This window comes from Komagataeibacter sp. NFXK3 (genome assembly GCF_054182245.1).
In genome coordinates this window covers 172,546-230,216 of the sequence record NZ_JAPIVJ010000003.1, presented here as the reverse complement: position 1 = coordinate 230,216, position 57,671 = coordinate 172,546, and the positions used below count along the sequence as shown (strand labels likewise).

Genomic DNA, 57,671 nt, shown 5'->3' with positions numbered 1-57,671 from the left:
TCACCGGGCAGGACCTGCACCAGCCCTGCCGGCACGCCGGCCTGATGGGCGAGTTCGGCCAGCGCCAGGGCGGTGAGCGGGGTCAGTTCCGATGGCTTGATGATCATGGCGCACCCCGCCGCAAGGGCGGGAGCGGCCTTGCGGGTGATCATGGCGGCGGGGAAATTCCACGGCGTGATGGCGGCACACACCCCCACGGGCTGGCGGATCACGCTCAGCCGGGTGGCCGGGTTGGTGGGAGGGATCACATCGCCGTAGCCGCGCATGGCCTCGGCCGCGTACCACAGCAGGAAGCTTGCGGCATAGCGGATCTCGCCCGCGGCTTCCGCGCGCGGCTTGCCCTGCTCGGTCACGATCAGCGTGGCGAGGTCATCAAGGTTATCCATGACCAGGTCGTGCCACCGCGCAAGGATCACCTGCCGCTGGGCGCCGGTGCGGTTGCGCCATTGCGCCTGCGCCGCCACGGCCGCCTCGATGGCGCGCGCCACATCCGCCGCCCCGCATTCCGCCACCTCGGCCACCTCGGCACCGGTGGCCGGGTTGTGCACTGCCCGGCGCGCGCCCTTCAGTGCCGGGGTCCATTCGCCATGGATGAAAGCCTCCTTGCGAAAAAGCGATGTATTGCCGAGATGCACGGTCATGTCAGGCTCCGATCAGGCAGGCGCGGTGGCAGGTTGGATAATGCTCATGCCTTCATCAATGATCGCATCCGATGCCGTCAATGCCGCATGGGGCCACAACCCGGCGCCGGTCGTGGGGGCACCCCCGTTTCGCCCGCAAGGGCGCGGATCGTGGCGGTTGTGCTGCCATGGCAGGCGTGCCATGCGCTTGAAGAATATCCTTGTCTTCCTGCCCCCCGCATGCGTGGGCCATGCCTGAAAACCACCCCGCCTGCGCGCCGGGCGTGGGGAGCATGGGCGCAGGCCAGTGGTGCGCCGCGACATTGTCAGATAAGTATGAGATCGTTTCTGACCAGGATGGATGTGGCGTGTTTCTGCGGCAGTTGACCTATCTCATAGCGCTTGATCGCTACCGGCATTTTTCCCGCGCGGCAGAAAGCTGCGGCGTATCGCAGCCCGCGCTCTCCTCGGCCATACGCCAGCTTGAGACCGAGCTGGGCATTACCATCATCCGCCGCACCCGCCGCTTCAATGGCCTGACCGATGAGGGGCAGCGCGTGCTCGACTGGGCACGCCAGACGCTGGCCGCCCTTGATGGCCTGCGGCAGGAAGCCGCCTTCGCGCAGGCGGTGGCGGGCGGGTCGCTGTCCATTGGCGTGATGCCGCCCGCACTCCAAGCATCGCCCATGCTATTGGAAAATTTTCGCACCGCCATACCCGGCCTGCACCTGCAGGTGCGCCTTGGTTCATGCGCTGATACCATCCACCGCCTGCGCCAGCAGCAGCTTGACCTCGGGCTGGTCTATCTTGACCAGATCCCCCCCGATGGCCCTTTTGAGGCTCTGCCGCTCTATACCGAACAGCATGTGCTGGTGGCGGCCGAGCCGTTCGTGCTGCCCGCGGGCCGACGCGAGTGGCACACGCTGGCCGACCTGCCGCTCTGCCTGCTCAGCACGGAAATGCGCACCCGCCAGATCGTGGATGCGGCCTTTCGCGCGGCGGAGGTGACGCCCCTCATCGTCATGGAAACCAATTCGCTCGAAGTGCTGTATGCCGAGCTGCTGGCCGGGCGCCTTGCCAGCATCTTGCCCGTTGCGGCCCTGCCCACCCATACGGGGCATGGCCGGCTGCAGGTGCGCCCGCTGGGACCATGCGCCGCACCCGAAGTGGGGCTGGCACGGCTGACGCAATCCCTGCCCACCGCATTGAGCGTGCGGGTATGGGAAATCGCGGCGGGCCTGGACATCCGCGACATCTTCGCCCTTGGGTAAGGTGGCGGGCAGGTAACAGCAATAAAGGCCCCGCCTAGCGCCCCCACCCCTGACCGAACTGCTGCATCTGCTGCTGCTGTTGCATTTGCATCTGCTGGCGCTGCTGGCCGAGCTGTTCTTCCTGCTGGCGGAACTGCTGGTCCATCTGCCGTGACTGCTGTTCGCGCTGCTGGCGGATCTGCTCGCGCTGGCGCTCGATCTGTTCGCGGCCGCCGGGCTGGTTGCCCATCTGCCTGGCCGGCTGGTCAAGCTGCATGTCCTGCTGACGGAACTGCTGGTCCATCTGCTGGCGCTGCTGGTCACGCTGCATGTGCATCTGCTCGCGCTGCTGGTCGAGCTGCATCTGCTGCTGGCGGAACTGCTGGTCCATCTGCTGGCGCTGCTGGTCGCGCTGCATGCGCATCTGCGCGTCCTGCTGCTCGCGTTGCATGCGCTGCTGCATGTCGGGCTGGGCATGCGCCATGCCTGCGCCCATCAGGCAGCCCGCAAACGCAAATGCTGCAAGGCGATGGGGATACCGGGCGGAAAGACGGGCCATGGTTGTTTCCTTCTGTTACAAACCCCTTCCTTCCTACAGGATCAGGGCCGGTAATCCAGCCCGATATCCATGACGCGCACGGTATGCGTAAGCCAGCCCAGCGAGATCAGGTCCACCCCGGCCTGTGCCACGGCGGTGACCGTATCGGGCGTAATGCCGCCCGAGGCCTCGGTTATGGCGCGGCCATCCACCAGTTTCACGGCTTCGCGCAGCATGTCGGGCGGCATGTTGTCGAGCAGGAACACATCCACGCCGCCGGTTTCCAGCCCCTCGCGCAGTTGTTCCAGCGTGTCCACCTCAAGCTCGATGCGCACCAGATGGCCCGCCGCCGCCCGCGCGCGTTCGACCGCGGGCCTGACGCCACCGGCAAAGGCGAGGTGGTTGTCCTTGATCAGGATCGCATCATCAAGGCCGAAACGGTGGTTGCTGCCGCCGCCGGCCCGCACGGCGTATTTCTGGATGGCGCGCAGGCCGGGCATGGTCTTGCGCGTGCAGGTGATGCGGGCGCGGTAAGGCCGCACAAGCTCAGCCACCGCAGCCGTGGCCGTGGCAATGCCGCTGAGATGCGAGAGGAAGTTCAGCCCCACCCGCTCGCCCGACAGGATGCCGCGCGCCGGACCTTCCACCGTGGCCAGCACGTCGCCCGGCCCGACCCTGCCGCCATCGCGCAGCTTTGGGGTAAACGTGATGCGCCGGTCCATCAGGGCAAAGGACAGGCGCGCCATGTCCAGCCCCGCGATCACGCCGTCCTGCCGCGCCACGAAGGCGGCGCGGACGGTGGTGTCGCCCTCCCCGATCACGGCATCGGTGGTGAGATCGCCCGCGCGGCCCAGATCCTCGAGCAGGCCCGCGCGCACGAGGGGCTCGAGCATGATGTCGGGCAAGGGGTGGAGCATGGGGGTGTTTCTTTCCTTCATTGGGGGGTGGGCACGGGCGCATCGACCTGCGCGCCCAGGCGGGCAAGGTCTGCCAGTGCCAGGCGCGAGGCATGGGGCGTGGATGCCGCGTGCGGATAATCGCTGCGGAAATGCCCGCCCCGGCTTTCGGTGCGCAGCAGGGCGGCGTGCATGATGGCGGCACAGACCAGCCGGGCATCGCTTTCAGGCTGGGCGAGCACCTGCCGCAGCCCGGCCTCAAGCTCCGCCCCGCTGCGGATGACACCGGCATAACGGCTCATGAGCCGCCGCAGGCCAACCGGGGGCGGTGCCCATCGTGGCCCCGTGGCAGGCTTGCTGGCCACAGGCCGAACCGGGCGGTCATGACCATCAAGCGCCTGCCCGATCCATCTGCCGAACGATACGGCTTCAAGCAGGGAATTGCTGGCCAGCCGGTTGGCCCCGTGCAGCCCGGTGCAGGCGACCTCACCCGCGGCCCACAGGCCCGGCACGCCGGTGCGCCCTGCATGGTCGACCACCACGCCACCCATATGGTAATGGGCGGCAGGCCTTACGGGGATGGGCTGCGTGAGCGGATCAATGCCATGCGCCGCGCATAGCGCGGAAATGGCGGGAAAATGCTGCGTAAAGGCAGCGCCAATGGCCGTGCGGGCATCAAGATAGACCGTGTGGCCTGCCATCATGTGCCGCCACACCGCGCGCGATACGGTATCACGCGTGGCGAGTTCCTCGGTAAAGCGGGCGCCGGTTTCATCAATCAGGGTCGCCCCCTCGCCCCGCACCGCCTCGCTGACAAGACACAAGCGCTGGCCATCCGCCCCGGCGGAAAGGGCGGTGGGGTGAAACTGCACGAACTCCATGTTGCCCAGCACGGCACCCGCGCGCGCGGCAATGGCCAGCCCGCTGCCCGTGGCCCCCGCCGGGTTGGTGGTATCGGCAAACAGGCCGCCCACGCCCCCCGTAGCCAGCACGATGGCGGTGGCGGGCATGGTCACTTCCGTGCCTGCAATGACCGCCCGCAACCCTGCCACCGCGCCATCATGCAGCACCAGGTCACGCGCATGGGCGCGCTCGATGACCGTAATGCGCGGGGTGCGCTGCACGCGGGCGATGAGCGCGCGCATGATGGCCGCCCCCGTCGCATCCTCGCCCGCATGCACGATGCGGCGGCGCGCATGGGCGGCCTCCAGCCCGCGCTGCAGGCTGCCATCGGGGTTGCGGTCCCATGCCACGCCCAGGTCAGCAAGACGCCCGACTACGGCGGGGCCATCATCGGTGACCCGCCTGACGGTGTCGGGGTCGCACAGCCCCGCGCCCGCCGCCAGCGTGTCGGCCGCGTGCAGGGCGGGCGTATCATCCGCGCCAACGGCAGCCGCCAGACCACCCTGCGCCAGCCAGCTTGCGGCATGGGGCGGGCGTATTTCATCCAGCCGGCCCGCGCATAGCAGCACGCACGGCCGCGTGGTGGAGAGCGCGGTCATGACCCCCGCCAGCCCCGCCCCCACGATGAGCGGCTGCCCCACGAGCGGGCGCAGCGGCGGGAGGGCGGTCATATCGCCAGCATGCGCTCGACGGCACGGCGGCCACGGCTGGCCATTTCCGGGTCGAGCGTGACCTCATGCGTCATGTTTTCCAGCGACTGGCGGATATTGGCCAGCGTGATGCGCTTCATGTGCGGGCACATGTTGCACGGGCGGATGAACTCGGTCTGCGGGTAGCGTACCGCCAGGTTGTCGCTCATGGAGCACTCGGTCACGAGCAGGATGCGGCCACCCTTATGGTCGCGCACGTAATCATCCATCATGGCGGTGGAGCCGCTGAAATCCGATACCGCCACGACCTCGGGCGGGCATTCGGGGTGGGCAAGCACCACGAGGCCGGGATGGTCGGCGCGCATGCGCTCGATCTCGCCCGGCGTAAAGCGCTCATGCACCTCGCAGTGGCCGGCCCAGGTGATCATCTTGATGCCGGTCTCGGCCTCGATGTTGCGGGCAAGGTATTCATCGGGGATCATGATGACCCGGTCCGTGCCCAGGCTTTCCACCACGCGCTTCGCATTGCCCGAGGTGCAGCAGATATCGCTCTCGGCCTTCACCTCGGCTGAGGTGTTCACATAGGTCACCACCGGCACGCCGGGGTAGCGCTGGCGCAGCAGGCGCACATCCGCCCCCGTGATGGAATCGGCCAGCGAGCAGCCTGCCCTGAGGTCGGGGATCAGCACGGTGCTGTGCGGGTTGAGCATCTTGGCGGTCTCGGCCATGAAGTGCACGCCCGCCATCACGATCACGTCGGCATCCGTATTCTGCGCCTCACGCGCCAGGGCAAGGCTGTCGCCGCGGATGTCGGACACGCAATGGAAGATTTCCGGCGTCTGGTAGTTATGCGCCAGAATGACGGCGTTGCGCTCGCGCTTGAGGGTCTCGATCGCGCGGATGTCCTCGACAAAGGTCTCCCATTCCATTTCGGGGACCAGATGACGCACCCGGTCATACAGCCCGTCCGTTTTGCCACGTGGCGCAATCTGGTTCATGCCTGTTCTCCCTTCCCATTCCCGCATGCCATTTATGCTCATATTGAGTATAAGTCGGGCCGCAGGGACCGGCCCCACACTTCCAGAGCGAAACAGCCCGCTTGTCAATCAGGATTTTCGTGAGGTGCGGGCCGACCGCTCAGGGCTGCACCAGCGGAATCTTGGTGCCAACGAACTGCCGCGCCTGCCGCACCTCGCCACAGAAGCGGAACAGGCGGGCCGGGCGGCCGCCGGTACGTTCCTCGATTTCGCCAGTTTCTTCAACCAGTTGCTGCTGCATGATCAGGCGACGGAAATTCTGCTTGTGCACATGCACGCCCGAGAGGCTTTCCATCACGCGCTGGAGCTGGAGCAGGGTGAAGGCCTCGGGCATCAGTTCAAACACGACCGGGCGATAACGTATTCTTGCACGCAGCCGCGCCATGGCTGTTGCCAGAATACGACGGTGGTCATGGTGCATGGACTGCCCCGGCACGGCGCGATCGGGCGGGCAGCCTGCCTCGGCCACCAGCCCTGCCTCATACAGCAGCTCGTAGCGCTGGAGCACCAGCTCGTCATTCCAGGCCACCATGTCGCCAATGGCGAACAGGCTGACACAGCGCTGCCACTGCCGCACGCGCTCGGCGGGGTGGCCCATGCCCGCCACCCAGTGGCACAGCAGGCGCTCGATCAGGGCCAGGCTGGCACGGCCCTCATCGCTCTTGCAGTTCTCCCACGGGAAGTAGTCATACCAGTCGCGCCACCCCGTCTCGCCCGCGTGGCTGCGCGTGAGGGCGAGGTAGGAAATGGCGATCATCCGCCCCTGCGTGGTGGCAAGGATGCGGTCGTGGTCGGCAAAGGTGTAGAGCTGCTCGACATGCCCGATGGGGTGGCCGGTCTGGCGCTCCACCCACGCCCTGACGCCTGCCTGCAACGAGCGATGCGTGCTTTCCAGCGGGCCGGAAGGCAGCTGCCGCCCATGGTCGATGGTCATGACCTGGGGAACATCCCCCCGCACGGCCGTCAGGACAGCGATCAGCTCGATCATCATATGGGTTGTCATGGCGGGCAGGAACCTATCACGCTCCGGCCCGGTTTGGGGAGGGATTTTCCTGGCCTCACCGCGCGGGCGGGCAGATGGCGATGCGGATTGGCTGGCCGCTGATGTCCGCGCGGATGGCGGTATGGCCATGCGCGTCGCCATCGCTCTGCACGGGCAGGCCGGTGGGAGCGGGAATGGCGACGGTGCTGGCCCGCAGTATCGTCACATCCTTCTGGCGTGGCAGCGTGCCACGCAGCAGGGCCAGCCCGTAGCGCAGGGTTGCCCATGGCCCGGCATTGCCAAACAGCACGACGGAGAACGCCTTCTCCGCCTGCATGGAAGCGGGTGCGAGCACATGCGGGCCTGCGTACAGCGCCCCTTTCGAGATGATGACGGACGAGGCTTCATGCGCCACGCCATCCACCTCCACGCGCAGAACGGGGTAGCGGTAGCTCCACAGCGCCCGCAGCACGGACACCACATAGGCCGCGCGCCCCACCGCCTTCTTCAGGCGTGGCGAGACGGTGTGAACCACATGGGCGTCAAACCCCACCCCCGCCATCTGCACGAAAAGCGACCTGCCCTGCGCCGTATGCAGCACGCCCGGCCACACGGTGGCGCAGCTGCCCGCGATGATGCTGCGCGCAAGCAGGCCTTCATCAAACGGCAGGCCGAGTTCGCGCGCCAGCACGTTGGCCGTGCCCACAGGCAGCACCGCCAGCACCACGTCGGAGCCGGCAAGCCCGCGCGCCACTTCGGCCACGGTGCCATCGCCGCCGGTGGCCACGACATGGCTGCACCCGCCCTGGCGCACCGCATTACGCGCCAGCGCGGTGGCATGCCCCCGTGCGCGCGTCTGGACAACCTGCACCGCAACACCCGCGCGGCGCAGGACCCCGGCCAGGCGGGTGGCATGGCCCGAGCGCCGCCGCCCTGCGGTGGGGTTGACGATAATGGTAACGGATCGCGACGCATCCATGGCCATGGTGTCTAGAACACCATGCGCGAAATGACTACCGGGCCATCCAGCGGGCATGCCGCTGGGCAGGACAGTGCAATACCTTGACCTTCTGCTGAAAAACCAGCGTGTTATGACACCATGCCCCGGCCCTGCTCCCCTTTACAGACAGCATGGCTTCCTGTCCTAATGGTGTGGATGAAAGTGAAACGATTACAGCGCCACAGGCCATGCCACGCCTGCCGGACCCTGACTTCGGCCGCCCCGGTTCCGGCGGATTTCTGCCCCCGGGCCTGCTGCCTGTTACCCGCCGCGCACGGGCACGATGGCAGGCACCATGACTGAAAATATGCCTCCCTGCCCTGCCCGGCCTGCCTCCGTGCTCAGGCAGCGCCACATCATCATGATTGCGCTGGGCGGCGCCATCGGGGCCGGGCTGTTCGTGGGCAGCAGTGCTGCCATTGCGGCGGTGGGGCCTGCGGTGCTGCTCGGCTTTGTCGCGGTGGGCATGCTGGTCATGCTCGTCATGCGCATGCTGGGGGAAATGGTGATTGCGTGCCCCGGCAAGGGCTCGTTCGTGGAATATATCCGCACGGCACATGGCAATGGGGCCGCGTTTACCACCGGGTGGCTGTACTGGTTCTTCTGGCTGGTGGCGCTGGGCAGCGAGGCGATTGCAGGCGCGATATTGTTGCATGACTGGATCAGGCTGCCGGTCTGGGTGCTGGCCACGGCGCTGATCGTGGCGCTTAACCTGGTCAACCGCATGGCGGTGCATGTTTTTGGCGAATGCGAGTTCTGGCTCTCGCTCATCAAGGTGGCCAGCATCGTGGCCTTTGTGGTGGCGGGCGGGCTGTACGTGGCGCATGTGTTTGGCCCCGGCGTGCCGGTCATGCACAATGTAACGGGTCATGGCGGGATTTTTCCCCATGGCGGGATGGGGGTGCTGTCCATCATCCCCACCCTTCTGTTCACCATGATCGGTTCAGAAATCGCGACCGTGGCCGCCGGTGAATCCGCCGAACCGGCCAAGAACGTGGCGCATGTCACCCGCAGCCTCGGCACGCGCATCATGCTGTTCTACAGCCTGTCCATCGCACTGATCCTGATGATCGTGCCATGGTGGACCATCGAGCCCGGCCATTCGCCCTTTGTCGCCGCCATGCAGGTCATGGGCATTCCGGGGGCGGCGGCATGCATGCGGGTGGTGGTGCTGACGGCGGTGCTGTCGTGCATGAACTCCAGCCTCTACATCACCTCGCGCATTCTGGCCGAACTGGCGCGCCATGGCGATGCGCCCGCCCTGCTGCAACGCCGCAACCGCCAGAACACGCCGGTCAATGCCATCATGGCCAATTCACTGGCCGGCGGCGTGGTGGCGTTTTCCTCCATCGTGGCGCCTGACACGGTGTTCTCCTTCCTGCTCAGTTGCAGCGGGGGCGTGATCCTGCTGGTCTATTCGCTTATCGTCACGGCCTATGTGGTCACCCGCCGCGCGGCCACGCCCGCCATGCGGCAGGCGTGTTTCCGGCTACCGTTCTTTCCCCTCGTCAACATGGCAACGCTGGGGGGCGTGCTGGTCATTTTCTCGGCGATGCTACTGACCCCCTCACAGCGCATGACCGCACTGGCCAGCCTGGGCACGACAGTGTTCTTCGTGCTGATCCATGCCCTGCGCCGCAAAAGGCAGGCGTGATTTCATGACGTGGCCGGCCGGGCCTGTGGCAGGATCTCGAACAGTGTCTCCTTCGGGCGGCACGGGCGCGCCTGCGTGTCGGTCATGACCACGGGGCGGTTGAGCAGGACGGGATGGGCGGCGATGGCATCAAGGATCTGCCCATCGCTCAGCGCGGGATTATCAAGCCCGAGTTCGGCATAGGGCGTGCCGCGCTCGCGCAGCAGGTCGCGCACCGGCACGACCAGCCTGCTGGCCAGCGCATCGAGTTCGGCCCGCGTGGGCGGTGTCTTGAGGTATTCCACCACCACGGGCTCGATCCCGGCGGCCCGGATCAGGGCCAGCACGTTGCGTGACGTGCCACAGGCACGGTTATGGTACAGGGTTACGGTCATGGCATGCCCCACATGGCGCGAGAGGAACAGTAAGCTGGGCCTGAGCCCGGCCATGGTGGTCCACCATTTCCGCACGGACGTAAAGGGCCTGTTGCTCAGAAGGGAATTTCGTCCGCGCAAATCTCCGTTTTCGGTGCAATGCGGTAGGCATCGATAAAATGCGCATCACGCGGAAAGTGGAACTGCCGCAGCGGGGGCGGCGGCGCGGTTTCTTCTTCCGGCACGTCAACGGGCAGGATCAGGCCTGCTTTCAGGTTCTCCCGTGCCATATCGATCACGGACGGAATTTGCATGCCGTTTACGATATTGGCCGTTGCAATGACATGCGGGCCCTTGAGCACGTAAGTATTATACTGCCTGTCAAAACACACGCCCAAACCGGCATCCAGGCCGCGCACGGCCTCGCAGGTGCCCGCGCGGATATGCGCCATCTCGCGCGAAAAGCCCGCCCATGCCGCCCCGATGGCCTGCATGTAGGCAATATGGTGGGCGATCAGGGTCCGCGCCGGGGCGATATCTGCCCGCACCTCGATGCCGAGAGATGGAAAGACGATGCACTCCTCTTTTTCAAACGCGATCAGGCTGGCACCACGCAGGGCCAGCTTCTGGCCTTTATACAGCAGCAGGTCAAAATCCTCAGCTGCACCAGGCGGATAGACCTGATCGACAAACGCGCTGGTATCGGAAAAATCGTTGCCCGAGACCATTTCCAGCAGGAAATGCTCCCAGTCATCGCGCCGGTAAAAGATATTCCCTGTCAGGTCGTACGTCATGCTTCCTGATCCTGATGCAACACGGGGCCTGCCTGTCACGCATCCTTACACCCTTGGGGCGCATGGTGCATTCAGGGTGTAGTTCGACTATATACCATGCTTCCGTGTATCCGCATGCGTGCATGTGGCCGTTTCCAGCGCAGGGTTGCCAGTGTGACAGATCCATCCCTTTCTTCCGCCCCTTCTCCGCTACAGGCGGAACTGCCCATCCGCGTCGCGGCGCTTTATCATTTCACCCCGTTTGCGGATGTTGCCGCCGTGCGCGAGCAACTGCTGGCAGCCTGCCATGAGCTGGGCATACGCGGCATATTGCTGGTGGCGCATGAAGGGATCAATGGCACCATTGCCGGAACGGATGCGGCCATTGAAGGCATACTGGCCATCATCCGCGCCCTGCCCGGCTGTGCCGGGCTTGAGGTCAAGTTCTCACGCGCGCCCGCGCTGCCGTTTCACCGCATGAAGGTGCGCATCAAGCGCGAGATCGTGACCATGGGCATTGAAGGCCTCGACCCACGGCGCGACGTGGGCCACTACGTGCCGCCCGAGGACTGGAACGCCCTGATTTCAGACCCCGACACCATCGTGATCGACACCCGCAATGATTATGAAGTGGCGATTGGCACGTTTCGCGGCGCGATTGATCCGGGCACGAAAACCTTCCGCGAATTTCCGCAATGGTTCCGCGCGCGCCAGGCCGAACTCCTGCAAGAAGGCCGCACGCCCAAGATTGCCATGTTCTGTACCGGCGGCATCCGCTGCGAGAAAGCCACCGCCTTTGTCCGCGCCGAAGGGGTGGAGGATGTGTTTCACCTGCAGGGCGGCATCCTGAAATACCTTGAAACCGTGCCCGAGGCCCAGAGCCTGTGGGAGGGCGAATGCTTTGTGTTTGACCAGCGCGTGAGCGTAGGCCACGGGCTGGCGCCGGGCACGTTTGACATATGCCATGCCTGCCGCACGCCGCTCAGTGCTGCCGACCGCCAGTCGCCTGACTATGAGGAAGGCGTGAGCTGCCCGCATTGCAGCACGGAACGCACCGAAGCCCAGCGCCAGCGCTACGCCGAACGCGAACGCCAGATCCAGCTGGCCGAAAGCCGCGGCGTACACCACATGGGCCTGCCCCTGCCAGTTGGCGCGAAAACGCCGAAAGAAGCCGGTTCAAAATAATGCCTGCCGCAAAAGACAAGGCCAGATAGCCTAAGGGACCGGTGCACAGGGCACAGGGCACAGGGCACACTTTCAAAATATTGTTTGAAAACAGATTATTGATCAAAAACAGGAAAAGCTTTCGGGTGTCGCCTTTTTTCAAGAAGGCGGCACCTTCCGAAGTTTTTTGAAAAAATCTGCACCAGAAATTTTATGATTTCAGGTAGTTATTTGTGCCTGTACTTTAAAATTGCCTTTCGAGCATCAAAAGAACAATACATCCTGATTTTTTTCAGAACAAGCCTGCAGGTAATTTAACACATACAGAAAAACAGAAGAGAGATTATGTTTAACTATTTTGATGATAAATTTAAAAAAGATTCCCATTCCTGCAATAAAGGAAATAATGCTTATCCATACCCTGCCGACATGGCGGAAGGTCTATGCCGCCTGTTTAAAAATTATGGTGGAGACTCGTTTAACGGTGGTTTGTACAGAATTGTAAAACCTGAAGACATCAAGACATAGTCAGAACGTGTTTTCCAGGCATTCCCCGATTACGAAAAAACAATGGTATGCTTTGGCATATGATTGTCTTGGCAGGGTATTTGCAACCAAAAATCCGGAAAAAGGCGATCATATAGTGCTGTTTGAATCAGAAACGGGCGATGTATTCCAGATTGAAGGCGATATTATTCCATTCCACAATGACGAACTGGTCAGGTATGGCGATGCTGCCCTGGCAAAAGGTTTCTTCGCAGAATGGCAGAACGCAACGGGTTTATCATTGAAATACAATAAATGCGTTTCCTATAAAATACCCCCATTCCTGAGCGGAAAGGATGAGATCGATAATTTATACGTAGAAGATATTGATGTTTCCTGGAATATTCTCGGGCAAATGCTAAACAAGATCCGTGGATAAAAAATAGGAACCATTGAACACCCGCACGTAAGTTGCATATTCATGTCCCGCATTGCATGGCGTTCACCGGGCTGGTGTTTTACGGGGTGCCCGATCATCCTGTCATGAGAATGGTTGTGGTAAAGCTTTTTTCACGAAGGCCGCAAGGCGCATCGCTTTAAAAAAACAGACGGTGTGCGAAAACTTTTTTATCCAATAAATTGGTTTCAAACAGCCTTTTATCGGGAGCACAGACTGATTGAACGCTAAGACCGAACCATCACACATCCCTGCCCCCCGGCCCGGAACGCGCCAGCCCTGGTCCACGCGGCTCAGGCGGCGCTTTGGCGTGTATGCCCATGTGCCGCGCATGTTCCGCCAGATCTGGCGGTGCAGCCCGGCGCTTACGGTGGCCAGCATCTGCCTGCGGCTGGTACAGGCCATCCAGCCGCCGCTGGCGCTGTATCTGGGCAAGCTCATTGTCGATGAGGTCATCCGCCTTGGCGGCCATGCCATGCCCACCGGTTCACTGGCCCACTGGGCGCTGCATGGCCCGGCCACGCGGCTGGAACTCTGGATCGCGCTGGAATTCGCGCTCATCATCCTGTCCGACCTGACTTCACGCGCCATCTCGCTGGTCGACGGGCTGCTCAATGAGCGCTACATCAATTCTGTCAGCCTGGCGCTGATGGAACATTCGGCAACGCTCGACCTGCAGCAGTTCGAATCAAGCGCGTTGCAGGACCTGCTTGAGCGCGCGCGCCGCCAGGCCTCGGGGCGCAACAACCTGCTGGTGCAACTGTTCAACATTGCCCAGACCACGGTCACGGCGCTGATGCTGGCGGCGGGTGTCATGGCGTTTGCACCTTGGCTGGTGATGGTCCTGCTCATCGCCCTGCTGCCTGCGGCTGCGGGGGAAGCCCATTTCAACGCCGAGGGCTACCGCCTGATCCGCGCCAAGACCGCCGAGCGGCGCGAGATGGAATATCTGCGCCATGTCGGCTCCAGCGCGGAACACGCCAAGGAGCTCAAGCTGTTTGGCCTTGGCGGCTTTCTGGTCGGACGCTTCAGCGCGGCTGCGGCAACCGTGCTGGAACAGAACCGCAAACTGGCGCTGCGGCGGTTTGCGTGGAGCGGGGCGTTCGCCGCCATCGGCTCGGTGGCGTATTACGGCGTCTATATCGTAATTGTGTGGGATACGGTGCGCGGGCGTTTCTCGGTGGGTGACCTGACCTTTCTGTCAGGCTCGTTCCTGCGGCTGCACGGGCTGCTGTCGAGCCTGCTGCTGGGCGTGACGCAAACCGCCAGCCAGGCGCAGTACCTGGATGATTTCTTCACCTTCCTCGACCTGCGCCCGGCCATTCTCTCCCCACCCGTGACAATACCCTTCCCCTCGCCCATCCGCCACGCCGTGCGCTTTGACAATGTGGGCTTCCGCTATCCCGGCACGGACAGGTGGGCCCTGCGCGGCCTCGACCTGTATATCGGCGCGGGCGAGACGGTGGCGCTGGTGGGTGAGAATGGTGCGGGCAAGACCACCATCGTCAAACTGCTTACCCGGCTTTACGAGCCCGACGAGGGGCGGATCACGGTTGATGGTGTTGACCTGCGCGACATGGACCTTGCCGACCTGCGCGCCCATATCGGCGTGATCTTTCAGGATTTCATCCGCTACAGCCTCACCGCATCGGAAAACATTGCCGTGGGCCGGATCGAAGCGCTTGATGACACCGCGCGCATCACCGCCGCCGCCCATGAGGGGCTGGCCGATGACGTGCTGGCCAAGCTGCCCATGGGCCTTGACCAGCCCTTGGGCAAGCGGGTGGCCAAGGGGCGCGAACTGTCAGGCGGCGAGTGGCAGAAAATTGCCATATCACGCGCCTATATGCGTGATGCCGACCTGCTGATCCTTGATGAACCGACCTCCGCCCTCGATGCCCGGGCCGAGACCGATGTGTTCGAGCGCCTGCGTGCGCTGCGCCAAGGCAAGGCGGCGCTGGTCATTTCGCACCGTTTCTCCACCGTGCGCACGGCGGACCGCATCGTGGTGCTCGAACACGGGCGCGTGCTGGAGGCGGGCACGCATGAACAGCTCCTGGCCCAGGGCGGGCGCTATGCGGAACTGTTTGAATTACAGGCGGCGGGGTACCAGTAGGCCCCCGCCGCCTGCGACCTACTTGGTGGTGTAACCGCCATTGACCAGAATGGTCTGGCCGGTCATCCACCACCCTTCCGATACGATGAAACGGATATAGGGGGCTATATCCTCGATCTCGGTCAGGCCGGTCCGGCTGAAGGGCGAAAGCGCTGCGGCGGACTTGTGGTAGGCCACGGCCTCGGGCGCTTCCTGCCCGTAGAAGAAAGACGTATCCATCGGGCCCGGCCCGATCGCGTTGACCGAAATGCCACGCGCGCCATATTCCTTCGATGCCGCGCGGGTAAAGTGCTCGACCGCCGCTTTCGAACCCGCATAGGTGGAATAGAACGGCGTGTACGCCCCGAGCAGCGAGGTCACGAGGGTGAGCAGCTTGCCGTTATCGTTGAGGTGGATGCCCGCTTCCTTGATGAAGAAATACGCAACCCGCGTGTTGACCGCGAACATGGCATCGAACTCGGCCTCTGCCGTCTCGGCAATCGGCTTCTTGAGCACCTGGCCCACGGTGTTGATGGCAATGTCGGGGCGGCCGATGGCGGCCACCGTATCGGCAAACAGCTTGGCCACCGCGCCGTTTGCGGTCAGGTCGGCCTGAAAGGCCACGGCATGCACGCCAGCAGCCTTCAGCGCGGCCAGTGTTTTCTCGGCCTCGGGTTTCGTGGCGGCGCTGTGGTAGTGAATGGCAATGGCCTTTGCGCCATGGGCCGCAAGGTCATGCGCCACGAGCGCGCCAAGGTTCTTGGCCCCGCCGGTAATGAGAACCGTCTTACCCTTGATCGTGTGATCGACCATATCGAGCCTCCGTTCATGCGTGACAAGCGCGGTTGGCGCTTTTGCTCCCCGCACAGTATCAGCTAGGATCAGGCTATAAAGTTCCCATTCCTGACAACACCTGTCAGGATTGACGAACAAACACCCAATGCATGCCGGGGTTCGCGTGGATCGTATCGACCTATTCCGTATTTTCACCCGCGTGGTGGAGACCAGCAGTTTCACCCGCGCTGCCGATACGCTCAACATGCCGCGCTCCTCGGTCTCGGCCGCCATACAGGAACTCGAGAACCGGCTGGGCACAAGGCTGCTGGCCCGCACAACCCGCTCCGTCACCCCCACGCCTGATGGCACCGCGTTCTATGAGCATTGCGTGCGGCTGGTTACAGATGTGGAGGAAGCCGAAACCCTGTTTCAAAAAGACCGCACCGCGCCGCGTGGCCTGCTGCGGGTGAACCTGCCCGGGCGCATCGGGCGGCTGATCGTGGCCCCTGCCCTACCCGCCTTTTTGCGCGACTACCCCGATATCGACATCGAGCTTGGCGTCAGCGACCGCACCGTGAACCTGATCGAGGATGGCATCGATTGCGTGCTGCGTGTCGGCCCGCTGGCGGATTCAGCGCTGATTGCACGGCAGTTGGGCGAACTGCCGCTGGTCAACGTGGCCAGCCCCGCCTACCTGGCGCGCAGCGGCACGCCCCGCACGCCTGCCGACCTGCCGCAGCACGAGGCCGTGCGCTATGCCTCCCCCGCCACCGGCCGGGTGGAGGCATGGGAATGGATGGCGGGCGACACGATGCACAGTTTGCAGATGCCGGGCCGGGTTACGGTCAACAGCGCCGAAGCCCTCGTGGCCTGCGCCCTGGCCGGGCTGGGGCTGATACAGGTACCCGCCTATGACGTGCGCCACCATGTTGCAGCGGGCGAACTCATTGACGTCATGCCCGACTGGCGGCCCGAACCCATGCCCATGGCACTGCTCTACCCGCATCGCCGCCATCTGTCGCGCCGGGTGCAGGTGTTTGCCGACTGGCTTGCAGCGCTACTTGCGGCGACAATGGAAGGACGCCCCGGCGAGGCGAATTGATAAAGTAAAAGTTTTTGGGCGCCGCCTTTTTTCAAAAAGGCGTCGTTCTTTTAAAGCTCTCCTAAAAAAGCTTCACCAGAAACTTCTATGGCCTGCCCCCGAAACGCAGCCACAGCCAGCCCGACAGCGCAGCAATAAGGGAGCCTGCGAATATGCCCAGCTTCGCCGCCCCCACCAGGGCGGGGTCCGTAAAGGCAAGGCTGGCAATGAACAGGCTGATGGTAAAGCCAATGCCACACAAGAGCGAAAGCCCGAACAGCATGTGCAGCGAGCTCGCCTCCGGCAGGCTTGCCAAACCCACCCTGCCCGCCAGCATGCTCGCGCCAAAAACGCCCAGGGGCTTGCCCACCACCAGCCCCAGCATGACCCCAAGCGGCACGGGCGCCAGCAGCATGCCCATATGCGCCCCCGCAAGCGACACGCCTGCATTGAGGAAACCAAACAGCGGCAACACCCCCCATGTCACAACCGTGTTGAGCCCCGGTCGCGCCAGCGGGGCGGGCAGGCACGCCCCGATCGCCACGCCCGCCAGCGTTGGCTGCACGCCCGCGCGCACGCACAAGCCCCACAACAGCACGCCGCCCAACCCGTAAACGCACGGATTGACCACCCCGCCACGCCGGGCCGCAACCAGCCCCGCCAGCACCATGCACGCGCAGCCCAAGGCAGGCCAGCAGGGCGCGGAGCCGTAAAAGATCGCAATGACCCCGATGCCCAGCAGGTCATCAAAAACCGCCAGCGCCATGAGCCACACCCGTGCCGCCGGGGCCACGCGGGCGCCAAGCAGCAGGATGATGGGCAGGGTAAAGGCGGCATCGGTTGCAATCGGTATGGCCCATCCCCGCGCCGCCTCCACCGCGCCACGGGTTGTGAACACGTAAATGAGGGCCGGAACCACCATGCCGCCCAGCGCGCCAATCAGCGGCAGGGCGACCTTGCGGGGTGATGAAAGATGGCCATCGCTGATTTCCTGCCTGATTTCGAGGATGATGGTCAGGAAAAACAACGCCATCAGCCCATCGGATACCCAAGCGGTCAAGGTGCGTGGCCCCTGTGCGCCCAGGACAGCAAGGCTGAGCGGCCAGTGCGCCACCGCCCCGTAAGCCCCGGCCCATGGCGAATTGGCCAGCCCGAACCCCAGCACGGAGGCCAGCAGTAACACGCAGGCACCCCCTGCGGGAGAACGCCATAAAGCCTGCAGGCGCCGCGGCAGGAAAGCAGTCGAAATACTCATTCCGCTGTCATTGCACCCGAACGCAGCCGCATTGCAATAACAGCACGCACGCGGGGCAAAAAGCGTAACCACAAAACAGATAACCCGGAATACAAAGGTTTTTGGTGAAGCTTTTTTCAAAAAGCTTCGAAAACTGCTGGGGCTGATTTAAAAGAGCCCTCTCAGATCAGCGCACCTTCCGCCGTCATCTGCTGCAGGTCGAGTTCATGTTCAAGCTGGTGCAGCACGGCGTCATGGATCTCGCCGCTACGGTGCAGGCGCAGCAATTCGGCGCGGCCTGCCTTTATGGTGGCCAGCAGGGCGCGGTAATGGGCATCCTGCCGCCCCTGCAGCGCCTCCTGCTCATGGCTGAAACGCTCGGCCAGCTCCGCGCGGTAGGCATATTGCTCAAGCAGGCGATCATGCACCAGCTGTCCATCCGCATCATAGGCCAGATGCTGCATGATGCGCTCCTGCACGCGGGCGATCTGGGCGCGCGCCTGCGATACCGAAAGGTAGTGCCGCTGCCCTGCCACCTGCCCGCGCGCGCCCTCCGTCATGCGGATCAGCCAGCCAATGGTTGTGCCCTGCCCCAGCACGGTGGCCAGAATGACCACGAAGGTCGCGATCTGCATGATGTCGCGCTCGGGCATGCCCTCGGGCAGCGCCAGCACGATGGCCAGGCTGACCACGCCACGCATGCCGCACCACCCCATGACCGCAACATAGGTCATGAACCCCCGCACGCCCGGCCGCCGTGATGGCGGCACGCAGGCGATGCGCAGCCCCTCGGTCAGGGCCATCCACACAAAGCGCGAGATCATGACCGCCAGCACAATGCCCATGACGGGAGCAAACACATCCTGCGCCACCCAGCCCGTGCCCCTGTGGCGCAGCACGATGGCGTGCAGCGCCATGCCGATCAGCACGAAAACGAGGGATTCGAGCAGGAACACCAGCACCTCCCACACCGCCGCCCAGCGCAGGCGTTCATCGGCACTGAACACGTCATGCTGCCGCCACCCCAGCACCAGCCCCGCCACGACCGTGGTAATGACCCCCGACGCTCCAAGCCACTCCCCGCCGATATAGGCCACCCAGGGCAGCAGCAGCGTCATGGTAATGCTCAGGATCCGGTCGCGCACCCGGCGCAGCAGCCTGATCCACAACCACCCCAGCCCGCCGCCCAGCACCAGGCCGCCCATGGCCAGCCACGCGAAGGTGACGGTGGCATGGACAAGGCTGAACGAGCCGGTCAGCACCGCAACGGTGGCAAAGCGGTAGATGACGAGGCTCGCCGCATCATCCAGCAGGCTTTCGCCTTCCAGCAGCGTGGTGATGCGCTCGGGCAGGACCACGTGCTTGAGCACGGCCTTGGCCGCCACCGCATCGGGGGGGGCGACAATGGCGCCCAGCACGAAACACCCCGCCCACGGCATGGAGGGAATAAGCCAGTGCGCGGCCAGCCCCACGGCAAACGTGGTGAACGCAACCCCGCCCACCGCAAGCTGCAGGATGCCAAACAGGTGCACGCGAAACGCATGCCAGACGGAAAAATACGCCCCCGCCAGCAAAAGCGGCGGCAGGAACACGATCAGCACGAGGTCAGGATCGATTTCAAGCACCGGCAGGCCGGGGGCGAGTGCTATGGCAATGCCGCCCAGCACAAGGGCCGCAGCCGGTGGCAGGCGCATCTTGCGCGCGGCAAGTTCCAGCCCGACGATGAGCACGATCAGCATGAGGATATACTCAAAGCGCGCTACATTGGACATGAACGTCATACCTGTCTCAGCCGGGCCTGTGCCTTTAACGCGCAAGCCATGCCATCGGTATCTGACAAAATATTCATGGCCATGAGTGGAAATAATTCATGTCTTTTTGGTGTCGCGCCATACCATCAGACCAATCATGGCCGCATGAATGAAATAAAATACCGACACTGCCATGAAACGGTGCCCCCTACCGCCCGTTCATGCCATGCAGGCCGCCCTTGCGCGCGGCACCCCTGCACCACCCTTTACATGTAGCCACCCGCTCCAGACAAAGGAGGACAGCCGATGGATGCATCCCGCACCCGCCCGGCACAAGGCCCGGACAAGCCCGTGGTCAAGCCCCCATCCCGTACACTGGCGCCCGCACGGCCCGATACACCACCGGCGCAGGCCCGGCCCTGCCTGTCGCACCGTCTCGCCACCCCGGCGCAACAGCCAAGGAAAAGCCTTTTCCGTAAATGAAATCACGCGAGCGCGTGGCGGTCCTGCGCCACGCGCTCCGGCTGGAGCATGACATGAACGCCACCACACGCCGCCCCTCTCGACCCGGTGGTGCGTCGCGCTCCTGGCTGGCGCGCCTGCCCCGATGGACCGCCCAGCCGGAATGGCAGGAGGATGCCGCACCGCTCAGAAGCGAGATTTTTGGCCCCGAACGGCTCGAAGCCCATGCCAGAAGCCTGGCCGCGGCCCAGACCATAACCTCTGGGCCGCGCGGATATGGCCAGCCCCTGTCACGCAGGCTGGCGCAGAACAGCGCCTTCCTGCGCGCGGCGGATGCCCGCATTGCCGAGGCCATTCAGGCCGGCCGGCAACTCACCCCCGCCGCCCAGTGGCTGGCCGATAACTATGCCCTGATCGACATGCAGATCCGCGAGACGGACCTTGACCTGCCGCCGGGCTACTACGCGCGCTTGCCCAAGCTGGCGGACGGCCCGTTTGCAGGCCTGCCACGGGTGTTTGGCGTGACATGGGCGCTCGTGGCGCACACCGACAGCAATATCCAACCCGCCATGCTCTACAGTTACCTGCTGGCCTACCAGAGTGTAACGCCGCTGAACATTGGCGAACTCTGGGCCGTATCCATCACGCTGCGCATCGTGCTGATCGAGAACCTGCGCCGGGTCACGGGCGCCATCATGGCCAACAATGCCAGCAGGCGCGAAGCCGACGCTCTGGCCGACCGGCTCGCCGCCTGCCGCAAGGATACGCCCGCCGCCCTGTCCGCCCTGCTCGCCTCGGTGGCGCCGCACATGCTCACCCATGCGTTTACCGCCCAGCTTGCCCACCGCTCGCGCGGGCTGGACCCGGAAAAAGACCCCGCCCTGATCTGGCTGGCGCAACGCCTGGCCGACCGGGGCACCACCATGGATGACGCGGTGCACGACGACCTGCTTGAACAGGGCGCGTTCAATGCCACCATCCGCAACATCATCACCAGCCTGCGCCTGATCGCGGGGTTTGACTGGACCGAGGCTTTCGAGCGGGTCTGCCTCGTCAACCGGGTGCTTGCAGCCTATGACAGCTTCACCCGGGCCGATTTTGCCAGCCGCGACCTGTACCGCAAGGCCATTGAGGAACTGGCCCGTGGCAGCGGGCTGAGCGAAATCGCCATAGCCGAACGCGCGGTGGCAATGGCCCGGCAGGCACAGGCCGCAACGCCTGATGACCCCCGCCGCGCCGATCCCGGCTATTACCTGCTCATGGCCGGACGGGCGCGGCTGGAAGAGGCCATCGGGTTCCGCCCCCCCGCAAAACTCACGCTGGTGCGGGCATTCTGCGCGCGCGGCATTATGGCCTACAGCGCTGTCGTCACTGCGCTGACGCTGCTGTTCCTCGCCCTGCCGCTGTGGCTGTGCAATGCCGCCATGGGGGGCGCTTCGTGGCTGCTGGCGGCCCTTGCCTTCGTGCCCGCATCAGAGGCGGCGGTGGCGTGCGTGAACCGCCTGGCGCTTGGGGTCATACAGGCCACCGCCCTGCCGGGGCTTGAGTTCAGGGAGGGGATACCGCCCACGCAACGCAGCATGGTGGTGGTGCCCGCCCTGCTCACCACGCCCGCTACCGTAGCCGCCCTGCTGGCCCGCATCGAGGTGCATTACCTTGCCACGCGTGATGACGAAATACACTTCGCCCTCCTGACCGACTGGCCCGACACCCCCAGCCCGGAGGCGCCCGATGACCAGCCCTTGCTGGCTGCCGTGCTGGCGGGGGTGGAAAAACTCAACCACAAATATGGCCCCGCCCGTGGTGGCACGCGCTTTTTCGTGCTGCACCGCAGGCGGGTGTGGGTGGAGAGCGAACAGGTCTGGATGGGCTGGGAGCGCAAGCGCGGCAAGCTGCATGAACTCAACCGCCTGCTGCGTGGCGCGACCGACACCACCTTCATGCCAGCGGCACACCCCCTGCCACAGGCCATAAAATACATCATCACGCTCGATGCCGACACGCGCCTGCCGCTTGAAACCGTGCGCCGCCTGATCGGCAAGATCGCGCACCCGCTCAATGCCCCGCGCTTCGACCCCGTATCGGGCCGGGTGCATGAAGGCTATGCCATCCTCCAGCCACGGCTCACGCCTGCCCTGCCAGTGGGCCACCACAGCACGCTGTTCCAGCGCATCTATGCCAGCGCCAGCGGCATAGACGCCTATTCCGCCGCCGTGTCCGACCTGTACCAGGACATGTTTGGCGAGGGGTCATACGCAGGCAAGGGCATCTACGACATCGATGCCTTCGAGGCGGCGCTTGAACGGCGCGTGCCGGACTCCACGATGCTCAGCCATGACCTGTTCGAGGGCATCTTCGCCCGCGCGGGGCTGGTGTCCGACATCGAGGTGGTGGAAGACTTTCCCACCGACTACCTTATCGCCGCCCAGCGCCTGCATCGCTGGACACGCGGTGACTGGCAGCTCCTGCCCTGGGTCCTGTCAGGCCCGGGCCGCACGCCACGCAGCCACGTTTCCAGCATTGCGCGGTGGAAGATGCTCGACAACCTGCGCCGCACGCTCAGCATGCCGCTCGCACTTGCGGCACTGGTAGGCGCGTGGTTCCTGCCCTTTCACGTGGCCCTTGCCTGGACCGCCTTCGTGCTGCTGGTCATTGCCCTGCCCGCCTTCCTGCCCGTGCTGGCCGATTTCGTGCCCCGACGGGAATGGATCACGCTGCGCAGCTATTTCAGCGTGCTCGCCGCCGCCAGCGCCGAGGCCGGGGTGATGACCTTCCTCAACATCACCTTCCTCGCCCATCAGGCCAGCCTCATGGCTGATGCGATCGGGCGCACGCTGGTGCGCGTGTTCATGACAGGGCGGCACATGCTGCAATGGGTGCCAGCCGACCAGCTGGGCGGGCGCATGCGCCCCGGCCTTGCGGGGTATTACGGGCATATGCTGTCCGGGCCGGTGCTCGCGGCCAGCATTACGTCAGGCATCAGCCTGTGGGCGCCATGGAGCCTGTTCCTGTGCGTGCCGGTGGCAGTCTTGTGGGGGCTTTCGCCCGCCATTGCCATGTGGGCCAGCCGCACGCCGGTCATCGCCGCGCGCTCGCGCCCCTCGCGCACCGATATCCGCGCCCTGCGCATGACCGCACGGCGCACATGGCGCTTTTTCGAGACCTATGTCACCCCGGCCGACAACATGCTGCCGCCGGACAATTTTCAGGAAGACCCGGTCCCGCTCCTGGCACGCCGCACCTCGCCCACCAATATCGGCCTCTACCTCCTGTGCACCATCAGCGCGCGTGATTTTGGCTGGACCGGGCTGGCCGATACCGTGGCCCGGCTGGAGGCAACCTTCGCCACCCTGGCGCGCATGCCGCGCTACCGGGGGCATTTTTACAACTGGTATGCAACCGATGACCTGCGTCCGCTCGAGCCTGCCTATGTCTCGAGCGTGGATAGCGGCAACATGGCCGGCCACCTCATTGCGCTGGCCAGCGCATGCCAGCGCTGGGTCGAACACGGGCCCGAAACCGACCCGTGGCGCGCGGGTCTGGCCGATGCGCTCAACATCGCCATGGCGGACCTCACCTTCAGCAATGGCGCGCGCCGTAATCATAGCGCCCCCGAGCGGCAGTTGCTGCGCCTGCTCACGGGGCTGAAAAACGCGGTCCTGTCCGACACCGCCGCCCGGTCGGCAGCCGAATTCGCCCGCCTGCGCCGCCAGGCGGCAGCGGCGGTCGATCATGCCGCCGTGCTGTACAGCAACCTGCCTGATACGGCACCTGACACCACAACGGACCTATTGTTCTGGATTGCGGCCCCCCTGCGCGCGCTGGAGAGCCACCAGCGCGACCTTGACACGGACCTCCACGCAACCCTTGCCCCCCGCCTTGCGGCCCTGGCGCAGGCGGCGCGGCGCATGGCGCAGGAAATGGATTTCAGATTCCTGTGCGACCCGACGCGCAAGCTGCTCTCGATCGGCTACCTCGTGGCGGAGGACACGCAGGACGGGAACTGCTATGACCTCCTGGCCTCGGAGGCGCGGCTGGCGGTGTTTTTCGCCATCGCCAAGGGCGACATGCCAGCCCAGGACTGGTTCCGCCTTGGCCGCCCCATCACCCCGGTGGGCAACGGGGCGGCGCTGGTGTCGTGGTCGGGGTCGATGTTTGAATATCTCATGCCCTCTCTGGTCATGCGCGCGCCCATGGGCAGCCTGCTCGAGCAGACCAATACGCTGATCGTGCAGCGCCAGATCGCCTACGGGCAGGCGCGCGGCCTGCCGTGGGGCATATCGGAATCCGCCTATAACGTGCGCGACCTGGAATATACCTACCAGTATTCCAACTTCGGCGTGCCGGGTCTGGGGCTCAAGCGCGGGCTGGGGCTGGACCGGGTCGTGGCCCCCTACGCCACGGCGCTCGCCGCCATGATCGACCCGCAAAAGGCGGTGGCCAATCTGTACGTGCTGGAAAAAACCGGCGCGCTGGGCCGGTACGGCTTTTATGAATCCCTCGACTACACGCCCGGCCGCGTGCCTGACCGCAGCCCTGTCGCGATCATACGGGCCTATATGGCGCACCATCAGGGCATGACGATCCTTGCGGTGGCCGATACGCTCATGGGGGGCATCATGCGCACGCGCTTTCATGATGATCCGCTCATGGCCTCGACCGAACTGCTGTTGCATGAACGCGCGCCGCGCAGGGGCGCCGTGGCCCGCTCCCTGCCGCTTGAAGATGACAGTCAGGCCCCCGCCCCACCCGTCACAACGCCAGCAGGCCGTTACCTTGACCGGGCCGACACGGTGCAGCCGGTCACGCACCTGCTTTCCAACGGGCGGTACACGGTCATGCTTACGGCGGCGGGGTCGGGCTACAGCCGCTGGCTGGGCCAGGCCATCACGCGCTGGCGCGAGGACATGACATGTGATGAATACGGCCAGTACATCTACCTGCGCGACCGGAACACGGGCCGGGTGTGGTCCGCCACCATGCAGCCCTGCGCCGCGCGGCCCGATGAATACGGCGTGGCCTTTCATGAAGACCGCGCCGAGTTCGCCCGCCGTGACGGCAACCTGACCACGACGCTGGAAATATTCGTCTCCGCCGAGGATGACGCCGAAGCCCGCCAGATTTCGCTCTACAACGCCGGCAGCGAGGCGATGGAAATCGAGGTCACCAGCTACAGCGAACTGGCCCTGCTGGGGCAGGACGCCGATCTGGCGCACCCGGCCTTCACCAAACTGTTCGTGCAGACCGAATACCTGCCCGAGGCCCGCGCGCTGCTCGCCACCCGCCGCAGGCGCGCGCCCGACGAGGCCGGGATATGGGTGGCGCAGATGGCGGTGTGTGACTACCCGATCGAGGTGGAAACTGACCGCGCCCGCTTTATCGGCCGCCGCCATGATGTGCATGACCCCGCGGCCCTGAACGCGCGCGCGCGCCTGTCGGGTGCTGTCGGCACGGTGCTGGACCCGGCCTTCGCCATCCGCGCCACGCTCTCCATCCGTCCAGGCGCCGTGGCGCGCCTCACGTTGTGGACCATGGCCGCCCCCACCCGCGCCGCCCTGCTGGACATGATCGACACCCACCAGGATGCAACCGCGTTCGAGCGCGTGCGCACCCTGGCCTGGACGCAGGCGCAGGTGCAGCTGCGCCATCTCGACATCAGCCCCGCCACGGCGGACCTGTTCCAGCGCCTTGCCGGCCACATCCTTTACGCAGGCCCGGCCCTGCGGGCCGACGCCACGAGCATTGCCCGGGGGGCCGGGCCGCAGCCGCTGCTCTGGGCACAGGGCATTTCAGGCGACCTACCGCTGCTCGTGCTGCGCATAAGGGCGGCGGATGACACGGCTGTGGTGCGCCTTGTGCTTGTGGCGCAGGAATATCTGCGCCTCAAACAGGTAGCGGTTGATCTTGTCATCCTCAACGAACATCCGTCCTCCTACATGCAGGACCTGCAGGTGGCGCTCGACCAGATGGTGCATGCCACGCCGCGCACGCCCAGCACGGCGGGTTCGGTGCGTGTGCTGCGCGCCGATCTCGTTACACCCGTGGTGCTGGACCTGATCGTGTCGATTGCGCGCGTGGTGCTGGTGGCAGGCCAGGGGCTGGCCGAACAGCTTGACCTGGCCGAAGGCCCGATGACACGCCTCCGCCCCCCGGTGCCCCCCGTGCCGCGCCACCCCGCCACGGCCTTTGCCGCGCCAGCGGTGCCCGAACTGGAATTCTTCAACGGGCATGGCGGATTTGCGCAGGACGGGCGCGAATACGTGATCGTGCTTGGCCCCGGCCAGAGCACGCCCGCGCCATGGGTCAACATCATCACCAACGAGACATTCGGCTTTCAGGTCACGGGGGAAGGCAGCGGCCATACCTGGTCGGGCAACAGCCGCGAGCACCAGCTTACCCCGTGGTCGAACGACCCGGTCAGCGACCACGCCGGCGAGATCATCTACCTGCGCGACGAGAACAGCGGCACGCTGTGGTGCCCGAGTGCCGCGACACGGCGCGACGCGGCGGCAACCTACGTTACCCGCCACGGGCACGGCTATACACGGCAGGACCGCGTGGCCCACGGCATTGCCAGCACGCTCTTGCAGTACGTGCCGCCTACTGACGCGGTCAAGATCACGCGCATACAGCTGCGCAACCTCTCCGCCCAGCCGCGCACCCTGTCGGTCACGGCCTATGTGGAATGGGTGCTTGGCCCCGCGCGCAGCAGGGCAGCCCCTTTCATCCTGACCGAACGCGACGGCGAGACGGGCGCGCTGTTCGCGCGCAACCGCTGGCAGGCGGAGTATGCAGGCCGGGTCGCGTTTGCCGATATGGGCGGCTACCTCAGTGCAAGTTCCGGGGATCGCACCGCCTTTCTCGGGCGCAATGGCAGCGTGGAAAACCCTGCCGCCTTCACCCGCCCCAACGGCGTGCAGGGCCGCACCGGCGCGGGGCTGGACCCGTGTGGCGTGGTCCAGACCATGGCCACCGTGCCGCCGGGCGGCCGTGTCGAGATCGTCTTTTTGCTCGGCGAAGGCGAAAACGAGGCCGATGCCCGCCGCCTCATCACCCACTACCGCTCGGCCAACCTTGACCGCGTGCTTGAAGCCGCAACCAGCCAGTGGGAGCAGGTAACGGGTTCCGTGCAGGTCAGTACGCCCGACCGCGCGCTCGACATCATGCTCAATGGCTGGCTGCTGTACCAGACCCTGGCCAGCCGGGTCTGGGCGCGGGCGGGCTTCTACCAGGCCAGCGGGGCCTATGGCTTTCGCGACCAGTTGCAAGATGGCATGGCGCTGGCGCTGTGCCGCCCTGCAGCCGTGCGCGCCCACCTGCTGCGCGCGGCCAGCCGCCAGTTTGTGGAGGGCGACGTGCAGCACTGGTGGCTGCCGCTGACCGGCGCGGGCGTGCGCACCCATATCTCCGATGACCGGGCATGGCTGGCCTATACGGTGGCGCATTATGTCAGCACAACGGGCGATAGCGGCGTGCTTGACGAAGTCGTCCCCTTCCTCGAAGCGCCACCCCTGCCGCTGGAGGAACATGACCGCTTCATGATCCCGGAAGTCTCGCCACAGGCAGGCACGCTGTTCGAGCACTGCGCCCGCGCGCTCGATCAGGCGCTGGCCACGGGCGCGCACGGCCTGCCGCTGATGGGCACGGGCGACTGGAACGACGGCATGAACCGCGTGGGCGAGCATGGCCGGGGCGAGAGCGTGTGGCTGGGGTGGTTCCTGCACGTGGCCCTGGGCACCTTCATTCCGCTTGCGCGCAGCCGGGGCGAGGATGCCCGCGCCCAGGCGTGGGAAGCTCACAGGCAGGCCCTCGCCACCGCACTCGAGGCCACATGGGATGGCGACTGGTACCTGCGCGCCTATTTTGATGACGGCACGCCACTGGGCTCGCACACCAGCGTGGAATGCCAGATCGATGCCATATCCCAGTCATGGTCGGTGCTGTCCGGCGTGGGTGCGCCTGATCGGGTGGCCCATGCCATGCGCTCGGTGCGCAAGCTGCTGGTGCGCGCCGATGAAGGGCTGGTGCTGGTGCTCGCCCCGCCCTTTGACACCATCGGCCCCGATCCGGGCTACATTCGCGGCTACCCGCCCGGCATACGTGAAAATGGCGGCCAGTACACCCATGCCGCGCTGTGGACCGTCATGGCCTTCGCAGCCCAGGGCGATGGGGCGCAGGCGCAGGCCCTGCTGCACATGATCAATCCCATCAACCACAGCCGGACCGCCGAGGCCGCCGGGCGTTACCGGCTTGAGCCCTATGTTGTCGCAGCCGACATCTACTCACGCCCGCCGCATGTGGGGCGTGGTGGCTGGTCGTGGTACACCGGCTCGGCCGGATGGATGCAGCGCGTGAGCGTGGAAACCCTGCTTGGCCTGCGCGTGCTGGGCACGACGCTGGTGGTTGAGCCGTGCATTCCGCCCGGCTGGCCCGGATTCACGGCGCGGCTGCGCTGGCGCACCGCCACCTACGCCATAACGGTCAGCAACCCCGGGCATGTCAGCACGGGCGTGCGCCAGGTCGTGCTCGATGGCGTGGCCCTGGCCGCCACCGACCCGATTACGATGGTCGATGATGGCGCAACCCATGTCGTGGCCGTGACACTCGGCCCCCCGCCACAGGCAGCGACGTGACGAAGGGCGCCGGTTTCAGGCGCAGCGGCATCACTTATTAATTTACCAATACCCGTGCAAAAGGCCCGAACCATCCCGCGCGTGTGCCGTTGACTGACTGACAGCAGGACAGAACACGTTTTTTACTGCTGCCTTTCCATAAAGGACAGGGATCATGTCTTACCTTACGCACCAGCGCGCGCGCGGCGGCGATGCCCCTTCAGCCCCCGTGGATGAAGGCCACGCCGCCCCGAAGGCTGAAGGACACGGCAAGCCCCGCAAGGGCGAGGACGAGCCTGAATCCAGCCTCGACAATGACGAACGGGTCGAGGCCACCAGCCACAAGGGCCAGCAGCGCTGCGCCGAAGGCTGCGACGAACACGCCCGCCCCGAAGGCCAGAACGGCACGACACCCGCCCGGAAGCCCTGACGGCGCGACGGGCCATCCGTTCAGTATTCATGCCCGTATACAGACCATGCAGAAGTATTCACTCGACAGGCAGATGCATGATGCAACTCCTGCCGGGCATGATGGCTTCAATGCGTGGCGCATTCCCAAAATGAAAGAAGACACAACCATGAAAAAGATCCTGCATTCCACCCTGCTTGCAGCTGTCGTGGCAAGTGTACCCGCCCTCGCCATGGCCCAGTCATCGGCCATGCCCAACGAGCAGCCGGCGCCCACGGCCGATTCAGCGGCCTCGCAGGTGGGGCGCAACCCGCCTTCGGCCACCTCCACGAACGGCCAGCGCGTCGAACCGTCGGACAAGTTGTGGAACAACCCGCGCACCGTGGGCGAACAGCCCGGCACGCAGCCGCCGAACAATAATGATGCCTCCGGCAGCGCCACCCCGCATGGCCACAGCCATACCCACCCTGGGTCGGAGGGGCGCAGCAGCCGTGGCGGGAACAAGACTCCCTCCCCCGCCGATAGCAGCGAACAGTAAGCCACGCAGCCGCACGGAGCCCGCGCCCCTATTACGCAGCTCCGTGCCTTATGTGAGAACAGGCATGTACATTCCCTGTGGCCAGCCTCCCATGCCCCCGCCGGGTCCACCTCCGCCACTGCGTGACCCACCGCCGGCAGGACCAGGCGGCCCCGACCCGTTTGATGATCCGCCACCTTCACCCCCGCCACTGCAGAACAAGGACGCATGATCATGAACAGCAGTCCCGACCCCAAGGAAGAAAAGCCGCCCACCCCCGCCGAGGAACATGAAGACGAGGGCCGCGACGAAGCGCTTGACGAGAGCTTTCCGGCCAGTGACCCACCCTCGCAGGGGCGCACCACCGGCCCGCGCTCACAGCCGCACAATACGAAGTGAGCCGTCATCCTCATTCAAGATGAGGATAGCCGTTAAAAGGGCGCCGCCTTTTTTCGAAGCTTTTTGAAAAAAGCTTCAGCAAAAACTTTTTAGCGGCAGGCAGGCCCTCTGCCTGCCAGACCCTTTCGGGGCGGGAACGCGAGCATCCCGCCCTTTTGCGGGCGCGGTTCATGCCTGTGCAGGCACCAGCCCACAGCAACATTCTATTTTACAGCACACGGAGAACAGCCATGGCCATCCATGCATCCGGCGCGATGTCAGCCTCATCCACACACAATTCCAGCCCGCAGGCTCCCACGGCCCACGGCACGCTGGCCGGCCGCACCATTGCCTTCCTGGCCACCAATGGCGTGGAGGATGTGGAACTGAGCGAACCGGCGGCGGCCCTGCGCGCGGCGGGCGCCCATACGGTGCTTGTCGCGCCCGAAGCGGGTGAAATCCAGGCCATGAAGGCCGATGTAAACCCCACCCGGCGGCTGCATGTGGACATGCCGGTCAATGAGGCCAGAGCCGATGATTTTGACGGTCTTGTCCTGCCCGGCGGCACGACCAGCCCTGATCACCTGCGCATGGACGAGCAGGCCGTAGGCTTCGTGCGGGCGTTCGTGCAGGCTGGCAAGCCCATTGCCGCCATCTGCCACGGCGCATGGACGCTGATCAACGCCGGGGGCGTGCGCGGGCACACGCTCACCTCATGGCCCTCGCTGCGCATGGACCTGACCAACGCAGGCGCGCACTGGGTGGACCGCGAGGTGGTAAGCGATGGCACGCTGGTCACGTCGCGCAACCCGCATGACCTCAAGGCGTTCTGCCCGGCCATCATCACCCTGTTTGCCCAGGCTCCCCACCGCGCAGCACATTAAACGGAGGGCAGCGAGATGATGAAGAACCCGACTTTCCTGCGTTATTATGCCTCCACCATGCTGTGCGCGGGTGCTGCCACGCTGGGGGCCGGTTTCGTGGCCTGGTGGCGCGGGCGCAAGGTTGCAGCCGATGCCCCCGTGGCCACGGCGCATGCCGCCCCACCCGCAGCCCACCCCGAACCCCATGAGCGCGAACCCGCCGAGACCGACACGACACGGCAGGTCGCGCGCAAGATGATACAGTATTTTGTCATTCCGCTGTGGCTGACAGCGGGCCTGACCGACTGGTGGTGCCACCGCCGCACGGATATCGAGCACACGACCGGGCTGAAGGAAACCGGCATCCATCTGCTCATGCTCGGCGAGGCCGCCTTCCCCGTGCTGGCGGGCCTGTTCCTGGAAATCGACGCCCCGGTGCTGTCACTGATGATCGCCTCGTTTTTCGTGCATGAAGCCACGGCAATGTGGGATGTAAGCTATGCCGTAACACGGCGCGAGGTGCAGCCCGTCGAGCAGCATGTGCACAGCTTCCTCGAAATGGTGCCGCTGCTGGCCGTGGCGCTGGTGGCCGTGCTGCACTGGCCGCAGCTTCAGGCGCTGCTGGGGCGCAAGGTGATCCGCTCCCACCCCATCCGCCTCAAGCGCGTGCCGCTGGGCCTGCGCTATGCCCTAGGCGCGCTCGGGGCCATGGCCGTGTTCGAGGTGCTGCCCTATTGCGAGGAAGCCCTGCGCGACTGGAAAGCCAATCCCGGCCGCCTCACGCCCCCTGCGGCGCAGCCGGTATAAAATATTTTCAATATCATTTATTGTTCAGACGATATAGTTGGATAATCATTGATTATCCAACTATATTTTTATCTACTGTTTATAAAATTCAATAAAAATGTAATTTGCCGTATTTATTATTTACCTATCAGAAAATTCAAAATACTTAAAGAATTATTATATTTAAAAACTGAATATCTGTAATTTCCTGAAAAGATTTCCATAAAAACGCCTTAATTCGTAACTTTTGAAAAATTTCCAGGCGAGACAGATATGTCAGACGATTTTCGGCAAAAATTTAAAGTATTTTCAGAACGTATGGTTGGTCTCGCACCACGTTGCAGCAATGAAGAAGCCACTAAAATGTTTCTTGTGCTGCCATTTTTGCAATTCCTGGGTTATGATATCATGAACCCGGATGAAGTCTGCCCGGAGCATCATGCAGACTTTTCAGAAAAATATAAAAACAGAGTTGATTATGCGGTTCTCCGTGAAGGTCATCCCGTCATTGCTATCGAATGCAAGGCGCTTGGCGCGCCGCTCAAAGATGACAGAGGCCAACTGAAATCATATTTCAATGCAGCCCACACTGTAAAAATGGGTGTCATTACCGATGGTCTGGTTTATGAGTTCTATGCGGACTCTGACGAGCCTAACATGATGGATCCAAATGCTTTCCTTTCATTTGATCTACGCGAAATTGCCAAAGGCAAAATTGAAGATTCGGTTGTTGATGGGCTGAAAAGCCTACAGAAATCCAACTTTGACCCAGAAAATATTGGCGCTGAAGCCAAGCGCAAACTTGTTTTCCAAAATCTGGTTCAACAGATTGAAGAACTGGCTGTTACCCCCAGTGAGGCTTTCGTCCGCCTTCTTTTGCAAAATATTGGACTTAAACATGTCCGGGCCAAGGCGGTTGTCGAATATACGGAATTAACCAAGAACGCATTTGCTGAATTTGTAAATTTACGCATCCTTCAGCGATTGGACCTGCCGGTAAAAGATAAAGAAACGGACAAGCCTGTTCTCGTTCCAGATACATCAAAAAGCGATGCGGATACAAAACCGGGCGATGGGCCGGTTATTACCGATACAGAATTGCAGGTATATGAGTATGCCAAGAGGCGTTTGGCATTTTTATCCGATAATGATGATCTTTTTGATGCAATTCCAGGAGTGGAATACAAAAATTACAAAGGGAAATTTGTTGTTTTTTATCGAAAAGAACGTGCTGGTCGTCTTTTCGATTTTTACGAAAACAAAGGCACGAAATATACATTTGATTTTGGTGAAGAATTCGGTGGTGAGTTTGGTTCTGATGAACTAGGGCCTGTTAGGCCTTGATATATTCTGCTGTAGCCGCGATGAGGATGACGGAGAGGAAGGATGCCGCGGTTTTCTCATATCGGGTCGCGACAGCCCGCCATTCCTTGAGCCTTGCCCACAGATTTTCGACCAGATGCCGGTGTCTGTAAGCCCATCTGGGACAGGCGACTTCTGGATCATTCTTCCTTGGCGGAATGACAGGACGAGATCCCCGGTCCCAGAGATATTCACGGAATTTATGCGAAGCATATCCGCGATCACAAACAACATAGGTCGGTGGGTGTGGCAGGTCGTCGAGCAGGGCATAAGCGGATGGCAGTTCATGTGCCTGTCCGGGCGACAGTGTGAAGGACAATGCTTTGCCATGTCCATCTGCCGCTACGCAGACCTTGGTGCCAAAGCCTCCACGTGAGCGGCCAAGCGCCTCACGATCTCTGCGGCGTTCACCGTATCCCCTTTTTTGGCGGCCCCGGCCGCCTTGTGATGAGCACGGATCGTCGTGCCATCGAGAAAGACCATGCCCAATTCCGGGTCAGTGCCTCTTACCTTTTCAAAGAGACGCTGCCACACCCCAAGCTTCGACCAGCGAATGAACAACTGTGCGGCAATCCACCAGGGACCAAACTCAGATGGCAGGGCGCGCCACTTCGCGCCGTTCTGATGGCGCCAGAAAATCGCGGAGATCGTCCGTCGAAGGTTTTTCGGTGGGGTCTTCCCCTTCGGACGGACTTCTTCGATCAACGGCTCCCAGACAGACCAGGCGGCATCAGAAAAGACAGACTGCATCATGCTCATCATAAACAGCTATGCAATCCGTTCTGTCATTCAAGGCCTAACAGGCCCTAGGCGGCCTGGACGAACAACTTCTTAAGGTTTTTAAAACGCGCTTCGAAGCCATGGGTATTAAAGGAAAGCGCATAAAAGGAGAGAACTGACAAAAGGAATGGTTCTTTCCTAACCTTGCAGAACAGCAAGCATGGCGGAGGCATTCTGAATCGGCACAAGCAGGATTGTGATCGTGACTGAGTGTCTGACCGAAAATGAGTTGAGTGATTTCAGCGGGTTATGATTCATGGGTTTGCGATAACCTGATGAGATCAAGATGGCCTGGACTGAAATCACCCGAGCGCAGTATCAAAGGGACGACCTGGAGTATGCAAGCGACCTTCGCGATGCGGAGTGGGCGCTGATTGCGCCTTTGATGCCCGAGAGGAAACGACTGGGGAGACCACGACGTACGGATTTGCGCCGGGTCATGGAGGCGATCCTCTATATCGTCACTACGGGTTGCCAGTGGCGACAATTGCCTCGTAACTTTCCCGCTTTCACGACCGTGCAGGGCTATTTCTACCGTTGGATCCGCGAGGGACGATGGGAAGCCATGAACCATATTCTCGTGATCCTGTCGCGTGAGCAGGACGGGCGAGACGCCACGCCTTCAGTGGGCATTATCGACAGCCAGTCGGTTAAAACCGCTGAAAATGGCGGCCCACGCGGTTATGACGCGGGCAAGAAGATCAAGGGACGCAAGCGACATATCGCGACCGACACGCTGGGTCATGTCGTGGCGGCTGTTGTACATCCCGCCGACATTCAGGATCGTGATGGTGCGCCGCTGGTAGCGGTCAGGATACGCTCATTGTTTCCCTGGCTTCGCCATCTGATCGGTGACGGGGGATATGCTGGCGAGAAGTTGCGTGGTGCGCTGGCTGAACTCGGCCGATGGACGATCGAGATCGTCAAACGTAGCGATCGGGCCGAAGGCTTCGTCGTCCTGCCCAAACGCTGGATCGTGGAGCGTAGCTTTGCATGGCTCGGACGTTGCCGTCGCCTCACGAAGGATGTCGAGGCAACAATCTCGTCATCCCACGCGTGGTTGATGATTGCCCATATCCGCAGAGTTCTGCGAAAAATCAATCAAACCGCTTTCTGATTCAGGCTCTGAGAGAATGCCTTCCGACACCAAATAGCAGGCCCCTGACCGACCTTCATATAGAAGGGTATCGTAATGGTCGCTGCCGTCATGTTCATACTGCTACACTGAGTGCCGGATCAGATATACTGCCCCTCTCAAAACACATATAGAAAACTCCAAGCCACGCATGGAAACATGACGTGGCGTCATGTTAAGCGCCCCGCCCCTGTGGCATGGAATAATATCGTTCTGGGGTTCGCAGTGCAGGCATTATGTGGCATAGGCACATAATGCAAATGCGTCGCATTCATGAGCCTGCCTCTCACCCGCGCTCCACCATGGCCCCTGACCGGCGCGCGCGCGCCGCACGCCTTGAGCGCAACAGGGTGGCCTGCGCCGTGGTGGCCTGCCTGCTGGCCTATGGGGTCGTCCGCCTACTGGTGGCAGGCATTGCCGCAGATGGCGGGACCGACCGCGTCCATCTGGGCCAGATGATTGCGCTTTTGGGCCTGCCGGTCATGGTGGTGGTGGGCTTTGGCGCATGGAAACGGCATGCAGGGCTGCTGATGGTAGGGGCCTGTGGCTGCCTTGCCGCAGGCCTGGGGCTGTTTGCAACCTGATGCGCGAAACCCTGCGTACCCGCCTTGGCTGGCTGCATGGCTGGCTTGGCTATGGAGCCGGGCTGGTGCTGACCTGCATCTTCGCCACCGGCAGCGTGGCGGTGTTCAATATGGAAATCACGCGCTGGATGCAGCCGGAAGTGCAGCTGGCGGCCCCTGCGCCACCCAGCCCCCCCGCGCTCGATGCGGCGGCGCGCCTCGTCGCGGCCGGGCAGGCCCGTGGCGTATCGGCCTTTATCGCCCTGCCCTCGGCCCGCTCGCCCACGCTGGACGTGCTGCATTACAACGGCCATGAATTTGTTGGCGCGCGGCTCGACCCGGCCACGGGCGCGGTCATACCGGCGCGGATTACGGCGGGGGGCGGGCTGTTCTACAATTTTCACCACACCCTGTTCCTTGGCCCACAGATGGGCACCATTATTGTCAATATTGCCGGAATGGCCCTTCTGGTGGCCGTTGTGTCCGGCGTGGTCATTCATATCCACGCGCTGGTGCCCGATATCATCATGCTGCGCCTGTCTGCGGCCCGGCTGCGGGCCTGGCTTGATGCGCATCTGCTGGCGGGCGTGCTGTTCCTGCCCTTCATCGTCATGATGGCCTATACGGGCGTACTGGTTAAGGCGGACATGATCGTGCCCGCGCCCGCGCGGCCCATGCAGGCGAATGCCCCCGCCCCCGCGCCGATGCCGGACATGACGCAACTGCCACTTGCCCCCCTGCTGGCCCAGGCGCGCGCCAGCCTGCCGGGACAGGCGCCGGGTTTCATCCTTTTTGCGCCGCAGCGCGTGTCCATCTCCGCAAGCGATGCCAGCAGCGCGTTCCTGACCCGTGACCATGCCGATTTCAGCCTGCCCGGGGGCCGCCCCCTCCCGGTTGATACAACCGCCACACCCATCGCCCGCACCATGCAGTTCATGCACGGGTTGCATTATGCCCGTTTTGCCCCGCCGGGCTTGCGGTGGCTGTATTTCCTGTCCGGGCTGTGCGGCACCGCCGTCATGGCCAGCGGGCTGGTCCTGTTCGTGATGAAGCGCCGCCGCCATGCGGGCCACAGATGGGCCCACCGGCTGGCCGATGGGCTGAACGTGGCCGTCATTGCAGGGCTACCCGCCGCCATGCTGGCGTTTCTAGAGGGCAATCGGCTTGTACCCGCCAGCCTGCCCGGGCGTGAGGACTGGGAAACCAGGATTTTCTTTAGCGTATGGGCGCTGTGCGCGCTGCATGCGCTGTTTCAGGCCCTGCGGGGGCAGGCACGCCTGGCATGGCGGGCGCAGCTTGGCCTTGTCGGGCTGCTGGGCGCCGCCCTGCCGGTGCTGGACGTGCTGGGCTGCCCCGCCGCATTCCGTGCGCTGCCGATGCTGCATATGGCGGTGGATGGCATGGGGTCAGGGGCCGCGATCATGGCACTTTACGCCCGCCACAGGCTGGGGTGGCGGGGAGCATGACCTTCGTGCTTCTTCTCGCGCTGTGGTTGGCAGCCTTCATGTGCCATGCCGTCCTGTGGTCCGCACGCTACAAGCTGCCCGCTCCCGGCCCTGGCGGCCAGCGCCTCGCCCGCATGATGCGGTCCGGGCTGCCACTTGTGGCCCTTGGGCTGGCCGTGGGCATACAGGGGCCGGTTACGGGGCTGCTCTCATGGTTTGCCGCCCTGTCGCTTGGCGGCCTGCTGGCGGCCAGCCTCCTTGCCATGAGAGACAGGCTGACCGACCGCCCGTAAGGAATATCTTCGGCGAGGCTGCCTTCAGGCCGCTTCAGCCGGATTTACCACCCGCCCCAACCCCATCCCCCGACATAACCGCCATAGGGGTAGTAATAGCCGGGATAACCATATCCATACCCATATCCCTCATATGGATAGGGCGGCGGTCCGTACCAGCCGGGGCCACGATCCCAGCCGCCACCCCAGCCACCGCGATCCCAGCCGCCACGATCCCAGCCACCACCGCGTGGGCCACCACCCGGACCGCCATGCGGCCCACCCCGGAAACCACCCCCACCGGGGCCGCCAAAACCGGGGCCACCACCGTGGCCACCCGGGCCGCCGCCAAATCCGCCGCCATGGCCTCCACCGCCGGGGCCACCGCCACCGGGGCCGTGCTGGGCATGCGCAATGGAGGGGCCTGCCACGGGCGCAAGTGCCAGCGCCATCGCAACAAAGGCCACGGTCCATGATTTTGTACGAGTCATCATCCTTACTCCTTATGTTGCCATCGTGCTGGCCCGGCACGACAAAACAATGGCGGATTGTCACAGTCCTGTATCATTCCCCCGCCAGAGGGCGGGTGCAGGCATGCCGCCGCCGCATGACCCGGCCCGCCGTATCCTGCCACGCTTACCCTCGCATACTCCCCCCTGAACACAAAGGCGGGCCAGAGGCCGAACTTTTCCAGTTACTTGGTCCGGCGGGTGCGCACACGGCTCCCGGGCGTGTGACATAATTAACGATTCCAATAGTAAAATTGTTCCACCTGCTTATTCATGCTGGTGGCATGCATGAAAAACATGTTTCAAAAACAAAACAAGCAAACGCAATGACCACTTGTTCGTTGATCACGATACAGGTTAAAACCGTCAGGATGGCGATCATGGCCATACCACCATCATGCAGTTTTACAATAACCTTTGCGGCTTATGATGATCTGGGCCTTCAGGTTACCTGTTCCCGTTTTCTGGCTGCCGGTCTTTTCTATATAGACAGAATGGCACGGGCGCAGGGTGACATGGTTGCGGGGGCAAGTGTGGCTATTATGCACATGGGGCATCATAAATAACGTAATTACACGGTAAAACCATATTCACCCGTTGACCGGGTTATTTTTGGCGAATTATACACACATCTATGTTGTGGAATTAATATAGCACGACACAAAACAGGACTCTGCACCAGGCCCGCACCGGGCTTCAGTCTAGGAAAGACGCAGGATGAACACGCACCACAGGCCGGTACGGCTCTCGAAAATTGTCCTTCTGACGGGTGTGGTATCCGTGTCCTGCTCTCCTGTCTGGGCCTGGGCCGATCCGGTGGTCGAACGCATCACCACCACGAAGGACGTGGGCGATGTCTCGCCCGCCTTCCGCACCTCCACCCCGCGCCACAGCACCACGCGTGTCGCGATCGTGACGGGGGCCGACCTGCTCAAGACCGGGCAGACAAACGTGATCGCGGCGCTGCAGCAGTCTTCGCCCGAGATCAACGCCCCTCCGGGTGGCGGTGGCGGTGGTTATTCCACCACCCCTACCCAGACCGTCATCCTGCGCAACCTCAACGCGGATGAAACGCTCGTGCTCGTCAATGGCGTGCGCCGCCATGCCAGCGCAATTGGCAACTGGAACTATGGCCCGGCCCAGGGCACGGAACCGGCTGACCTGAGCCTGATCCCGCTCAGCGCGATCGACCATGTGGAAATCGTGACCGAGGGCGCCACCGCGCTGTACGGGCAGGACGCCATTGGCGGCGCGATCAACATCGTGCTCAAGGCGGGCAACCGCAATGGTGGCACCGCCAACATCCAGAACAGCGGCTATTACAAGGGTGACGGCCAGGGCATTACCGCCTATGGCGACCTTGAGCGCCAGCTTGGCAGCAAGGGTGGCGGCATGGACCTGGCCTGGCAGGTGCAGAACCAGCTCCCCACCCACCGCGATGGCATCAACCCCACGCTGGGCGATGTCAACCGCATCGAGGGCCTGAGCCGCTCGCTGGCCGAACTGTTCAGCTTCAACGCGCACATGCCCATCAGCCGCTCGGTCGAGGCCTATGGCACAGCCACCCTTGCCCATCGCAGCACCGACCGCATCGGCTTCATTCGCGGGGCGACCAACATCAACAACGTGCCATCGCTCCACCCCAACGGGTTCGAGCCGATCGAGACGTTTGATGAAATGGATTTCCAGGTCAATGGCGGCCTGCGCGGCACCATGCCCGCGGGTGTTGCGTGGAACACCTATGCCTCGTTCGGGCGCGAACAGGTCAATGAGGGCGTGTATGACGACAACAACCCCACCTTTGGTGCGCTGAGCCAGACCAGCTTCAACCAGGGCAAGATCGTCAATGCCGAGCTGATTGGGGGCGCCAAGTTCTCCAAGCGCTTCACAAGCCGCGCGCTGCCCAAGCCTGCCGTGCTCGACTGGGGGCTGGAATACCGGCACGACACCTACCAGATCGGCGCGGGCGACTACCAGTCATGGGCCACGGGGCCGGATTACACCGGCAGCAACTCGCCGGGTGCGACCGGCTATAACGGCTTTCAGCCCAGCAATGCGGGCAACTGGTCGCGTGACATTTTCGATGGCCATGTGGGGCTGGACATTTTCGTCACCCCCAAATGGGAATGGACGATCGGCGGCCATGTGGTGAATTATTCCGACACCACCACCGCGCCCACCGGGTCGATCGGCACGCGCTACAACTTTACCAAGAATTTCTCGATCCACGCCAACGTTAATACCGGCTACCGGCCGCCCACGCTGGGCGCGATCCATTACGATGCCACGAGTTCGGGGCCGGGCTACACCACCGTCAACCTGTCACAGACCAACGATGTCGCGCGCCTGCTCGGCTCGCACAACCCCAAGGGCGAATACTCGCGCAGCTACAGCATCGGGCTGGACTGGAAGCCGGTGCGCGACCTGCAGCTCTCGATTGATGGCTACCGCATCGACATCAATGACCGCATCGAGAGCACCAGCGCCTTTTCCGGCACGGTCATGGCCGACTACCTCTCGGCCCATGGCGTGGGCGACAACATCACCTATGCCAGCTACATGACCAATGTGGGCAACACCACCACCAATGGCTTTACGGCCAAGATCAGCTATAAATTCCCCATCAAGCCCTCATACGGCGTGCTGATCGGCTCCGTGCAGGCCAATGCGGCCGATACGGAAATGACCCACTACGCCTCCACGCCGGGCATCCTGACCACGCTGGGGCAGACCTACTTCTCCAAGGCGGCCGAGACGGAGCTGCTGCGCTCATCGCCCAAGAACAAGGAATCCTTCTCGCTTAACTGGAGCAAGGGGCGCTACAGCGTCTTTGTGCAGGAACAGCGTTATGCCGGGGTGGCGTGGCTGGTCTACCAGAGCGATCCGGGCGCCTACTGGACCCATGTGCGCCCGCAGGTGATAACAAACCTTGAAGCCTCGGCGCGGGTGGGCCATGGTTTTGTCATTACGCTGGGGGCCAACAACCTGTTCAACAAATACCCGACCCGCACCAACAAGCAGGCGCTCAAGGAAAGCAGCGGCGTGTTCGCCTACCCCATGACCGCGCCCGGCGGGTATGAGGGCGGTTATTACTACGCCCGCCTTGGATACACGTTCTGACCGGCCCGCACTGCATGCTTCATCCGTTCCGTGCCCTCATGCCCTTATCGTGGCCAGTGCCTGCGCTGGCCGCGTGCCTGGCTTTTCACGCCCTAGCTCCCGCACGTGCCGCCGATGCCACATCTGGCGGTACGCTGCTCTACCTGGAAAAGCAGCCGCACAAGAACCTCTACCCCCCCGCCGGTGGCTTCTACCCCAACGGCGGCATTCTGGCCCAGATCACGGATCGGCTGACATGGCAGAACACCGACACGCTCGCAATCGAGCCATGGATCGCAACCACGTGGAGCGTGAATGAAAATAGCACCGTCTTTACCTTCACGCTGCGCCCCGGCGTTACCTTCTCTGACGGTACGCCGGTTGATGCGGCGGCCGTAGCCCTCAATTACGATACCTTTGGCAAGGGCAACCGGGCGCTGCACCTGCCGCCCTCCGAAGTCATCAACAATTACGAGCGCAGCGAGGTCATCGACCCGCTGACAGTGCGCTTTTACTTCAGCAAACCCTCGCCCGGGTTCCTGCAGGGCACGTCGGTCATCGGCTCGGGGCTGGTCTCGCCCGCAAGCCTGCGCCGCCCGCTGGATGAATGGGGCGATGCGCGGCATGTGATCGGCTCCGGGCCGTTCGTGGTGCGCGACGAGGTGCCGGGCAAGTCGGTCGATCTGGTCACGCGCCCCGATTACGCCTGGGGGCCTGCCCAGCTTGCCCCGCAGGGGCCGAGCCGGCTGGCGGGCGTGCGCATCATCGTGGTGCCCGAGGACAGCATACGCATTGGCGCCTTCATTGCAGGCCAGGCCGATTTCGCCCGCGCGGTCGAGGCCTATGATGAAGAGCAGATCACCCGCCATGGTGATACGATCTACGCCGCCTCCACCCGTGGGGTGAACAACAGCGTGGTCTTCCGCCCCGACAATCCGCTGGTGGCCGACCCACGCGTGCGGCTGGCCCTGCTGCACGCCACCGACCGGCCCGACATCCTGCGCACACTCTATTCCCCCCATTACCCGCTGGCGCGCTCCGTCATTGCCGCCGATGCGCAGGGCTTTGTCGATCACGGCGCGGACCTGGCCTACGACCCCACCCTCGCCGCCCGCCTGCTCGATGAGGCCGGATGGACGATGGACCCCGATGGCTGGCGGCGGCGCAATGGCGTGGCCCTGGCGCTGGCCGTGCATGAGGCCCTGCCCCAGCCACAGAGCCGGAGCATGCTGGTGCTGCTGGCCCAGCAATGGCGCAGGGTGGGCGTGCGGCTGACCATCCTGTCAGGCAGCCCGGCCATGACGGTGCTCGACAACCTCAACCCTGCCGTCACCCCCCTGTTCCATGCCGAGGTGGGCCGCGCGGACCCCGATGTGATCAAGAGCGCGTTCTACCCCACCAACCGCAACGTGCTGCTGCAAAAAGGCGGGCAGAGCCGCCATGTGGACCACTTTGTCGACCCCGAACTCAACGGACTGCTTGACCAGGTCGCCTCCGACACCGATCCCGCCACCCGCCTTGCCGACCTCGCCCGCGTGCAGGCCGATATTCTGGCCAAGGGCTACAGCATTCCCATATTCGAGGAGCCGCAGGTCTATGCGGGGTCGGCCCGCGTGCATGACATGCATTTCGAGGCCGTGGGGCGACCTGTTTTCTACCGTACCTGGCTGGCAAGGCCGTAGGATGAGGCGCCACCCATGACACGTTACATTCTCTCCCGCGCCCTCCAGGCGCTGCTGGTGCTGTGGGGAGCGTTCACGCTCTCGTTCGTGCTGTTGCAGGTCATGCCGGGCGATGCCGTGCTGATCAAGTTCCAGGACCCCGAACTCGGCCTCAGCCCGCAGCAGATCAGCGATATCCGCGCAAGCTATGGCGCCGATGAATCCGCCTTCGTGCAATATGCCCATGTGCTGGGCCGCACGCTGGCGGGCCAGCTTGGCTATTCCATCGAGACCGGGGTGCCGGTCAGCCGCATGCTGCACGCCGCCTACCCCACCACGCTGCGCCTTGCGGTGGTAAGCTTTGGCGGCGCGATCATGCTTGCGGCAGGTTTTGCCACCGCCGCCCTGCTTGCGCCCCTGCGCCCCCTGCGCGCGGCCCTGCGGCTGGTGCCGGGGCTGGCGAGCGGCATTCCCGTCTTCTGGCTCGAGATCGTGGCAATCCAGCTTGTCTCGTTTCACTGGAAGCTGGTGCCGGTGGTGGGCGTTTCAGGCTGGACGGCGGTGCTGCTGCCGGGGCTGGCGCTGGCCATTCCCATCTCGGCGCCGCTGACGCAGGTGTTCCTGAGCGCGGCGGAACGGGTCATGGCCCAGCCCTTCATTGACGTGTTGCGCGCGCGCGGCGCCTCGCCGCTGCGCATCCTGTATGCCCACGTGCTGCCCAACGCCCTGCCGCCCACGCTCACCATAAGCGGGCTGGTGTTTGGCGAGATCCTGGCCGGCGCCGTGGTGACCGAGACCGTGTTCGGCCTGGACGGTCTGGGCCAACTGGCCCAGCAGGCCGTGGCCAATCAGGATGTGGCGGTGCTGCAGGCCATCATCCTCATTTCGGTGGCGGGGTTCGTGGTCATCAACTTTACTGTCGATGCGCTCCATCCGCTGATCGACCCGCGTATCCGCCGCACGCAGGCAGGAGGGGCGGCATGAACACGGCCCTTGCCCGGTGGCGCCAGCGCCATGACGTGACCCTGCCGCGCCTGCTTGGCGTGCTGCCCGTGCTGCTGCTGGTGCTCGTGGCGCTGTGCCCCGGCCTGTTCACCCCGCTTGACCCGCTGGCAGGCCAGACGGATGAGCGGCTCATGGCGCCATCCGCCACGCACTGGTTTGGCACCGACCAGTTCGGGCGTGATGTGTTCTCGCGCATCATGCATGGCAGTTTCTCCACCCTGTCCGCTGCCGTGCTGGCGGTGGCGATCAGCCTGCTGGTGGCCATCCCGCTGGGGCTCGCGGCAGGGCTGGGCGGGCGCAGGCTGTCGGGCGCCATCCTTGCGGGGGCGGACATGGTGCTGGCCATTCCCGAGCTTTTCCTCTCGCTCAGCATCATCACCCTGATCGGGCCGGGGGCCACGCATGTGGCCTTTGCCGTGGGCATAAGCCAGGTGGCGGGCTTTACGCGCATGATCCGCACGGAAGTGGTGCGCGTGCGCGCGACCGAATATGTCGAGGCAGCCTTTGGCATCGGCTCCACCTTCTGGCAGGTGGTGTGGCGCCATGTCGTGCCCAACAGCCTTGCGCCCGCGCTGTCGCTGGCAACACTGCGGCTGGGCACGGCCATCCTGGCCATATCGACCATCTGCTTTCTGGGCTACGGGCCCTCACCCCCCACGCCGGAATGGGGCCTGATGATTACCGAAGGCCGCAACTACCTTGCAACCGCCTGGTGGCTGACCACCTTCCCCGGCCTTGCCATCATCTTCTCCGCATGGGCGGCAACGCTGCTTTCACGCGCCATAAGGATGGACCCATGAACGCTGCCTCCCCCCAGCTCAGCATCCGTGACCTTGATGTGGTGTATGAAAGCCGGGGCAGCGCGCACCATGCGCTCAAGGGGGTTTCGCTGGAGGTCCGCGCGGGCGAGATGCTGGCATTGGTGGGTGAATCCGGCTCGGGCAAGTCAACGCTGGGTCGCGCCATACTGGGCCTGCTGCCTGAAAGCGCGCGCATACAGCGTGGCTCGATCAAGGTGGGTGGCACTGAAATCGTGGGGCTGCCCGAGCGCGCGCTGCGCCGCATCCGTGGCGCGCGGGTGGCGCTCATTCCGCAGGACCCGGCCCATTCGCTCGACCCCGTGCGCACCATCGGCGCCCAGCTTGTCGAGGCGGTGCACCTGCATGAACCCCGCGGCAATACCGCCACAACGCGGCGCATGCTGGTGGGCCTGCTTGAGCGCGTGGGCATAAAGGAGCCGGAGCGGCGGCTACACCAGTACCCGCATGAACTCTCGGGCGGCATGCGCCAGCGCGTGCTGATTGCCGCCGCCATTGCCCAGCGCCCCGCCCTGATCGTGGCCGATGAGCCCACCAGCGCGCTTGATGTGTCGGTGCAGGTGCAGATCATGGCGCTCCTGGCCGAACTGCGCCACGAGATGGGCACCGCCATGCTGTTCATCACCCACGACCTGGGCCTGGCCAGCGAGCAGGCCGAGCGCGTGGCCGTGCTGCAGCATGGCACGCTGTGCGAAACCGGCGAGACGAAAGCCCTGTTCGCCAACCCGCGCACGCCCTATACCCGCCGCCTGCTGGCCGACCTGCCCCTGTTCCATGAAGCACGCGCCCCCCGCCGCACGGAAGGCCCGCGTGAGGATGCGATTGTCGTCTCGCACCTGACCTATGCCTACAAGGGGGCCGGCGGCAGGCCGGGGCACAAGGCGGTGCGCGATATTTCCTTTAACGTGGTGGCCGGGCAGACCCATGGCATTGTAGGCGAGTCCGGCTCGGGCAAGACCACGCTGCTGCGCTGCCTGCTGGGGCTGATTACGCCTGATTCCGGGTCGGTGCATATTCTGGGCGAGAACCCGGCGCGGGTCGAAGGCACCGCCCAACGCGCGCTACGCCGGGCCGTACAGTTTGTCTACCAGAACCCGCATGTCTCGTTCGACCCCCGCTGCCGGGCCGCGGATATTCTGGCCGAACCCCTGATCAATGCGGGCCTGCGTGAGCGCAGCGCGCGCACAGAACGGATCCAGGCCATGCTGGAGCGGGTACAACTGCCACCTGCCGTGCTGGAGCGCAGGGCGGCCAACATGTCTGGCGGGCAGAGCCAGAGGCTGGCCATTGCGCGCGCGCTCCTGTGCGACCCCAAAATCCTTATTCTGGATGAAGTGGTCTCCGCACTTGACGTATCGGTGCAGGCCGAAATCCTGACCCTGCTCGAAACACTGCAACGCCAGCTCAACCTGACCTATGTGTTCGTATCGCACGATCTGGCCGTGGTGCGGCGCATTGCCGATACCGTCTCGATCATCCGCGCGGGCGAGCAGGTCGAGCATGGCCCGACCGAGACCGTATTCTCCACCCCGCATGATGACTACACAAAGCGCCTGCTTGCGGCGATACCCGGTCGCGACCTGATGCGCCCGGCCGTGCTGGCGTGAAAGAAGGCGGATAAAAGTTTTGGTGAAGCTTTTTTCAAAAAGCTTCGAAGAACGCCGCCTTTTAAAAAAAAGGCGGCACCCAAAAACTTTTATCATTTCCCATCAATGCATTGTTTTCAAACAGTGCCTTATCAGGCGTCCTCAACAGGCTCCGTGCCGTAAAGCGCGCTTTCAATCAGGTCCGCACTTTCGTGCGTGTAGCGCCTGAGGTCGGGCATGAGGCTGCGGGCGGCGTCCTCCACCGCGCGCGACAGGGTCTCGAGCGCGGGTGACGGGGTCAGGCCCGCCGGTGTCACCACGCCAAAAAAGAACGGCAGGTTTACATCAAGCGGGCGTATGGCCAGATCAGGCTGGTGGAACGCGCCTGCCGTTACGGGATCGACAATGCCCACCCCGAGGCCCGCCCGCGCCAGCCCCATCAGCACCATGGCCATGTTGGCATCCATGATGGTGGCGGGTGTCCAGCCCATCTGCGCAAAGGCGCGTTCGATCGTGTTGCGTATCCTGAACGGGTTGGCCAGGGTAAGCAGCCTGCTTTCAGCCAGGTCATGCAGGCTGACGCGCGCATGGGCGGCCAGCGGGTCATCCGCCCGCATGACCGCAACACAGGGCGCCATGCCAATCCACTGCAATGTCACGCCGGGGTGGTTGAACGGAAAACTGACCAGCCCGAATGTCGCATCCCTGCGGCCCACGGCACGCACCACCTCATCGGCCGGAACGCTGCGCACATGCACCTCACGCGGGAGGGTGCCCTGCTCCAGGCGACCCAGCGCCATGGGCAGCAGGCCAGATGCCAGCGCGGGGATGGCGCAGAGATGCAGGGAATTTTCCACATCATGGGCAATGGCGTGCACATGCTCGCGCAGGCGCTGCACGCCGCCCAGCAGGGCCAGCGCCTCGGGCTGGAAGCGCAGGGCCTGCTCGGTGGGGGTGATACGCGGCCCGTTGCGGTGGAACAGCGTAAAGCCCAGCCCGGCCTCAAGGTCCTGCACCATGCGCGTGACCATGGATTGCGACCGGCCCACAAGGCGCGCACCCCCCGTCATGCTGCCAGTGGCCATGACGGCGCAGAAGGCCTCAAGCTGTTTCAGATCGGGGAGCGCGCTATCCATGCCACTCATGCTAGCCACCAACAATCATGCCGGCAAACGCAAACGCGGCAGGCCTCCCCTTACCCTATCGCAGGGAGCGGGGTATCGCGCCATTCATCGCCCCTGAGTTCGGGCGTGTCGAACGCCACGAGGTTGGCGTAATGGGTTTCGCGGTCCTCCACGAACAGGGCGCGGGTTATGTGGCGCGCAAGACGCTCGGCCCCGTCGCTTATGGCGGGAATGTCGCCACTGACCTTGCCGTGCGACAGCGTGGCAGGGAAGCAGAAACAATGCACGTATTTCAGCCACGGGCACGAACCGGGCACTTTCTCCAAAAACTCGAACCCCGGCCCGAGATCGGGCGAGGTTGCGAGTTCCGCGTTGACATGGCCCGAGGGCATGTCCTGCGCGGTGGGCGTGAAGCGGTCTTTCCACAGCCGGACATGCGGCGCGATGGCAGCAAGTTCGGGCCGACGGGACATATCCGAACAGAAGCCGGTCGCGGCGATGATGAAATCGGTCTCCATCACGCCGCGCGGCGTGTGCAAGCGCACGGCATTGCCTGCCATCTCAATCCGGTCGATGGGGCAGGACAGATGGAAGAACGCATTGGGGTGGCTGGACACCCGCAGCACGCTTGGCCGTGGCGGCGGGGTCTGGGCATCGAGCACCGTATCCATGAAGCGCCATTTCCACCCGTCGGGCAGGCCGACAAAGCCCTGCACCACGCCCATGCTGCCAATGCCGGTGAATTTGTTGACGGCAGGCAGGGTTGCGCGCCGTATGACCATATCCACCCGCGCGGCCCCTGCCTCGAGCGCCGTGGCGGCATTATCCATGGCGGAAGCACCCGCGCCCACCACCACCACGCGGCGGTTCTTCAGGGCTTCGAAATCAATGGGGTCGGCTGAATGGCGCCAGTAATCACGCGGCAGGCCGGCAATGACCGGCGGCACGTAGCTGCCGCCCAGCCCGTCACGCCCCGTGGCCAGCACCAGATGGCGGCACAGAAGGGTTTCGGTTACGCCATCCTGCACCACCGTCAGCGCCAGCACGCCATCAGCCGCGCGGGCCACATTGGTCAGGGTAACGCCATTGCGCACCGGCAGGTCAAGCACATGGCGCAGCCACTCCAGGTAGGCCATCCATGCCTGGCGGGGGATCTTGTCCAGCCCATCCCACGCGACCGTGTCGAAACGCGCTTCGTACCAGGCACGAAAGGTCAGGCTCGGCAGCCCCATGCACGGGCCGGACAGCGTCTTGGGCGAGCGCAGCGTGGTCATGCGCGCATAGGTGACCCATGGCCCCTCCTCACCTGCGGGTGCCTGATCGAGCACGACATGATTGAGCAGCCCGTAGCGCCTGAGGTAACCCGACGCCGTAAGCCCCGCCATGCCGCCGCCAATCACGACCACGTCGAGCACGTGCCGCCCGTCCACGCTGCGTTCGGGCACCCATGAGCGGGTGGGCAGGTCCAGCCAGGCCAGATCCTGCCGCACGCGGCTTTCCAGCCCTGCAAGACCGCCGGGAATTTCGGGTGGCTGTGAAAACGTCATTGATCGTGGTTCCTAAAACACTGCGCTGGCCGGGCCTCAGCCCATGGCGGAGAGAGCCAATGATGCTGGTGGCGAACGTAAAAATTCCTTCCGCATAGATCAAGACAAATCATGCATGTTCTGCGTTAAATAATATATTTATTGCATAAAATGCATGATGAATGCCCGCATGTATCGTCTGGCATGAAAAGGCCGATCAAGGTTTCGTGGTGAAGATTTTTTCCACAAACCGCAGGAAACACCGCTTTTTTTCAAAAAAGGCATTCCGGTCCGCTCGCCCCTGTCAGGTCGGGGATACACGATCGGCCTGCCTGCGGCTGACCACGACAGCACCGCCCCACAACGCCAGGAAAACCAGTACGATGCCCGCACCGAGCGCGGCCAGATGGTTGCCAGCCGCCACCAGGCCGCGCATGAGCAGGCTGCCGCCCATGGCCCCCATCTGCGGCCCCATTTCAATCATGTCGATGCCCACTGCCGCCATAAGGGAGACAAGGCTGATGCCCAGATCATAGGCCACGCGCCTGCGACCCGAGCGCATGCCCCAGCCATAGGCACGGCACATCAGCAGGGTGTCGAGCGTATCAACCAGCGCCATGCCCGCCGTAAAAAGCAGCGGGAACGCCATGACCCCCACGAGACCCAGCCCATGATGGGCCTGAACCGCCGCCATGCCCAGCAGGCCGATTTCACTTGCGGTGTCAAACCCCAGCCCGAACAGGAAACCGAGCGGGTACATCTGCCAGCTCCGGCCAATCCACCGCCCTGCCTGCCCGGACAGAAAGCCTGCGGGGCGCGCGGGTAACGGGGCGGGCTGGCGCAGGGCCCGCCACTGGCGCACGGCCATGCGCGCATTGGCCAGGACCGCCACAAGCATGAAGCCTGCCGAGACCAGCGTGCCGAAGCCGCCGCCCACCAGATGCCACCGCTCCAGCCAGCCCTGGGCGGGCAGTTCCACCAGCGCAAGGGTGGCGAGAACGACCACGGTGGAATGACCAAGCGAGAAGAACAGCCCCACCAGCAAAGGCGCGCGCCCCGCCTGCATGAGCCTGCGCGTCACCACGTCGATCGCCACGATATGATCGGCATCAAGCCCGTGCCGCAGGCCAAATGCCCATGCCAGCCCGGCTGCGCCCAGCAGGACGGGCGCGCCCCCCAGCGCGGCGACCGCCCACGCCCATGCCACCACGTTGGCCAGCAGCAGGGCGCATATGATGGCGCGCGTTCCATGCCGGGCATGCGTGAACATGTCGAGTTCCTTGCGCCCGCCGGTCAGATGGTGATGTAGGCGCGCACATCCTCCGCCACGAGGTCGCGGGCCTGGCCCGCCAGCACCACCTTGCCCCGGTCGAGCACGGCAATCGTGTCGGCCAGTTCGTAGGCAAAATCGAAATACTGCTCCACGAGCACGATGGCCATGTCGCCCCGGTCGCGCAGCATGCCGATGATGGTGCCGATATCCTTGATGATGCTGGGCTGGATGCCCTCGGTCGGTTCATCAAGCACCAGCAGGCGCGGACGGATGACGAGCGCGCGCGCAATGGCAAGCTGCTGCTGCTGCCCGCCCGACAGGTCGCCGCCGCGCCGGTCGAGCATTTTTGCCAGCACGGGGAACAGGTCGAATATCTCATCAGGCACCCGGCGCTGGCCGCGTGGCAGCAGGCCGAAGCCGGTTTCAAGATTTTCGCGCACACTGAGCAGCGGAAAGATGTCGCGCCCCTGTGGCACGGTGGCGATGCCGCGGCGGGCGCGGTCATAGGCGGCGAGCCTGGTAATGTCCTCGCCTTCCCACGTGATCGTGCCGGCACTTGTGGCATGCATGCCGGTTATGGCGCGGATCAGGCTGGTCTTGCCCACGCCATTGCGCCCGAGCACGCAGGTTACCGCCCCTGCCCTTGCTGCGAGCGAAACGCCACGCAGGGCAATCGCCGCGCCATAATGCAGGTGCACGTCGTTAACCTCGAGCATGCGCGTTGCCTCCCTTTACGCCTGTGCGGCGCCCCTCAGCGCCCAAGATAGACCTCGATCACGCGCGGGTCGGCGCTGACCGCGTCCAGCGTGCCTTCGGCCAGCACGCTGCCTTCATGCAGCACCGTCACATCCACGCCCAGAGCGCGCACGAAATCCATGTCATGCTCCACCACCACCACGCTGCGGGTGCGGTTGATCTCGCGCAGCAGGTCGGCGGTGGCCATGGTCTCGGCATCGGTCATGCCCGCCACGGGCTCATCCACCAGCAGCAGGTCAGGCTCCTGGCCCATGAGCATGCCGATCTCGAGCCACTGTTTCTGCCCATGGCTCATGCCGCCAGCAGGCTGGTCGGCCATGGCCTCGAGCCGGGTCAGGTGCAGGAGGCGGTCGATCCGTTCGCGCTCGCCCGCGCTGCGGCGCGCCATGAGCACGGCAAAGGGCGCGCGCACGCCCTTGAGCGACAGCAGCAGGTTCTCGGTTACGCTCAGCGCCTCGAACACGGTGGGCTTCTGGAACTTGCGGCCAATGCCCAGCCGGGCAATGGCAGGTTCATCAAGCCGGGTCAGGTCGCGGCCCTGAAAGCACACGGTGCCGGTATCGGGGCGGGTCTTGCCGGTGATGATGTCCATCATCGTCGTCTTGCCCGCGCCATTGGGGCCGACGATGGCGCGCATCTCGCCCGGGCGCAGCGCAAGGCTGAGATTGTTGATGGCGCGAAAACCGTCAAACGTCACGCTCACATCGCGCATGTCGAGCAGCAGGTCATCGGTCATGCCTCGTCTCCCTGCGTGTCCGCCACTTCGGGGGTCACTTCCTCAGGTGGCGGTTTACGGACATGCCGCCACAGCCCCATGAGCCCGTTGGGCAGGAACAAAGTGGTGCAGATGAACAGCAGGCCCAGCCCATACAGCCAGAACTCCGGCAGCCACGCGGTGAACAGCGTCTTGCCCAGATTGACCAGTATGGCCCCCAGCACCGCCCCGCACAGCGTGCCACGACCGCCCACCGCCACCCAGATCACGGATTCAATCGAATTGGCGGGCGCGAACTCACCGGGGTTGATGATGCCAACCTGTGTGACATACAGCGCTCCGCCCAGGCCTGCGATCATGGCCGAGAACACCCACACCAGCAGCTTGGCCTGCTCGGGGCGGTAACCCAGGAAACGGGTGCGGCTTTCGGCATCGCGCACGGCCACCAGCAGGTTGCCAAAACGGCTGCCCACCACAAAACGCGCCGCCAGCAGGCTTGCGGCCAGCAGCACGCCGGTCACCACCAGCAGCACCGCGCGGGTCAGCGGCGCATGCAGGTCGGCGCCAAGGATGTCCTTGAAGTCGGTCAGGCCGTTATTGCCGCCAAAGCCCAGCCCGTTCTGGAAAAACGCCAGCATGAGCGCATAGGTCAGCGCCTGCGTGATAATGGACAGATACACCCCGGATACGCGCGAGCGGAAGGCAAGCCAGCCAAACACCCCGGCCAGCAGCCCCGGCACCGCCACCACCAGCACGGCGGCCCACGCAAAATGCTCCGAGCCCCACCAGTACCACGGCAGGCTTTTCCATGAGAGGAAGATCATGAAATCCGGCAGTTCGGCATTGCCATAAACGCCGCGCGCCCCGATCTCGCGCATGAGGTACATGCCCATGGCATACCCCCCCAGCGCAAAGAACGCGGCATGACCCAGCGTAAGAATGCCCGCAAAGCCCCATACCAGATCCACCGCCAGCGCCAGCATGGCATAGGACAGGTATTTACCCGCAAGCGACACCACGAAGGCGGAGGCATGCAGCGGATTGCCCTCGGGCAGCAGGCTGGCTGCGGCAAGCCCGCCTGCCGCCACCATAACGGCCACCGCCATCCAGATCACGCCACGCAGGGAACGCGGGGCATGGGTTGAGAACGGGTTCATGATTCAACTCCCCGCCCGCGCACGGGAAACATGCCGCGCGGATGGCGCTGGATATAGAGAATGACCAGCACGAGAATGGCGATCTTGGCCGAGACCGCGCCAATGGTCGGCTCCAGCACCTTGCCGCCCATGCCCAGCGCCAGCGCCGCCGCCAGCGTACCCCACAGGTTGCCAACCCCGCCAAACACCACCACCATGAAGCTGTCGATGATGTAGGACTGCCCGAAGTTGGGGCTGACATTATCAATCTGGCTGACCGCAACGCCCGCAAGCCCCGCAAGCCCTGCCCCCAGCCCGAAGGCCAGCGCATCGACCCGTGGGGTGCGGATGCCCATCAGCGCCGCCATGCGGCGGTTCTGGGTGACCGCGCGCATCTGCAACCCAAGCGGCGTGCGCCGCAGCACCAGCATCAGCCCGCCCAGCACCAGGCCAGCAAAGACAAGGATGGCCAGCCGGTTGAGCGTGATGTCCATGCCGCCCACCGCAACCGAGCCGGAAAGCCAGCCCGGCGTCTGCACCGCGATGTTGGTCGGCCCGAAAATGGAACGCACCGCCTGCTGCAAGATGAGCGAAAGCCCCCATGTGGCCAGAAGCGTTTCGAGCGGGCGGCCATACAGGAAGCGGATCAGCCCGCGCTCGATCAAGATGCCAAGCGCCCCGCACACCACGAACGCCACCGGAATGGCCACGAGAATGGCCACCGGCTCCAGCGCGGGCACACTCGCGCGGATGGCCTGCTGCACCATCCACGTCACATAGGCGCCAATCATCATCATCTCGCCATGGGCCATGTTGATCACGCCCATCACGCCAAAGGTAATGGCGAGCCCTGTGGCCGCAAGCAGCAGCACCGAGCCGTAACTCAGGCCATAAAAGGCATTCTGCGCAACGCCCCAGGCACGCAGGTGCCAGTCGATGCGGGATACGGCGGCCTGTGCCTCACGGCGCAGCGCTGGCGCTTCCGCATCCGACCCGGCAACACCGGCGAGGATGCCACGCGCCTGCGCGCCACCAACCGCGCCGAGCGCGCGCACCGCCTCAAGCCGGGAAGCAAGCGCATCGGGGGCGGGAGGCTGGCCAAGAATGGTCGCGGCCCGCACCTCGGCCAGCCGGGTGCGCACGGCGGCATCCTTTTCCACCGCAAGGGCATGCTCCACAACCGGCAGCATGGCCGGGTCGTGGCGGGCGTAAAGCGCGTCGGCGGCCCTGAGCCGCGTTGCGGGCTGGGGCGCGAGCAGGTCCCTGCCGGCCTGCACGCCCGCGAGTGCCGTGCGGATGCGGTTGTTCAGGCGGATCGGCTTCAGCCCCTCCGGCACGAACACCTGGGGCTGGCCCGTGCGGGCCTCCACGTAGTTTTCGCCGTGGCGGATATACACGCTGCCATCAGGAGCTGCGAACAGGCTCCGCTCGCCCAGCGCCTGCAACGTAGCCCCGGCCTGCGGGTCATCTGACGTGGCAAGGGTGGAAATGGCCGCCGTGACCACCCCGAATTGCGGGCTGGCCAGGTCGGCAAAGGCGTCTGCCCGCGCGCTGTGGCCCGGCAGCAGCATTGCCCCGAGCCACAGCGCCGCCAGCAGGCAGGTCGTGCGCGCCTTACGCATGCCTGTGCCCGAGGCACGCCTTGGTAACGGTGTTGTAATTGCCGCAGGCAATGGGCTTGCGCCAGTCGCCGATCAGGTCTTTCGTTTCCGGCACCCACGGCGACCAGGCCTGCCCGGGCACGAGTGCCGGGGTCTTCCACACCACCGAGAACTGCCCGTCATCCTGTATCTCGCCAATATAGACCGGCTTGGTCAGGTGGTGGTCGGGCAGCATCTCGGCCACGCCGCCGGTCAGGTTGGGCTGGCGGATGCCGATCATGGCGTCAATTACCTTGTCATGATCGGTGGTACCCGCTTTGGTCACCGCCTGCACCCACATGTTGAAGCCGATGTAATGCGCCTCCATCGGGTCGTTGGTGGTGCGCCTGGGGTTTTTGGTGAATTCGTGCCACTGCCTGATGAAGGCGGTATTGGCCGGGGTGTCGATGCTCTCGAAGTAGTTCCACGCGGCAAGCTGGCCCACCAGCGGGGCGGTGTCCATGCCGGCCAGTTCCTCTTCGCCCACGCTGAAGGCCATGACCGGGATGTCGGTGGCTGAAATGCCCTGATTGCCCAGCTCCTTGTAGAACGGCACGTTGGCATCGCCATTGATGGTCGAGACCACGGCGGTCTTCTTGCCCGCCGAGCCGAAAGCCTTGATCTGCGAGACGATGGTCTGCCAGTCCGACTGCCCGAACGGCGTGTAGTTGACCATGATGTCGGCTTCCGCGATGCCCTTGGCCTTGAGGTAATTGGCCAGGATCTGGTTGGTCGTGCGCGGATAGACGTAATCCGTGCCCACCAGCGCGAAACGCTTCGCCCCGCCGCCATCCTCGCTCAGCAGGTAGTCCACCGCCGGTATGGCCTGCTGGTTGGGGGCCGCACCCGTATAGAAGATGTTGCGGCTGCACTCCTGGCCTTCGTACTGCACGGGATAGAACAGGATGCCGTTGAGTTCCTCGAACACCGGCAGCACCGATTTGCGTGAAACGCTGGTCCAGCAGCCAAATACGGCCGATGCCTTGTCCACCGACAGGAGCTGGCGCGCCTTCTCGGCAAAGAGCGGCCAGTTCGAGGCGGGATCCACCACCACCGCTTCAAGCGGGCGGCCAAGCAGGCCGCCCTTGCGGTTCTGCTCGGCAATGAGCATCAGCATGACATCCTTGAGCGTGGTCTCGCTGATCGCCATCGTGCCGGACAGCGAATGCAGGATGCCAACCTTGATCGGTTCGCCCGTGGGCGCTGCCGCCCGCACCGGCGCCGTGCGCCACATGCCCCCCACAGCAGCCGCCGAGGAGGCAAGGGCAAGACGTCCGAACGCGCGACGGGAAAGGTGAGGCAGTGTGACAGGCATGATGAATGGTCCTTTTGCTGCTGCCTGCATTGTCGGCGTACACAAAAGCGCTTCCCATACGCATTCCTGCGTATGTCCATCACGGGCATTCCGTTACGATTATGCACGCTGCCACCCGTAACACCCGAAAGCCGTGATCTTGCCGCACCCGACCAGCCGCCTGCGCATCGTGCGTCCCCGCCGGGCCTACAGCCGCTGGGCCGCCGACCAGACATTCGAGGACTACGCCCTGCGCTTTACCGCGCGCAGCGCGCGCATGGCCACGCCCATGCGGGCGGCGCGCACGGCACTGGGCTCCATCTCGTTCCTCGCCCTCGAGGCCATGGGCGGCACGCTCACGCTGGCCTTCGGCTTTGCCAACACGGCCGCGGCCATAGCCCTTGTCACGGTGGTCATCTTCACCCTTACCCTGCCGCTATGCGCAACGGCGGCGCGCGCGGGGCTGGATATCGACCTGCTCACGCGCGGCACCGGCTTTGGCTATATCGGCTCGACCATCACCTCGCTGCTCTATGCCATTTTCACCTTCATCTTCTTCGGGCTCGAGGCGGCGATCCTGGCGGGCACGCTGCACGGGCTGCTGGGCATGGAGCTGTGGCTGGCGTACCTGCTGTGCGCGGCCATCATCATCCCGCTGGTGACGTGGGGCATCACGTTCATCGCCCGTTTCCAGATCGCGACACAGCCGGTCTGGCTGGCCCTCAATCTCATCCCCCTCGTGGTGCTGGCTGGCCTGCACCCCGAACTGCTGGGGCAATGGACCCATTTCAGCGCGCCCTACGGGCCGCCCGGGCGCATCGACCCCCTTGCCGTGGGCACCGGCGCCTCGCTCATGATCGTGCTGGTGTGCCAGAGTGCGGAACAGATCGATTTCCTGCGCTTCCTGCCCGAACCCACGCGTTGCAACCGGCGGCAATGGTGGGTGGCGCTGGTGCTGGGGGGGCCGGGATGGGTGGTGCTTGATGCCTTCAAGCTGCTGGCGGGGTCGTTTCTGGCATGGGTGGTGCTGCAGGCAGGCTTTTCACCGCTGCAGGCGGTCCAGCCCGGGGTGATGTACCGTTTTGCCTGGGGCAGTTTCACCCCCGCCCCGGTCGCGACCGTGCTGACGGTGGCGCTGGTGGCGCTGGCGCAGGTCAAGGTCAACATCACCAATGCCTATGCCGGGTCGCTGGCATGGTCGAACTTCTTCTCGCGCCTGACCCACACCCATCCGGGGCGGGTGTTCTATGTCATCTTCAATGTCATGATCGCCCTGCTGCTGATGGAAGCCGGGCTGGTCAGCACCATCCAGACCGGCATCACGCTGTATGGCGTTCTGGCCTGTGCATGGATTGGCGCGATACTGGGGGATGTGACGCTGTGCAAGCCGCTTGGCCTCAGCCCGCCCTTTGTCGAGTTCAAGCGCGCGCTGCTGCCGGACTTCAACATCGTGGGGCTGGGGGCATGGGGTATCGCCGCAGCCACGGGCGTTGGGGCCTTTGCAGGCTATCTGGGCCCAATGGCGGCGGCCTACGCGCCTTTCCTCACGCTGGGGGTAGCCTTTGCCGCGGCACCGGCGCTGGCGTGGCTGACCGGGGGGCGCACCTATCTGGCCCGCCCCCAGCCCGCAGGCTGGAACGCACGGCCCGCCATGACCTGCGTCATCTGTGAACATACCTTCGAGGCACGGGACATGGCGCCCTGCCCGGCCTATGGCGGCACGATCTGCTCACTGTGCTGCTCGCTGGACGGGCGCTGCCGCGACCGCTGCAAGCCGGTCTCGACCCGCATGGGCAGCCAGCTTGCCGCCCCGCTCCGCACCCTGCCACCCCGCCTGCGCCGGTGGCTCGTGGCGCCTGCGGGGCGCTTTACGCTCATGCTGGCGGGCATGACGCTGGGCATGGGGCTGCTGGCATGGGCAACGGGCCATGCGTGGAGTGGCATCATGGTGCCGGTCTTCCTGGCGGGCACGGTGGGCGCGTGGCTGCTGGTCATGGCGCAGGAGGGACGGCGCACCGCCACGCGCGAGACCCTGCACCAGACCCGCCAGCTCATGAACGAGATCCGCGCCCGCCGCCGCACCGACCATGCGCTGAAGCTGGCCCGCGAAAAGGCCGAGGCCGCAAGCCTGGCCAAGACCCGCTACATCAGCGGCATCAGCCACGAGATCCGCTCGCCGCTCAACGCCATCATGGGCTATATCCAGCTGTTGCAACACGATACGCGCCTGCCGCCCGAGCGCCA

The 57,671-nt window shown here is 64.2% G+C and carries 49 protein-coding genes (2 of these 49 only partly in view); 27 read left to right on the top strand and 22 right to left on the bottom strand.

The window, feature by feature from the left end:
* Positions 1–641, bottom strand: partial view of an NAD-dependent succinate-semialdehyde dehydrogenase gene (locus tag OQZ28_RS05215; protein ID WP_458135382.1) — the 5' portion only. It extends 829 nt beyond the left edge of the window; 641 of the gene's 1,470 nt are visible here — the first part of the coding sequence; the start codon lies at positions 639–641; its stop codon lies beyond the left edge, outside the window.
* A 46-nt stretch (positions 642–687) separates the two neighbouring features.
* Here OQZ28_RS05215 and OQZ28_RS05210 point away from each other — a divergent pair, with 46 nt between their 5' ends.
* Positions 688–879 (top strand): hypothetical protein, encoded by a 192-nt coding sequence (locus OQZ28_RS05210; RefSeq protein ID WP_458135381.1) that lies wholly within the window; start codon positions 688–690, stop codon positions 877–879.
* A 109-nt stretch (positions 880–988) separates the two neighbouring features.
* Positions 989–1,891, top strand: coding sequence for a LysR family transcriptional regulator (locus tag OQZ28_RS05205; RefSeq protein WP_165399172.1), 903 nt, complete (start codon positions 989–991; stop codon positions 1,889–1,891).
* A 34-nt stretch (positions 1,892–1,925) separates the two neighbouring features.
* Here the strand turns inward: OQZ28_RS05205 and OQZ28_RS05200 are convergent, their stop codons facing one another.
* The 6 genes from OQZ28_RS05200 to OQZ28_RS05175 all read right to left on the bottom strand — a co-directional run bounded on the left by OQZ28_RS05200 (position 1,926) and on the right by OQZ28_RS05175 (position 7,855).
* Positions 1,926–2,429, bottom strand: coding sequence for a hypothetical protein (locus OQZ28_RS05200; RefSeq protein WP_458135380.1), 504 nt, complete (start codon positions 2,427–2,429; stop codon positions 1,926–1,928).
* A 41-nt stretch (positions 2,430–2,470) separates the two neighbouring features.
* Complete coding sequence (nadC, locus tag OQZ28_RS05195; protein WP_458135379.1) at positions 2,471–3,325, bottom strand: carboxylating nicotinate-nucleotide diphosphorylase; 855 nt, start codon at positions 3,323–3,325, stop codon at positions 2,471–2,473.
* A gap of 17 nt (positions 3,326–3,342) precedes the next feature.
* Entirely contained in the window at positions 3,343–4,878 is a 1,536-nt protein-coding gene (locus tag OQZ28_RS05190) for an L-aspartate oxidase (RefSeq protein WP_458135378.1), read from the bottom strand.
* On the bottom strand, positions 4,875–5,855 hold the full coding sequence (nadA, locus tag OQZ28_RS05185) for a quinolinate synthase NadA (protein ID WP_130731788.1): 981 nt from the start codon (positions 5,853–5,855) through the stop codon (positions 4,875–4,877). The genes OQZ28_RS05190 and nadA overlap by 4 nt, the downstream gene beginning before the upstream one ends.
* 139 nt (positions 5,856–5,994) lie before the next feature.
* Positions 5,995–6,885: an NUDIX hydrolase gene (locus tag OQZ28_RS05180; RefSeq protein WP_130731816.1), complete on the bottom strand. Its 891-nt coding sequence runs from the start codon at positions 6,883–6,885 to the stop codon at positions 5,995–5,997.
* 67 nt (positions 6,886–6,952) lie between these two features.
* Entirely contained in the window at positions 6,953–7,855 is a 903-nt protein-coding gene (locus OQZ28_RS05175) for a diacylglycerol/lipid kinase family protein (RefSeq protein WP_458135377.1), read from the bottom strand.
* Between the two features lie 316 nt (positions 7,856–8,171).
* On the opposite strand from OQZ28_RS05175, the gene OQZ28_RS05170 reads away from it, so the two are divergent.
* Positions 8,172–9,530 (top strand): amino acid permease, encoded by a 1,359-nt coding sequence (locus OQZ28_RS05170; RefSeq protein WP_458135376.1) that lies wholly within the window; start codon positions 8,172–8,174, stop codon positions 9,528–9,530.
* 2 nt (positions 9,531–9,532) lie between these two features.
* Here OQZ28_RS05170 and arsC read toward each other — a convergent pair whose 3' ends face one another.
* Both arsC and OQZ28_RS05160 read right to left on the bottom strand, forming a co-directional pair.
* The gene (arsC, locus tag OQZ28_RS05165; RefSeq protein ID WP_458135431.1) at positions 9,533–9,904 is read right to left on the bottom strand and encodes an arsenate reductase (glutaredoxin); all 372 of its coding nucleotides are present in this window, start codon (positions 9,902–9,904) and stop codon (positions 9,533–9,535) included.
* Positions 9,905–9,999: 95 nt separating this feature from the next.
* Positions 10,000–10,677 (bottom strand): hypothetical protein, encoded by a 678-nt coding sequence (locus tag OQZ28_RS05160; RefSeq protein WP_458135375.1) that lies wholly within the window; start codon positions 10,675–10,677, stop codon positions 10,000–10,002.
* 114 nt (positions 10,678–10,791) lie between these two features.
* Between OQZ28_RS05160 and trhO the strand changes: the two genes are divergently transcribed.
* From trhO to OQZ28_RS05140, 4 genes are all read left to right on the top strand, one after another.
* Positions 10,792–11,841 (top strand): oxygen-dependent tRNA uridine(34) hydroxylase TrhO, encoded by a 1,050-nt coding sequence (trhO, locus tag OQZ28_RS05155; RefSeq protein ID WP_458135374.1) that lies wholly within the window; start codon positions 10,792–10,794, stop codon positions 11,839–11,841.
* Between the two features lie 324 nt (positions 11,842–12,165).
* On the top strand, positions 12,166–12,348 hold the full coding sequence (locus tag OQZ28_RS05150) for a hypothetical protein (protein ID WP_458135373.1): 183 nt from the start codon (positions 12,166–12,168) through the stop codon (positions 12,346–12,348).
* A gap of 7 nt (positions 12,349–12,355) precedes the next feature.
* The gene (locus tag OQZ28_RS05145; protein WP_458135372.1) at positions 12,356–12,745 is read left to right on the top strand and encodes a hypothetical protein; all 390 of its coding nucleotides are present in this window, start codon (positions 12,356–12,358) and stop codon (positions 12,743–12,745) included.
* 238 nt (positions 12,746–12,983) lie between these two features.
* Positions 12,984–14,879, top strand: coding sequence for an ABC transporter ATP-binding protein (locus OQZ28_RS05140; RefSeq protein ID WP_458135371.1), 1,896 nt, complete (start codon positions 12,984–12,986; stop codon positions 14,877–14,879).
* An 18-nt stretch (positions 14,880–14,897) separates the two neighbouring features.
* On the opposite strand, the gene OQZ28_RS05135 is transcribed toward OQZ28_RS05140, so the two are convergent.
* The gene (locus tag OQZ28_RS05135; RefSeq protein WP_458135370.1) at positions 14,898–15,671 is read right to left on the bottom strand and encodes an SDR family oxidoreductase; all 774 of its coding nucleotides are present in this window, start codon (positions 15,669–15,671) and stop codon (positions 14,898–14,900) included.
* Positions 15,672–15,816: 145 nt separating this feature from the next.
* On the opposite strand from OQZ28_RS05135, the gene OQZ28_RS05130 reads away from it, so the two are divergent.
* Entirely contained in the window at positions 15,817–16,737 is a 921-nt protein-coding gene (locus OQZ28_RS05130; RefSeq protein WP_458135369.1) for a LysR family transcriptional regulator, read from the top strand.
* Between the two features lie 85 nt (positions 16,738–16,822).
* On the opposite strand, the gene nhaA is transcribed toward OQZ28_RS05130, so the two are convergent.
* Together nhaA and OQZ28_RS05120 are read right to left on the bottom strand one after the other, a co-directional pair.
* Positions 16,823–17,971 (bottom strand): Na+/H+ antiporter NhaA, encoded by a 1,149-nt coding sequence (gene nhaA / locus OQZ28_RS05125; RefSeq protein WP_458135368.1) that lies wholly within the window; start codon positions 17,969–17,971, stop codon positions 16,823–16,825.
* A gap of 161 nt (positions 17,972–18,132) precedes the next feature.
* A complete protein-coding gene (locus OQZ28_RS05120) occupies positions 18,133–19,722 on the bottom strand; it encodes a cation:proton antiporter (protein ID WP_130731779.1) in 1,590 nt (529 codons plus the stop codon).
* 285 nt (positions 19,723–20,007) lie between these two features.
* On the opposite strand from OQZ28_RS05120, the gene OQZ28_RS05115 reads away from it, so the two are divergent.
* The 8 genes from OQZ28_RS05115 (at position 20,008) to OQZ28_RS05080 (ending at position 33,072) form a co-directional block, all read left to right on the top strand.
* A complete protein-coding gene (locus tag OQZ28_RS05115; protein ID WP_458135367.1) occupies positions 20,008–20,184 on the top strand; it encodes a hypothetical protein in 177 nt (58 codons plus the stop codon).
* A gap of 53 nt (positions 20,185–20,237) precedes the next feature.
* Complete coding sequence (locus tag OQZ28_RS05110) at positions 20,238–28,796, top strand: GH36-type glycosyl hydrolase domain-containing protein (protein WP_458135430.1); 8,559 nt, start codon at positions 20,238–20,240, stop codon at positions 28,794–28,796.
* Between the two features lie 154 nt (positions 28,797–28,950).
* Positions 28,951–29,205, top strand: a complete 255-nt coding sequence (locus tag OQZ28_RS05105) for a hypothetical protein (protein ID WP_458135366.1) — start codon at positions 28,951–28,953, stop codon at positions 29,203–29,205.
* A gap of 148 nt (positions 29,206–29,353) precedes the next feature.
* Positions 29,354–29,722 carry a hypothetical protein gene (locus tag OQZ28_RS05100; protein WP_458135365.1) on the top strand — a complete coding sequence of 123 codons (369 nt, stop codon included), beginning with the start codon at positions 29,354–29,356 and terminating at the stop codon, positions 29,720–29,722.
* 213 nt (positions 29,723–29,935) lie between these two features.
* Positions 29,936–30,100, top strand: coding sequence for a hypothetical protein (locus OQZ28_RS05095; RefSeq protein WP_165399200.1), 165 nt, complete (start codon positions 29,936–29,938; stop codon positions 30,098–30,100).
* Between the two features lie 230 nt (positions 30,101–30,330).
* Entirely contained in the window at positions 30,331–30,963 is a 633-nt protein-coding gene (locus OQZ28_RS05090) for a type 1 glutamine amidotransferase domain-containing protein (RefSeq protein WP_458135364.1), read from the top strand.
* A 15-nt stretch (positions 30,964–30,978) separates the two neighbouring features.
* A complete protein-coding gene (locus OQZ28_RS05085; protein ID WP_458135363.1) occupies positions 30,979–31,749 on the top strand; it encodes a hypothetical protein in 771 nt (256 codons plus the stop codon).
* 252 nt (positions 31,750–32,001) lie between these two features.
* Positions 32,002–33,072: a type I restriction endonuclease gene (locus OQZ28_RS05080; protein WP_458135362.1), complete on the top strand. Its 1,071-nt coding sequence runs from the start codon at positions 32,002–32,004 to the stop codon at positions 33,070–33,072.
* Here the strand turns inward: OQZ28_RS05080 and OQZ28_RS05075 are convergent.
* Positions 33,062–33,840, bottom strand: a protein-coding gene (locus OQZ28_RS05075; protein WP_458135429.1) for an IS5 family transposase whose coding sequence is annotated in 2 segments (ribosomal slippage) — positions 33,062–33,498 and positions 33,498–33,840 — 780 coding nt in all. Because the reading frame shifts where the segments join, the coding sequence is not laid out codon by codon here. The two genes, OQZ28_RS05080 and OQZ28_RS05075, sit on opposite strands and share 11 nt — an antisense overlap.
* 316 nt (positions 33,841–34,156) lie before the next feature.
* Between OQZ28_RS05075 and OQZ28_RS05070 the strand changes: the two genes are divergently transcribed.
* The 4 genes from OQZ28_RS05070 to OQZ28_RS05055 all read left to right on the top strand — a co-directional run bounded on the left by OQZ28_RS05070 (position 34,157) and on the right by OQZ28_RS05055 (position 37,306).
* Positions 34,157–34,987 (top strand): IS5 family transposase, encoded by an 831-nt coding sequence (locus OQZ28_RS05070; RefSeq protein ID WP_034927665.1) that lies wholly within the window; start codon positions 34,157–34,159, stop codon positions 34,985–34,987.
* A gap of 278 nt (positions 34,988–35,265) precedes the next feature.
* Positions 35,266–35,589 (top strand): hypothetical protein, encoded by a 324-nt coding sequence (locus tag OQZ28_RS05065; protein WP_458135361.1) that lies wholly within the window; start codon positions 35,266–35,268, stop codon positions 35,587–35,589.
* Positions 35,589–37,034 (top strand): PepSY-associated TM helix domain-containing protein, encoded by a 1,446-nt coding sequence (locus OQZ28_RS05060; RefSeq protein WP_458135360.1) that lies wholly within the window; start codon positions 35,589–35,591, stop codon positions 37,032–37,034. The genes OQZ28_RS05065 and OQZ28_RS05060 overlap by 1 nt, the downstream gene beginning before the upstream one ends.
* Entirely contained in the window at positions 37,031–37,306 is a 276-nt protein-coding gene (locus OQZ28_RS05055; protein ID WP_458135359.1) for a hypothetical protein, read from the top strand. Before OQZ28_RS05060 ends, OQZ28_RS05055 begins: the two co-directional genes overlap by 4 nt.
* A gap of 44 nt (positions 37,307–37,350) precedes the next feature.
* Here the strand turns inward: OQZ28_RS05055 and OQZ28_RS05050 are convergent, their stop codons facing one another.
* A complete protein-coding gene (locus OQZ28_RS05050; protein ID WP_458135358.1) occupies positions 37,351–37,779 on the bottom strand; it encodes a hypothetical protein in 429 nt (142 codons plus the stop codon).
* Between the two features lie 299 nt (positions 37,780–38,078).
* Here OQZ28_RS05050 and OQZ28_RS05045 point away from each other — a divergent pair, with 299 nt between their 5' ends.
* From OQZ28_RS05045 to OQZ28_RS05020, 6 genes are all read left to right on the top strand, one after another.
* Complete coding sequence (locus OQZ28_RS05045) at positions 38,079–38,360, top strand: hypothetical protein (RefSeq protein ID WP_458135357.1); 282 nt, start codon at positions 38,079–38,081, stop codon at positions 38,358–38,360.
* A gap of 151 nt (positions 38,361–38,511) precedes the next feature.
* Positions 38,512–40,914: a TonB-dependent receptor domain-containing protein gene (locus OQZ28_RS05040; RefSeq protein WP_130732468.1), complete on the top strand. Its 2,403-nt coding sequence runs from the start codon at positions 38,512–38,514 to the stop codon at positions 40,912–40,914.
* A 14-nt stretch (positions 40,915–40,928) separates the two neighbouring features.
* Entirely contained in the window at positions 40,929–42,575 is a 1,647-nt protein-coding gene (locus tag OQZ28_RS05035) for a TIGR04028 family ABC transporter substrate-binding protein (RefSeq protein WP_458135356.1), read from the top strand.
* A gap of 15 nt (positions 42,576–42,590) precedes the next feature.
* Positions 42,591–43,538 (top strand): ABC transporter permease, encoded by a 948-nt coding sequence (locus OQZ28_RS05030; protein WP_130732469.1) that lies wholly within the window; start codon positions 42,591–42,593, stop codon positions 43,536–43,538.
* Positions 43,535–44,359: an ABC transporter permease gene (locus OQZ28_RS05025; RefSeq protein ID WP_458135355.1), complete on the top strand. Its 825-nt coding sequence runs from the start codon at positions 43,535–43,537 to the stop codon at positions 44,357–44,359. The genes OQZ28_RS05030 and OQZ28_RS05025 overlap by 4 nt, the downstream gene beginning before the upstream one ends.
* Positions 44,356–45,984, top strand: a complete 1,629-nt coding sequence (locus OQZ28_RS05020; protein WP_458135354.1) for a dipeptide ABC transporter ATP-binding protein — start codon at positions 44,356–44,358, stop codon at positions 45,982–45,984. Before OQZ28_RS05025 ends, OQZ28_RS05020 begins: the two co-directional genes overlap by 4 nt.
* A gap of 131 nt (positions 45,985–46,115) precedes the next feature.
* On the opposite strand, the gene OQZ28_RS05015 is transcribed toward OQZ28_RS05020, so the two are convergent.
* The 8 genes from OQZ28_RS05015 to urtA form a co-directional block, all read right to left on the bottom strand.
* The gene (locus OQZ28_RS05015) at positions 46,116–47,099 is read right to left on the bottom strand and encodes a LysR family transcriptional regulator (RefSeq protein WP_458135353.1); all 984 of its coding nucleotides are present in this window, start codon (positions 47,097–47,099) and stop codon (positions 46,116–46,118) included.
* 59 nt (positions 47,100–47,158) lie between these two features.
* Positions 47,159–48,634, bottom strand: a complete 1,476-nt coding sequence (locus OQZ28_RS05010; protein WP_458135352.1) for an NAD(P)-binding domain-containing protein — start codon at positions 48,632–48,634, stop codon at positions 47,159–47,161.
* Between the two features lie 283 nt (positions 48,635–48,917).
* On the bottom strand, positions 48,918–49,883 hold the full coding sequence (locus tag OQZ28_RS05005) for a HoxN/HupN/NixA family nickel/cobalt transporter (RefSeq protein WP_458135351.1): 966 nt from the start codon (positions 49,881–49,883) through the stop codon (positions 48,918–48,920).
* A 23-nt stretch (positions 49,884–49,906) separates the two neighbouring features.
* Positions 49,907–50,602: an urea ABC transporter ATP-binding subunit UrtE gene (gene urtE / locus OQZ28_RS05000; RefSeq protein WP_130732475.1), complete on the bottom strand. Its 696-nt coding sequence runs from the start codon at positions 50,600–50,602 to the stop codon at positions 49,907–49,909.
* 35 nt (positions 50,603–50,637) lie between these two features.
* Positions 50,638–51,378, bottom strand: a complete 741-nt coding sequence (gene urtD / locus OQZ28_RS04995) for an urea ABC transporter ATP-binding protein UrtD (RefSeq protein ID WP_458135350.1) — start codon at positions 51,376–51,378, stop codon at positions 50,638–50,640.
* Entirely contained in the window at positions 51,375–52,514 is a 1,140-nt protein-coding gene (urtC, locus tag OQZ28_RS04990) for an urea ABC transporter permease subunit UrtC (RefSeq protein WP_458135349.1), read from the bottom strand. Before urtC ends, urtD begins: the two co-directional genes overlap by 4 nt.
* Positions 52,511–54,115 carry an urea ABC transporter permease subunit UrtB gene (gene urtB / locus OQZ28_RS04985; protein ID WP_458135348.1) on the bottom strand — a complete coding sequence of 535 codons (1,605 nt, stop codon included), beginning with the start codon at positions 54,113–54,115 and terminating at the stop codon, positions 52,511–52,513. Before urtB ends, urtC begins: the two co-directional genes overlap by 4 nt.
* A complete protein-coding gene (gene urtA, locus OQZ28_RS04980) occupies positions 54,108–55,448 on the bottom strand; it encodes an urea ABC transporter substrate-binding protein (RefSeq protein ID WP_458135347.1) in 1,341 nt (446 codons plus the stop codon). Before urtA ends, urtB begins: the two co-directional genes overlap by 8 nt.
* Positions 55,449–55,587: 139 nt before the next feature.
* On the opposite strand from urtA, the gene OQZ28_RS04975 reads away from it, so the two are divergent.
* A protein-coding gene (locus OQZ28_RS04975) for a hybrid sensor histidine kinase/response regulator (RefSeq protein WP_458135346.1) crosses the window boundary here: on the top strand, positions 55,588–57,671 show its 5' portion. Its footprint extends 1,228 nt past the window's final position; only the first 2,084 of its 3,312 coding nucleotides appear in the window; it begins with the start codon at positions 55,588–55,590; its stop codon lies off the right edge, out of view.

What these genes read in the sequence shown, in the direction of transcription:
- OQZ28_RS05150 (WP_458135373.1), top strand. Translation starts at nt 12,166, where the DNA reads ATGTTTAACTATTTTGATGATAAATTTAAAAAAGATTCCCATTCCTGC.
- OQZ28_RS05105 (WP_458135366.1), top strand. Translation starts at nt 28,951, where the DNA reads ATGTCTTACCTTACGCACCAGCGCGCGCGCGGCGGCGATGCCCCTTCA.
- OQZ28_RS05070 (WP_034927665.1), top strand. Translation starts at nt 34,157, where the DNA reads ATGGCCTGGACTGAAATCACCCGAGCGCAGTATCAAAGGGACGACCTG.
- OQZ28_RS05095 (WP_165399200.1), top strand. Translation starts at nt 29,936, where the DNA reads ATGAACAGCAGTCCCGACCCCAAGGAAGAAAAGCCGCCCACCCCCGCC.
- OQZ28_RS05210 (WP_458135381.1), top strand. Translation starts at nt 688, where the DNA reads ATGCCTTCATCAATGATCGCATCCGATGCCGTCAATGCCGCATGGGGC.
- urtA (WP_458135347.1), bottom strand. Translation starts at nt 55,448, where the DNA reads ATGCCTGTCACACTGCCTCACCTTTCCCGTCGCGCGTTCGGACGTCTT.
- arsC (WP_458135431.1), bottom strand. Translation starts at nt 9,904, where the DNA reads ATGACCGTAACCCTGTACCATAACCGTGCCTGTGGCACGTCACGCAAC.
- nadC (WP_458135379.1), bottom strand. Translation starts at nt 3,325, where the DNA reads ATGCTCCACCCCTTGCCCGACATCATGCTCGAGCCCCTCGTGCGCGCG.
- OQZ28_RS05120 (WP_130731779.1), bottom strand. Translation starts at nt 19,722, where the DNA reads ATGTCCAATGTAGCGCGCTTTGAGTATATCCTCATGCTGATCGTGCTC.
- OQZ28_RS05115 (WP_458135367.1), top strand. Translation starts at nt 20,008, where the DNA reads ATGGATGCATCCCGCACCCGCCCGGCACAAGGCCCGGACAAGCCCGTG.
- OQZ28_RS05135 (WP_458135370.1), bottom strand. Translation starts at nt 15,671, where the DNA reads ATGGTCGATCACACGATCAAGGGTAAGACGGTTCTCATTACCGGCGGG.
- OQZ28_RS05110 (WP_458135430.1), top strand. Translation starts at nt 20,238, where the DNA reads ATGAACGCCACCACACGCCGCCCCTCTCGACCCGGTGGTGCGTCGCGC.
- urtE (WP_130732475.1), bottom strand. Translation starts at nt 50,602, where the DNA reads ATGCTCGAGGTTAACGACGTGCACCTGCATTATGGCGCGGCGATTGCC.
- OQZ28_RS05020 (WP_458135354.1), top strand. Translation starts at nt 44,356, where the DNA reads ATGAACGCTGCCTCCCCCCAGCTCAGCATCCGTGACCTTGATGTGGTG.
- OQZ28_RS05175 (WP_458135377.1), bottom strand. Translation starts at nt 7,855, where the DNA reads ATGGATGCGTCGCGATCCGTTACCATTATCGTCAACCCCACCGCAGGG.
- OQZ28_RS05045 (WP_458135357.1), top strand. Translation starts at nt 38,079, where the DNA reads ATGCATGAAAAACATGTTTCAAAAACAAAACAAGCAAACGCAATGACC.
- trhO (WP_458135374.1), top strand. Translation starts at nt 10,792, where the DNA reads ATGCGTGCATGTGGCCGTTTCCAGCGCAGGGTTGCCAGTGTGACAGAT.
- OQZ28_RS05040 (WP_130732468.1), top strand. Translation starts at nt 38,512, where the DNA reads ATGAACACGCACCACAGGCCGGTACGGCTCTCGAAAATTGTCCTTCTG.
- OQZ28_RS05065 (WP_458135361.1), top strand. Translation starts at nt 35,266, where the DNA reads ATGCGTCGCATTCATGAGCCTGCCTCTCACCCGCGCTCCACCATGGCC.
- OQZ28_RS05005 (WP_458135351.1), bottom strand. Translation starts at nt 49,883, where the DNA reads ATGTTCACGCATGCCCGGCATGGAACGCGCGCCATCATATGCGCCCTG.
- OQZ28_RS05035 (WP_458135356.1), top strand. Translation starts at nt 40,929, where the DNA reads ATGCTTCATCCGTTCCGTGCCCTCATGCCCTTATCGTGGCCAGTGCCT.
- OQZ28_RS05160 (WP_458135375.1), bottom strand. Translation starts at nt 10,677, where the DNA reads ATGACGTACGACCTGACAGGGAATATCTTTTACCGGCGCGATGACTGG.
- OQZ28_RS05025 (WP_458135355.1), top strand. Translation starts at nt 43,535, where the DNA reads ATGAACACGGCCCTTGCCCGGTGGCGCCAGCGCCATGACGTGACCCTG.
- OQZ28_RS05190 (WP_458135378.1), bottom strand. Translation starts at nt 4,878, where the DNA reads ATGACCGCCCTCCCGCCGCTGCGCCCGCTCGTGGGGCAGCCGCTCATC.
- nhaA (WP_458135368.1), bottom strand. Translation starts at nt 17,971, where the DNA reads ATGAGTATTTCGACTGCTTTCCTGCCGCGGCGCCTGCAGGCTTTATGG.
- OQZ28_RS05010 (WP_458135352.1), bottom strand. Translation starts at nt 48,634, where the DNA reads ATGACGTTTTCACAGCCACCCGAAATTCCCGGCGGTCTTGCAGGGCTG.
- OQZ28_RS05090 (WP_458135364.1), top strand. Translation starts at nt 30,331, where the DNA reads ATGGCCATCCATGCATCCGGCGCGATGTCAGCCTCATCCACACACAAT.
- urtB (WP_458135348.1), bottom strand. Translation starts at nt 54,115, where the DNA reads ATGCGTAAGGCGCGCACGACCTGCCTGCTGGCGGCGCTGTGGCTCGGG.
- OQZ28_RS05200 (WP_458135380.1), bottom strand. Translation starts at nt 2,429, where the DNA reads ATGGCCCGTCTTTCCGCCCGGTATCCCCATCGCCTTGCAGCATTTGCG.
- OQZ28_RS05180 (WP_130731816.1), bottom strand. Translation starts at nt 6,885, where the DNA reads ATGATGATCGAGCTGATCGCTGTCCTGACGGCCGTGCGGGGGGATGTT.
- OQZ28_RS05080 (WP_458135362.1), top strand. Translation starts at nt 32,002, where the DNA reads ATGTCAGACGATTTTCGGCAAAAATTTAAAGTATTTTCAGAACGTATG.
- OQZ28_RS05030 (WP_130732469.1), top strand. Translation starts at nt 42,591, where the DNA reads ATGACACGTTACATTCTCTCCCGCGCCCTCCAGGCGCTGCTGGTGCTG.
- OQZ28_RS05085 (WP_458135363.1), top strand. Translation starts at nt 30,979, where the DNA reads ATGATGAAGAACCCGACTTTCCTGCGTTATTATGCCTCCACCATGCTG.
- OQZ28_RS05100 (WP_458135365.1), top strand. Translation starts at nt 29,354, where the DNA reads ATGAAAAAGATCCTGCATTCCACCCTGCTTGCAGCTGTCGTGGCAAGT.
- OQZ28_RS05015 (WP_458135353.1), bottom strand. Translation starts at nt 47,099, where the DNA reads ATGGATAGCGCGCTCCCCGATCTGAAACAGCTTGAGGCCTTCTGCGCC.
- nadA (WP_130731788.1), bottom strand. Translation starts at nt 5,855, where the DNA reads ATGAACCAGATTGCGCCACGTGGCAAAACGGACGGGCTGTATGACCGG.
- urtD (WP_458135350.1), bottom strand. Translation starts at nt 51,378, where the DNA reads ATGACCGATGACCTGCTGCTCGACATGCGCGATGTGAGCGTGACGTTT.
- OQZ28_RS05170 (WP_458135376.1), top strand. Translation starts at nt 8,172, where the DNA reads ATGACTGAAAATATGCCTCCCTGCCCTGCCCGGCCTGCCTCCGTGCTC.
- urtC (WP_458135349.1), bottom strand. Translation starts at nt 52,514, where the DNA reads ATGAACCCGTTCTCAACCCATGCCCCGCGTTCCCTGCGTGGCGTGATC.
- OQZ28_RS05050 (WP_458135358.1), bottom strand. Translation starts at nt 37,779, where the DNA reads ATGATGACTCGTACAAAATCATGGACCGTGGCCTTTGTTGCGATGGCG.
- OQZ28_RS05060 (WP_458135360.1), top strand. Translation starts at nt 35,589, where the DNA reads ATGCGCGAAACCCTGCGTACCCGCCTTGGCTGGCTGCATGGCTGGCTT.
- OQZ28_RS05055 (WP_458135359.1), top strand. Translation starts at nt 37,031, where the DNA reads ATGACCTTCGTGCTTCTTCTCGCGCTGTGGTTGGCAGCCTTCATGTGC.